General features: G+C 62.8%; 52 protein-coding genes (1 of these 52 only partly in view). 25 read left to right on the top strand and 27 right to left on the bottom strand.

Translation table 11 applies throughout. The features are described 5' to 3' along the window. On the bottom strand, nt 1-1,697 hold the 5' portion of the coding sequence (locus tag LVS58_RS04065; protein WP_233689989.1) for a carboxy terminal-processing peptidase. The gene continues 385 nt to the left of window position 1, outside the view; only the first 1,697 of its 2,082 coding nucleotides appear in the window; its start codon is at nt 1,695-1,697; the stop codon falls past the left edge of the window. Between the two features lie 139 nt (nt 1,698-1,836). On the opposite strand from LVS58_RS04065, the gene LVS58_RS04060 reads away from it, so the two are divergent. Beyond that, a complete protein-coding gene (locus LVS58_RS04060; protein WP_233689988.1) occupies nt 1,837-2,799 on the top strand; it encodes an NAD(P)H-quinone oxidoreductase in 963 nt (320 codons plus the stop codon). 119 nt (nt 2,800-2,918) lie between these two features. On the opposite strand, the gene LVS58_RS04055 is transcribed toward LVS58_RS04060, so the two are convergent. From LVS58_RS04055 to LVS58_RS04030, 6 genes are all read right to left on the bottom strand, one after another. Beyond that, nucleotides 2,919-3,572, bottom strand: a complete 654-nt coding sequence (locus LVS58_RS04055) for an HAD family hydrolase (RefSeq protein ID WP_233689987.1) — start codon at nt 3,570-3,572, stop codon at nt 2,919-2,921. 14 nt (nt 3,573-3,586) lie between these two features. Beyond that, nucleotides 3,587-4,576: an ABC transporter ATP-binding protein gene (locus LVS58_RS04050; protein ID WP_233689986.1), complete on the bottom strand. Its 990-nt coding sequence runs from the start codon at nt 4,574-4,576 to the stop codon at nt 3,587-3,589. Between the two features lies 1 nt (nt 4,577). Then, on the bottom strand, nt 4,578-5,372 hold the full coding sequence (locus LVS58_RS04045) for an ABC transporter permease (RefSeq protein ID WP_233689985.1): 795 nt from the start codon (nt 5,370-5,372) through the stop codon (nt 4,578-4,580). Then, entirely contained in the window at nt 5,362-6,192 is an 831-nt protein-coding gene (locus LVS58_RS04040) for an ABC transporter permease (protein ID WP_233689984.1), read from the bottom strand. Before LVS58_RS04040 ends, LVS58_RS04045 begins: the two co-directional genes overlap by 11 nt. Continuing rightward, entirely contained in the window at nt 6,189-6,995 is an 807-nt protein-coding gene (locus LVS58_RS04035; RefSeq protein ID WP_003252558.1) for an alkaline phosphatase family protein, read from the bottom strand. Before LVS58_RS04035 ends, LVS58_RS04040 begins: the two co-directional genes overlap by 4 nt. A gap of 128 nt (nt 6,996-7,123) precedes the next feature. After that, nucleotides 7,124-8,188 (bottom strand): ABC transporter substrate-binding protein, encoded by a 1,065-nt coding sequence (locus tag LVS58_RS04030; protein ID WP_233689983.1) that lies wholly within the window; start codon nt 8,186-8,188, stop codon nt 7,124-7,126. Nucleotides 8,189-8,515: 327 nt separating this feature from the next. Between LVS58_RS04030 and LVS58_RS04025 the strand changes: the two genes are divergently transcribed. Next, entirely contained in the window at nt 8,516-9,229 is a 714-nt protein-coding gene (locus tag LVS58_RS04025; protein WP_233689982.1) for a UTRA domain-containing protein, read from the top strand. A 30-nt stretch (nt 9,230-9,259) separates the two neighbouring features. On the opposite strand, the gene LVS58_RS04020 is transcribed toward LVS58_RS04025, so the two are convergent. From LVS58_RS04020 to minC, 7 genes are all read right to left on the bottom strand, one after another. Continuing rightward, on the bottom strand, nt 9,260-11,407 hold the full coding sequence (locus LVS58_RS04020; protein WP_233689981.1) for a mechanosensitive ion channel family protein: 2,148 nt from the start codon (nt 11,405-11,407) through the stop codon (nt 9,260-9,262). Between the two features lie 44 nt (nt 11,408-11,451). Continuing rightward, nucleotides 11,452-11,619, bottom strand: a complete 168-nt coding sequence (locus LVS58_RS04015) for a hypothetical protein (protein WP_003252566.1) — start codon at nt 11,617-11,619, stop codon at nt 11,452-11,454. Nucleotides 11,620-11,759: 140 nt separating this feature from the next. Continuing rightward, a complete protein-coding gene (locus LVS58_RS04010) occupies nt 11,760-13,049 on the bottom strand; it encodes a M18 family aminopeptidase (protein WP_233689980.1) in 1,290 nt (429 codons plus the stop codon). A 168-nt stretch (nt 13,050-13,217) separates the two neighbouring features. Further along, on the bottom strand, nt 13,218-13,853 hold the full coding sequence (locus LVS58_RS04005) for an RluA family pseudouridine synthase (protein ID WP_233689979.1): 636 nt from the start codon (nt 13,851-13,853) through the stop codon (nt 13,218-13,220). Between the two features lie 150 nt (nt 13,854-14,003). Then, entirely contained in the window at nt 14,004-14,258 is a 255-nt protein-coding gene (minE, locus tag LVS58_RS04000) for a cell division topological specificity factor MinE (protein ID WP_003252572.1), read from the bottom strand. A 3-nt stretch (nt 14,259-14,261) separates the two neighbouring features. Beyond that, entirely contained in the window at nt 14,262-15,074 is an 813-nt protein-coding gene (gene minD / locus LVS58_RS03995) for a septum site-determining protein MinD (protein ID WP_003252574.1), read from the bottom strand. Nucleotides 15,075-15,183: 109 nt separating this feature from the next. Then, nucleotides 15,184-15,945 (bottom strand): septum site-determining protein MinC, encoded by a 762-nt coding sequence (gene minC / locus LVS58_RS03990; RefSeq protein WP_233689978.1) that lies wholly within the window; start codon nt 15,943-15,945, stop codon nt 15,184-15,186. A gap of 111 nt (nt 15,946-16,056) precedes the next feature. Between minC and LVS58_RS03985 the strand changes: the two genes are divergently transcribed. Both LVS58_RS03985 and LVS58_RS03980 read left to right on the top strand, forming a co-directional pair. Beyond that, the gene (locus tag LVS58_RS03985; RefSeq protein WP_233689977.1) at nt 16,057-16,992 is read left to right on the top strand and encodes a lipid A biosynthesis lauroyl acyltransferase; all 936 of its coding nucleotides are present in this window, start codon (nt 16,057-16,059) and stop codon (nt 16,990-16,992) included. A gap of 27 nt (nt 16,993-17,019) precedes the next feature. Further along, a complete protein-coding gene (locus LVS58_RS03980; protein WP_233689976.1) occupies nt 17,020-18,168 on the top strand; it encodes a patatin-like phospholipase family protein in 1,149 nt (382 codons plus the stop codon). Nucleotides 18,169-18,257: 89 nt separating this feature from the next. Here the strand turns inward: LVS58_RS03980 and LVS58_RS03975 are convergent, their stop codons facing one another. After that, entirely contained in the window at nt 18,258-19,004 is a 747-nt protein-coding gene (locus LVS58_RS03975) for an MlaA family lipoprotein (RefSeq protein WP_442796437.1), read from the bottom strand. Between the two features lie 73 nt (nt 19,005-19,077). Then, nucleotides 19,078-20,376 carry a serine/threonine protein kinase gene (locus LVS58_RS03970; protein ID WP_233689974.1) on the bottom strand — a complete coding sequence of 433 codons (1,299 nt, stop codon included), beginning with the start codon at nt 20,374-20,376 and terminating at the stop codon, nt 19,078-19,080. Nucleotides 20,377-20,566: 190 nt separating this feature from the next. Between LVS58_RS03970 and LVS58_RS03965 the strand changes: the two genes are divergently transcribed. Continuing rightward, entirely contained in the window at nt 20,567-20,932 is a 366-nt protein-coding gene (locus LVS58_RS03965) for a hypothetical protein (RefSeq protein ID WP_233689973.1), read from the top strand. 39 nt (nt 20,933-20,971) lie between these two features. Here the strand turns inward: LVS58_RS03965 and LVS58_RS03960 are convergent, their stop codons facing one another. Then, on the bottom strand, nt 20,972-22,537 hold the full coding sequence (locus LVS58_RS03960) for a glycoside hydrolase family 17 protein (RefSeq protein ID WP_233689972.1): 1,566 nt from the start codon (nt 22,535-22,537) through the stop codon (nt 20,972-20,974). A 197-nt stretch (nt 22,538-22,734) separates the two neighbouring features. Between LVS58_RS03960 and LVS58_RS03955 the strand changes: the two genes are divergently transcribed. From LVS58_RS03955 to LVS58_RS03920, 8 genes are all read left to right on the top strand, one after another. After that, nucleotides 22,735-23,595 carry a glycine betaine ABC transporter substrate-binding protein gene (locus tag LVS58_RS03955; protein WP_233689971.1) on the top strand — a complete coding sequence of 287 codons (861 nt, stop codon included), beginning with the start codon at nt 22,735-22,737 and terminating at the stop codon, nt 23,593-23,595. Between the two features lie 204 nt (nt 23,596-23,799). Next, the gene (locus LVS58_RS03950; protein ID WP_003252591.1) at nt 23,800-24,111 is read left to right on the top strand and encodes a DUF485 domain-containing protein; all 312 of its coding nucleotides are present in this window, start codon (nt 23,800-23,802) and stop codon (nt 24,109-24,111) included. Next, on the top strand, nt 24,108-25,772 hold the full coding sequence (locus LVS58_RS03945; RefSeq protein WP_233689970.1) for a cation acetate symporter: 1,665 nt from the start codon (nt 24,108-24,110) through the stop codon (nt 25,770-25,772). The genes LVS58_RS03950 and LVS58_RS03945 overlap by 4 nt, the downstream gene beginning before the upstream one ends. A gap of 150 nt (nt 25,773-25,922) precedes the next feature. Beyond that, complete coding sequence (locus LVS58_RS03940) at nt 25,923-26,408, top strand: hypothetical protein (RefSeq protein WP_233689969.1); 486 nt, start codon at nt 25,923-25,925, stop codon at nt 26,406-26,408. Between the two features lie 72 nt (nt 26,409-26,480). Next, nucleotides 26,481-26,972, top strand: a complete 492-nt coding sequence (locus LVS58_RS03935) for a CS1 type fimbrial major subunit (protein WP_233689968.1) — start codon at nt 26,481-26,483, stop codon at nt 26,970-26,972. A gap of 74 nt (nt 26,973-27,046) precedes the next feature. After that, a complete protein-coding gene (locus tag LVS58_RS03930) occupies nt 27,047-29,515 on the top strand; it encodes a CS1-pili formation C-terminal domain-containing protein (protein WP_233689967.1) in 2,469 nt (822 codons plus the stop codon). A gap of 54 nt (nt 29,516-29,569) precedes the next feature. After that, entirely contained in the window at nt 29,570-30,343 is a 774-nt protein-coding gene (locus LVS58_RS03925; protein ID WP_233689966.1) for a molecular chaperone, read from the top strand. 11 nt (nt 30,344-30,354) lie between these two features. Further along, nucleotides 30,355-31,518, top strand: a complete 1,164-nt coding sequence (locus LVS58_RS03920; protein ID WP_233689965.1) for a hypothetical protein — start codon at nt 30,355-30,357, stop codon at nt 31,516-31,518. A 72-nt stretch (nt 31,519-31,590) separates the two neighbouring features. On the opposite strand, the gene LVS58_RS03915 is transcribed toward LVS58_RS03920, so the two are convergent. Next, nucleotides 31,591-31,743 carry a DUF3309 family protein gene (locus LVS58_RS03915; RefSeq protein WP_003252624.1) on the bottom strand — a complete coding sequence of 51 codons (153 nt, stop codon included), beginning with the start codon at nt 31,741-31,743 and terminating at the stop codon, nt 31,591-31,593. Nucleotides 31,744-31,949: 206 nt separating this feature from the next. On the opposite strand from LVS58_RS03915, the gene LVS58_RS03910 reads away from it, so the two are divergent. Further along, nucleotides 31,950-32,759 carry an SDR family oxidoreductase gene (locus LVS58_RS03910; protein ID WP_233689964.1) on the top strand — a complete coding sequence of 270 codons (810 nt, stop codon included), beginning with the start codon at nt 31,950-31,952 and terminating at the stop codon, nt 32,757-32,759. Between the two features lie 120 nt (nt 32,760-32,879). Then, a complete protein-coding gene (gene csrA / locus LVS58_RS03905; protein ID WP_233689963.1) occupies nt 32,880-33,059 on the top strand; it encodes a carbon storage regulator CsrA in 180 nt (59 codons plus the stop codon). A 14-nt stretch (nt 33,060-33,073) separates the two neighbouring features. On the opposite strand, the gene LVS58_RS03900 is transcribed toward csrA, so the two are convergent. The 5 genes from LVS58_RS03900 to mnmC form a co-directional block, all read right to left on the bottom strand. Then, nucleotides 33,074-33,301: a YheU family protein gene (locus LVS58_RS03900; protein WP_004575803.1), complete on the bottom strand. Its 228-nt coding sequence runs from the start codon at nt 33,299-33,301 to the stop codon at nt 33,074-33,076. Between the two features lie 83 nt (nt 33,302-33,384). Next, on the bottom strand, nt 33,385-34,569 hold the full coding sequence (locus LVS58_RS03895) for an osmoprotectant NAGGN system M42 family peptidase (RefSeq protein ID WP_233689962.1): 1,185 nt from the start codon (nt 34,567-34,569) through the stop codon (nt 33,385-33,387). Between the two features lie 130 nt (nt 34,570-34,699). Beyond that, on the bottom strand, nt 34,700-36,445 hold the full coding sequence (gene ngg / locus LVS58_RS03890; RefSeq protein WP_233689961.1) for an N-acetylglutaminylglutamine synthetase: 1,746 nt from the start codon (nt 36,443-36,445) through the stop codon (nt 34,700-34,702). Nucleotides 36,446-36,448: 3 nt separating this feature from the next. Continuing rightward, a complete protein-coding gene (locus LVS58_RS03885) occupies nt 36,449-38,236 on the bottom strand; it encodes an N-acetylglutaminylglutamine amidotransferase (RefSeq protein ID WP_233689960.1) in 1,788 nt (595 codons plus the stop codon). A gap of 221 nt (nt 38,237-38,457) precedes the next feature. Continuing rightward, nucleotides 38,458-40,422, bottom strand: coding sequence for a bifunctional tRNA (5-methylaminomethyl-2-thiouridine)(34)-methyltransferase MnmD/FAD-dependent 5-carboxymethylaminomethyl-2-thiouridine(34) oxidoreductase MnmC (gene mnmC, locus LVS58_RS03880; protein WP_233689959.1), 1,965 nt, complete (start codon nt 40,420-40,422; stop codon nt 38,458-38,460). A 137-nt stretch (nt 40,423-40,559) separates the two neighbouring features. On the opposite strand from mnmC, the gene pap reads away from it, so the two are divergent. Then, entirely contained in the window at nt 40,560-42,053 is a 1,494-nt protein-coding gene (gene pap, locus LVS58_RS03875) for a polyphosphate:AMP phosphotransferase (RefSeq protein ID WP_233689958.1), read from the top strand. A gap of 227 nt (nt 42,054-42,280) precedes the next feature. After that, the gene (locus LVS58_RS03870; protein WP_233689957.1) at nt 42,281-43,234 is read left to right on the top strand and encodes a DMT family transporter; all 954 of its coding nucleotides are present in this window, start codon (nt 42,281-42,283) and stop codon (nt 43,232-43,234) included. Between the two features lie 115 nt (nt 43,235-43,349). Here the strand turns inward: LVS58_RS03870 and LVS58_RS03865 are convergent, their stop codons facing one another. Next, nucleotides 43,350-44,744: a class II fumarate hydratase gene (locus tag LVS58_RS03865; protein ID WP_233689956.1), complete on the bottom strand. Its 1,395-nt coding sequence runs from the start codon at nt 44,742-44,744 to the stop codon at nt 43,350-43,352. A 154-nt stretch (nt 44,745-44,898) separates the two neighbouring features. Between LVS58_RS03865 and LVS58_RS03860 the strand changes: the two genes are divergently transcribed. The 7 genes from LVS58_RS03860 to LVS58_RS03830 all read left to right on the top strand — a co-directional run bounded on the left by LVS58_RS03860 (nt 44,899) and on the right by LVS58_RS03830 (nt 52,910). Further along, nucleotides 44,899-45,423 (top strand): DUF2059 domain-containing protein, encoded by a 525-nt coding sequence (locus LVS58_RS03860; protein ID WP_003252642.1) that lies wholly within the window; start codon nt 44,899-44,901, stop codon nt 45,421-45,423. A gap of 10 nt (nt 45,424-45,433) precedes the next feature. After that, nucleotides 45,434-45,730, top strand: coding sequence for a BolA family protein (locus LVS58_RS03855; RefSeq protein WP_003252644.1), 297 nt, complete (start codon nt 45,434-45,436; stop codon nt 45,728-45,730). A gap of 227 nt (nt 45,731-45,957) precedes the next feature. After that, nucleotides 45,958-46,890 carry an oxygen-dependent tRNA uridine(34) hydroxylase TrhO gene (trhO, locus tag LVS58_RS03850; protein ID WP_233689955.1) on the top strand — a complete coding sequence of 311 codons (933 nt, stop codon included), beginning with the start codon at nt 45,958-45,960 and terminating at the stop codon, nt 46,888-46,890. Between the two features lie 3 nt (nt 46,891-46,893). Then, the gene (locus LVS58_RS03845) at nt 46,894-47,526 is read left to right on the top strand and encodes a DsbA family protein (protein WP_233689954.1); all 633 of its coding nucleotides are present in this window, start codon (nt 46,894-46,896) and stop codon (nt 47,524-47,526) included. Beyond that, complete coding sequence (locus LVS58_RS03840) at nt 47,519-49,351, top strand: ABC transporter ATP-binding protein (protein WP_233689953.1); 1,833 nt, start codon at nt 47,519-47,521, stop codon at nt 49,349-49,351. Before LVS58_RS03845 ends, LVS58_RS03840 begins: the two co-directional genes overlap by 8 nt. Before the next feature lie 286 nt (nt 49,352-49,637). Beyond that, complete coding sequence (locus LVS58_RS03835) at nt 49,638-52,094, top strand: EAL domain-containing protein (RefSeq protein WP_233689952.1); 2,457 nt, start codon at nt 49,638-49,640, stop codon at nt 52,092-52,094. Nucleotides 52,095-52,124: 30 nt separating this feature from the next. Continuing rightward, the gene (locus tag LVS58_RS03830) at nt 52,125-52,910 is read left to right on the top strand and encodes a TenA family transcriptional regulator (RefSeq protein WP_003252654.1); all 786 of its coding nucleotides are present in this window, start codon (nt 52,125-52,127) and stop codon (nt 52,908-52,910) included. 63 nt (nt 52,911-52,973) lie between these two features. Here LVS58_RS03830 and LVS58_RS03825 read toward each other — a convergent pair whose 3' ends face one another. From LVS58_RS03825 to ubiG, 3 genes are read right to left on the bottom strand one after another with little or no spacing between them, the layout of a single operon-like run. Further along, nucleotides 52,974-53,714: a YciK family oxidoreductase gene (locus tag LVS58_RS03825; protein WP_233689951.1), complete on the bottom strand. Its 741-nt coding sequence runs from the start codon at nt 53,712-53,714 to the stop codon at nt 52,974-52,976. 50 nt (nt 53,715-53,764) lie between these two features. Continuing rightward, on the bottom strand, nt 53,765-54,436 hold the full coding sequence (gene mupP, locus LVS58_RS03820) for an N-acetylmuramic acid 6-phosphate phosphatase MupP (protein WP_010952803.1): 672 nt from the start codon (nt 54,434-54,436) through the stop codon (nt 53,765-53,767). Between the two features lie 2 nt (nt 54,437-54,438). Then, on the bottom strand, nt 54,439-55,137 hold the full coding sequence (ubiG, locus tag LVS58_RS03815; protein WP_003252662.1) for a bifunctional 2-polyprenyl-6-hydroxyphenol methylase/3-demethylubiquinol 3-O-methyltransferase UbiG: 699 nt from the start codon (nt 55,135-55,137) through the stop codon (nt 54,439-54,441). 110 nt (nt 55,138-55,247) lie between these two features. Between ubiG and mtnA the strand changes: the two genes are divergently transcribed. Next, the gene (gene mtnA / locus LVS58_RS03810) at nt 55,248-56,324 is read left to right on the top strand and encodes an S-methyl-5-thioribose-1-phosphate isomerase (RefSeq protein WP_233689950.1); all 1,077 of its coding nucleotides are present in this window, start codon (nt 55,248-55,250) and stop codon (nt 56,322-56,324) included. Nucleotides 56,325-56,516 lie beyond the last annotated feature (192 nt).

The raw sequence follows: 56,516 nt of genomic DNA, 5'->3' as shown, positions 1-56,516 counted from the left end.
ACCACCGGACGGATGGTGTCCCACGGCATGGCCTCTGGCAGGGCGCTCTCGCCGATTTCCTTGGTGTCGATGATCGATGGGTAGTCGATGTCCGGCAGCACCCCCTGATGCTGGGTGCTCTGCCCGGAAACCCGGTAGAACTTGGCCAGGGTCAACTTCAGCTCGCCATGGTTGAGCGGCTGGATGGTCTGCACGGTGCCTTTGCCGAAGGTCTGGCCACCGATGATCAGCGCGCGGTGGTAGTCCTGCATGGCACCGGCGAAGATCTCCGATGCCGAGGCCGACAGGCGGTTGACCAGCAGCGCCAGCGGGCCCTTGTAGAAGGCCCCCGGGTTTTCGTCTTCCAGCACGTCGACGCGGCCGTCGCTGTTGCGCACCAGCACAGTCGGGCCTTTCTCGATGAACAGGCTGGTCAGCTCGGTGGCTTCCTGTAGCGAGCCGCCGCCGTTGTTGCGCAGGTCGATGACCACGCCGTCGACTTTCTCTTTCTGCAGTTCGGTGAGCAGTTTCTTCACGTCACGCGTGGTGCTCTTGTACTCCGGGTCGCCCGCGCGGTAGGCCTTGAAGTCCAGGTAGAAGGCCGGGATCTCGATGATGCCCAGCTTGTAGTCACGCCCGTCCTGCTTGAGCTTGAGCACCGACTTCTTCGCCGCCTGTTCTTCAAGTTTCACCGCTTCACGGGTGATGGACACAATCTTGCTGGTCTGGTCGCTAGGCGCATTGCTGGCAGGGATGATTTCCAGGCGCACCACCGAGCCTTTCGGGCCGCGGATCAGCTTGACCACTTCGTCCAGGCGCCAGCCCACCACGTCGACCATTTCCTTGTTGCCCTGGGCCACGCCGATGATCTTGTCAGCCGGGGCGACCTGCTTGGTCTTGGCTGCCGGGCCTGCTGGCACCAGGCGCACGATCTTGACCTGGTCGTTGTCGCTTTGCAGCACTGCACCAATGCCTTCGAGCGACAGGCTCATGTTGATGTCGAAGTTCTCGGCGTTGTCCGGCGACAGGTAGTTGGTGTGTGGGTCGTAGGACTGGGCGAAGGTGTTGATGTAGGCCTGGAAGATGTCCTCGGCACGGGTCTGGTCCAGGCGCGCAAGCTGGTTCTTGTAGCGCTTGATCAGGGTTTCCTGGATCTGTTTGGGTTCCTTGCCGGCGATCTTCTGGCGCAGCACTTCGTCTTTCACGCGTTTGCGCCACAAGTCGTCGAGCTCGGCCTGGTTCTTCATCCACGGCGCGTCCTTGCGATCGATCAGCAAGGTTTCATTGGTGGTGAAGTCAATCTTGTCCACGCCCTTGTTCAGCTCGGCCAAGGCAAAGTCCAGGCGTTGCTTGACGCGGTCGAGGTAGCGTTTGTAGATGGTGAAACCCGGGTCCAGGTTGCCGCTCTTGAGGAAATCGTCGAATTGCGTTTTCCATTTATCGAATTCGGCAATGTCGGCAGCGGTGAAGTAGCTGCGCGCCGGGTCCAGCAACTTGATGTAGCTGTCGTAGATAATGACCGAACGGGCATCGTCCAGGGGTGGCTTGCTGTAGTGGTGGCGCTTGAGCAATTCCACCACGTTGAGGCTGGCGACGATCTCGTCACGGTCGGGCTGCAGGCTGTCCCACTTGTTGGCGGCCGCCGCATTGCCGCCGAGCGTGAGGCTGCCCAGGCCGATCATCACAGCCAGTGCGGTGCTTGGAAGGAAATGCTTCATGCTGATTCGACGTGGAGGCAATTGATCACGCATAGTAGGCCGTCTTTTCCGTTGCCGGTTCCATGGAGCCGGGCAAATACTGCAAAAGGCCTGAGGTAAGCGACCTCAGGCCCAGTCATGATTCAACTATGGAGGCACTGTGAAGGCATTGCAAGGCGTTGACGGACATGTGGAGTGGGTCGAGGCCGAACGCCCGACCTGTGACGCGGGCCAAGTGCGCATTCGCGTGGCCGCTGCGGGGCTGAACCGCGCCGACCTGCTGCAGATGAAAGGTTTGTACCCGCCACCCCCAGGTGCCAGCCCATACATGGGGCTGGAGTGTTCCGGGGTGGTTGAAGAGGTGGGGGCTGGTGCCGCCTGGCGCGTGGGTGACCGCGTTTGCGCCCTGCTGGCCAGCGGCGCCATGGCCGAGGAAGTGGTGGTCGACGCCCGTCATGTACTGCCGGTGCCCGAGGGCCTTGGCCTGCATGAAGCGGCAGCATTGCCGGAGGTGTATGCCACCGCCTGGCTGAACATTTTCCAGCTCGGTGCAGTAAAGGCTGGCGAGAAGGTGCTGGTGCACGCTGGTGCCAGTGGCGTCGGCTCGGCCGCCATTCAGCTGTGCAAGGCGTTCGGCAGCCCGGTGTGGGTCAGCGTCGGTTCGCAGGATCGTCTGGCCTACTGCCAGGCGCTGGGCGCTGCGGGTGGTGTGGTTCGTAACGAGAACCTGGACGAGCTGGAAGGTTTCGGCCCGTTCGATGTGATTCTCGACCCCGTGGGCGCCAGCTACGGTGAGCTGAACCTCAAGCTGTTGGCCCGCGACGGGCGCTGGGTGATCATTGGCCTGATGGGCGGACGCAAGTTTGAGCTGGACCTGGCCCAAGTGCTGGGCAAGCGGCTGGAAATTACCGGTTCCACCCTGCGCAACCGTGATGACAGCTTCAAGGCCGATCTGCTGCGCGAACTGCAGCAGCACGTATGGCCGCTGTTTGCCGAGGGGCGGTTGTCGCCGCAGCTGGTCGATACCTATCCGGTGGAGTTTGCCCAGGCGGCGTATGCCGAGCTGGAGACCAACCAGGTCTCGGGCAAGCTTGTGATGGTGATCGACCCCAGCCTGGCGTAAGCGGGGCTGCCTTCTTCGCGGGTAAACCCGCTCCTACGTTCGATCGTCACCATTTTGAGCACTGTGCGATGTAGGAGCGGGTTTACCCGCGAAGAGGCCGGCACAGCCCACAAAGAGCTTCAGCTCCAGCTCAGAATCGGCCACCCATTGATCTCGGCATGCTCGCGCAACACCGCATCCGGGTTCACCACATGCGGGTGATCCACTTTCAACAACAACGGCAAGTCATTCCTCGAATCGGAATAGAAACTCGCGCCTTCCAGGTTTTCCTGCTCCTGATCCAGCCACTCCAGCAACCGGGTGATCTTGCCCTCACGATAGGTCAGCACCCCGTGGGTCTTGCCGGTGTACACCCCGTTCACAGCCTCCAGCTCGATGGCCAGGTACTCATCCACGCCCAGTCTCGCGGCAATCGGCCCGACCAGGTGTGTACCCGAAGCGGAAATGATCAGGATGCGATCCCCCCGCTTGCGGTGCTCGGCAATGCATCGGCAGGCGTCGCCGTAGATGATCGGTTCGATCACTTCTTCGACCCACGGTGCCACCAGGTGCTTGACTTCTTCCAGGGTACGCCCGGCAATCGGCTCCAGGCTGAAGGCCATGTAGTCCTCCATCTGCAGGTGGCCCCTGCCGTAGGCTTCCATCAGTTCATGGTCGCGGCGCAGGAAATCCTTGCCGTCGACCCAGCCCAGCCGGGCCATCTGCTCGCTCCACAGTGATGCGCAGTCGCCGTGGATCAGGGTTTCATCCAAATCGAAAATTGCCAGTGCCATTGTGTTGAGTCTCCTTAAGCCACTTCCCGCAGCGCGGTGGGGTCGATCGACACGCTCACCCGTTTTCCGTCCGCATGCAAGTCGGCCGGCGAGCGGTTGAGCACATCGACCACCAGCTCCACTTCGCGCACCCGCACCCGGTAGCGGATCACGTTGCCCAGCAGGCTGTGGCTGCGCACCTCGGCGTCCAGCTCGCCGTGCACGCCAAGGGTGATCGACTCTGGGCGGATCGCCAGGCGGCTGGCTACCGGGCGCTGCAGCAGGCGGCTGGCACTGTCGGCGTCGAGCAGGTTGTAGTTGCCGATGAAGCCCGCGGCAAACAGGTCCACGGGGGCGGTGTAGAGGGTTTCGGCATCGCCGCTCTGGACGATGCGCCCCTGGTTCATCAGGAAGATGCGGTCGGACATGGTCAACGCTTCCTCCTGATCGTGAGTGACGAAGATGGTGGTCAGCCCCAGCTCGCGCTGGATGGCGCGAATCTGCTCGCGCAGGTGCTTGCGGATACGCGCATCCAGCGCCGACAACGGTTCGTCGAGCAGTAGCAGGCGCGGGCGGGTGACCAGTGAACGTGCCAGGGCCACGCGCTGGCACTGGCCGCCGGAAAGCTGATGCGGGTAGCGCCCGGCGAACTTGCCCAGCTCCACCAGCTCCAGCACCTCGTGTACCCGCAGTTGGCTTTCGTCGGCCTTGACCTTCTGCATGCGCAGGCCGAAGGCGACATTCTGCTCCACGGTCATGTTAGGGAATAGCGCGTAGCTCTGGAACACCATGCCGATGCCACGCTTTTGCGGGCTTAGCGGCACGATGTCCTGGCCGTCGAGCAGTATCTGCCCGCTGTCCACCGAGGTCAGCCCGGCAATGCAGCGCAGCAGGGTGGACTTGCCGCAGCCGGACGGGCCGAGCAGGGTGACGAATTCGCCGCGTTCGATGTGGCAGTCGATGTGTTCGAACACCGGGCTGCCGGCGTAGCTTTTCTGCAGTTTCTGTACGCTGACGAAGCTCATGTCAGGTCTTGTCCTTGTTCAGGCGGTTGGCGACCCAGGTCAGTACCAGCACGAAGGCGAAGTAGGAGATCACCAGCGCGCTGTTGAAGTGGCCGCTGCTGTTGCGCATGTTGTTCAGGTACACCTGCAGGGTCTCGTAGCGGGTGCCCACCAGCAGGTTGGCAAACACGAACTCGCCAAACAGGAACGAGAACGACAGCAGCAATGCCACCATCAGGCCCTGGCGCAGGTTCGGCAGCACCACCAGCAGTGCGGCCTGCCAGGTGCTGGCGCCGAGCAGTTGCGCGGCGTCCATCAGGTCGCGCAGGTTGATGGCCTGCAGGTTGTTGGTGATGGCCCGGTACATGAACGGCAGGGCGATGGTGAAGTAGCAGCCGATCAGGATCCATGGTGTGCCGACCATGGCCATCGGCCCGCTGCCATACAGCTGCAGCAGCCCCACCGACGAAACCACCGGTGGGACCGCGAATGGCAGCAGGATGAGGATGTTCATCAGCGCGTCGAGCCGCGGGAAGTGGTAATGCACCACAAACAGCAGTGGCAAGATCAGCACCACCGACAGCAGCAGTGCGCCTACGCACACCACCAGCGACTGGCCGAACGCGGCGAGGAAACGCGGCTCGCTCCACAGCGCCGCATACCACTTCAGGGTCAGGCCACTGGGCAGCAGGCTCGCCGACCAGCTGGTGGCCAGCGAGTAGAGGAGGGTGCCGGCCAGGGGCAGCAGCAGGATCAGGAACAGCAGGTAGACCACAAGGCGGTGGTACCAGCCGCCGGAACGGAGGTCAGCGCGCATGGTAGCTCCTTTTCAGTAGCCATTGATGCACCACCGTGACCAGCGTCATCAGCCCCACCAGCACCATCGCCAGGGCGCTGGCCAGGTTCGGATCGAGGCTGATGTCGCCCGCCACCAGGCCGGCGATGCGGATCGGCAGTACGTTGAAGTTGCCGGTGGTCAGGGCGTACACGGTGGCGTAGGCGCCGAGGGCATTGGCCAGCAGAATGACGAAGGTGCCCAGCAGTGCCGGGGCCAGCACCGGCACGCCGATGTGTCGCCAGTACTGCCAGTGCTTGGCCCCCAGCAACGCGGCTGACTCGCGCCAGTCTTCGCGCAGGGCGTCGAAGGCGGGGTACAGCAGCAATACGCCCAGCGGGATCTGGAAGTAGGTGTACACCAGGATCAACCCGCTTTTGGAATAGATGCTGAAGTCTTCCAGCAGGCCGACCTGCTTCAGCAGCAGGGTCAGCGCGCCGTTGAAGCCAAGCAGGATGATGAAGGCAAAGGCCAGCGGTACGCCGGCAAAGTTGCTGGTCATGTTGGCGAAGGCGCTGACGAAGTCGCGTAGCTTCGAGTCCACCTGGCGCAGCGAATAGGCGCCAAGGGTCGCGATGATGATGCCGAACACGCTCGACCAGAAGCTGATTTCCAGGCTGCGTTGCAACGCTTGCAGGTAGAACTTGGAGGCGAACACCCTGCTGAAGTTGTCGATGCCCCAGCCGGCCTCCGATTGCAGGCTGTTGATCGCCACCCAGGCCAGCGGTGCGACCTGGAAAATGACGAAGAACACGGCGAACGGCAGCAGACAGAGCAGGGCCAGGTAGCGGCCACGGTTCACTTGAGCAACTCCCGGCACACCGTCTTGTCGTGGGCCGCGCCCAGCAGTTCGCAGATGGTCCCGCACAGCTCGGTCTGCAGTGGCTTGGCTGCCGGGTCGAGGCTGAAGGCGTCGCCAAACACGAACAGCGGCACTTCACGCTCTTCAGCCAGCAGGCCGTTGTGCGAGCGGTCGTTGTTCATGCCATGGTCGGCGGTCACCAGCACCTGGTAGCCCTCTTCGAGCCAACCCGGCAGGTAGTCAGCCAGCAGGATATCGACGCTGCGCGCGGCGTTGCGGTACTGGCTGCTGTCCAGGCCGTGGCGGTGACCGACGTCGTCAACGCTCATCGGGTGCACCAGCAGGAAGTTGGGCGCGTGACGGCGGCGCAGGTACTCGCCATCGGCCAGCAGGTGCGAATCGGGGTAACGGTCGTCCCAGTAGAACAGCCCATGCTGGATCGGCAGCTTGGGCGCGTGGGTATGGCGGTCGCGCTGCGGGTCGAAGGGCGAGCGGTTGTACAGTTCGCTCATCCAGTGATAGGCCGCTGCTGCAGTGCCCAGGTTGGCCTCGCGCGCGTAGTGGAACACGCTGCGCTGGTTGGACAGGCGGTTGATGTTGTTGTGCACGATGCCGCTGTCGATCGGCGGCACGCCGGTGAGGATGCATTCGTACAGCGGCCGCGACAGCGATGGCAGCTCGCATTCCACGCGGTACAGCGCGGCGCGGTCCGCTTCGACATACGCGTGCAGGTGGCCCATCGCATGGTGGGCGACCTGGTAGTTGAGGCCGTCGAGCAGCACCAGGATGACGTTGTGTTGCATGTTTTCTCCAGTCATGAACCCATGAACCGCGTTGGCATCTTCGCGGGTAGACCCGCTCCTGCATTCACCGCCGTAGGAGCGGGTTTACCCGCGAAAGGGCCGGATCAGGCACTACAAAGCCCAGACCCTTACTCCATCTCGATGATCACCTGCTCCTGCCACATTTGCGGCAGTTTCTTGGAGGTGGCTTCCCAGGCTTCGGCATTCTTGATCGGCTGGGCAGCACCGTACTGTTCGTTGGGCAGCAGCTTGGCCTGCACGTCCGCCGGCAGCTTCAGGTGCTCGGCCCGGATCGGCCGCGCATGGCCCTTGGCCAGGTTGATCTGCCCGGCGTCGCTGAAGATGTATTCACGGGTCAGCTTGGCCGCGTTGGGGTGCTTGGCGTACTTGTTGATGACCGTGGTATAGCCGGAGATCACCGAACCATCCGAGGGAATCAGCACTTCAAAACGTTTTGGGTCGATCTGTTCACGGTAGCTCAGGCCGTTGAAGTCCCACACCACGCCGACCTCGACCTCGCCCTTCTCGATGGTCTGGATGGTCGGGTTGGCCAGCGACAGGCGCTTCTGCTGCGCCAGCTTGGTGAACAGTTGCAGGCCTGGCGCCACGTTGGTCTCGTCACCTTTGTAGGCGATGGCTGCAGCCAGCACGCCGTTGGCGGCCTGGGCTGCTGTGCCGACGTCACCGATGGCGACCTTGTACTTGCCTTTTTCCAGGTCATGCCAGGTTTTCGGCCGCTCCTCCTCCTTGACCAGGTCCTTGTTGATGATGAAGGCGATGGTGCCGGTATAGGCCAGCGCCCAGTGGCCGTCCTTGTCCTTGGCCCATTCCGGCACCTGGTCCCAGGTGCTTGGCTTGTAAGGCTGGCTGACGCCCTTGGTCACCGCGATCGGGCCGAAGGCGGCCCCCACGTCACCGATGTCGGCGCTGGCGTTGTCCTTTTCGGCTTCGAACTTGGCCAGCTCCTGGGCCGAGCTCATGTCAGTGTCGCTGTGCTTGAGGCCGTACTTGCTGGCCAGGTCTTCCCAGGTGCCTTTCCAGTTGGCCCAGGCGTCGGGCATGCCCACGCTGTTGACAGTGCCTTCCTTGCGGGCGGCGTCTTCCAGGGCCTTGAGGTCAGTGCCGGCGGCCATGGCCGAGGTGCACAACGCGATGGCCGAACCAAGCAGTGACGCCATGAAGAACTTTTTCATCCGAAGCTCCTTTGGGTGGGTGCCTTTGCGATCGTTGTTCTGGGTAAAGCCGTTGCAAGCCTTTGACTGGCACCTTTGGTCTAGGTCAGCAAACCTTGAGCCAAGGTAGGCCGCTTGCGTGACAGTTTGATGTGGGGAGGGGGCCGGCAAGGGCCCTGAAACTACAGCGTAGACCAGGTAATCGCCGCGGTTCTGCTGGCTTGGCGCGTTTCTGGCAGTGCCTGGCCCAAGCTTTGTCACAGGATGTTCATCAGCCCTGCATAGGCTTGCACTATTCTCAATCTGCCCTGTGATGGGGCTGGACTAGTCCAGATAGGTAACCTTTTGATGCAGTCGACGCCCCCGCGTGCGGTAACAGCCATCTGCCATGCCCTGCAGGAGCAGATCGTGCATGGCCTGCTGGCGCCGGGCGGCAAGCTGCCGGCCGAGCGGCGGCTCAGCGAGGTGTTCGACACCACGCGCATTACCCTGCGCGAGGCGTTGGTGCAGTTGGAAGCCCAAGGCTTGATCTACCGCGAAGAGCGCCGAGGCTGGTTCGTTGCGCCGCAGCGCTTGACCTACGACCTGATCGAGCGCAGCCACTTCCATGCCATGGTGCGCGATCAGGGGCGGGTGGCCAGTACCGAACTGCTGTCGGCGAGGCTGCAGCCGGCTTCGGCGGCCATCTGTGCACGCTTGCAGTTGCCGGCGTTGTCCAGCGTGGTGCGTGTCTGCCGGTTACGGCGGATTGACGGGCGGGCGGTGCTGTATGCCGAGCATTACCTCAACCCCCGGTACTTTCCAGGCATTCTCGAACACGACCTGGCGCAGTCACTGACCGAGATTTATGGGCGGGTGTATGGCATCGAGTACGGGCAGGTGTGCTTCGAGATCCTGCCGACAGCGTTGCCGGTGGAGGCGGCAAGCGCTTTGAAAGTGTCGGCGGGCAGCCCGGGGTTGCACATTACCCGGGTCAACAGCGACCAGCATGGGCACTTGATCGACTGTGACCTCGAGTATTGGCGGCATGATGCGATCCGCATTCGTGCCCAGGCTGGATGAGGTGTGCCTTCTGCGCGGGTAAACCCGCTCCTAAGCACCGGTTCCTGTCATCCCTCCCCCACCGGCTGTCACCACCTGCACCGACAACCGCGGCGTCGCCAGGTCCAGCCCGGCTTCATCCAGCTGCCGCTTCAAGGCCAGGTTGAACGCCCGCGACACCTCCCACTGCTTGATCGGTGCGGTCTTGAACCGCGCCCGCAAGATCGCCGACCCTGACTCGAAGCTCTCCACCCCCTGCAGCTCCAGCGGCGACCAGATATTGCGGCGCATCAGCGGGTCATTGCGCAGCTTCTGCCCCACTTCGCGAACCAGCGTGATCGCCTGGTCGATGTTCATGTTGTGCGGGATTGCCACGCGAAAGATCGCGTAGCCGAACTCCCGCGAGTAGTTCTTGATGCTCTTGATTTCACTGAACGGGATGGTATGCACAATGCCGTCGATGTCGCGCAGGCGCACGGTACGAATGGTCAGCCCTTCCACCGTGCCCAGGTGGCCGCCAACATCCACGTAGTCGTCAATGGCCAGCGAATCCTCAATGATGATGAACAGGCCGGTGATCAGGTCGGCTACCAGCGACTGCGCGCCAAAACCGATGGCCAGGCCGATCACACCGGCACCGGCCAGCAGCGGGGTGACATTCATGCCCATGTTGGCCAGGGCGACGATGACCGCGATGATGAAGATGACCACGAACATCACGTTGCGGATCAACGGCATCATGGTTTGCGCACGGGCGTTGGCCAGCCCCCGGCGCGAGCGCACCAGGGCGTGGTGTACGGCGGTGTCGGCAAGGATCCACACCAGCCAGGCCACGATCAGCGTGCCGGCCAGGCCCAGCAGGCGCAGGCTGATGTCATGGCCGTCGCCCTCGGCGAAGCTGATCATCGACACGCCCCAGACGCGCAGGCCCAACTCGATGAACACCAGCCAGATGAACAGGTGCACCAGCAGGTAGCCGAAGTTGCGCAGGCGCTCGGTGTACACCGCCTGGCGCTTGCCGGCCCGCTTGGGGTTGGCAGCATGGCGGCGCACCAGGCCGTTGAGCACCATGCACACCACCACCAGCACGGTGCACATCAGCGACTGGCGCAGGGCGGTGCTGGTGTCGCCGGCGGAGACGAAGGTGGCGAACAGCGAGATGGCCACCAGGATCAGCGCCGGAATGAACCAGAAGCTGCCGAGGATTTCGATGGTATCGCTGAGGGTGCGTCGGGTCAGGCGCCGCGACAGTGGCTGGTTGCGGATCAGGTGGGCGATCGGCCTACGAAAGCGCAGGATGAACAGCCCGGTGCACAGTGCCGCAATCACATTGGCCAAGGTAGCCAGGGTGTGGGCCAGGTGGGTACCGAGGGCAACCAGCATGCGTGGATCGCTCATCGCCTCGCCAAACGCGGCGAAGCTGCCGATCAGCCACAACGGGCGAAACGCCTGGCGCCGCAGGATGTGCAGGGCGCGGTGGCGGTGTGGGCCGTCGAGCAAGGAAAAGGCGATGACACAAATGGCCGAAAAGCAGGTACCGACCACCAGTGCGTAGGCCAGCACCATGGCCAGGGATTTGCCCAGCGATGGCGGCAGCACGAAACTCAGGTACACCGTGAACACCAGCGCTACCAGCCATGGGCCTAGCTTGCGCAAGGCAAAGCGCACCAGGTCCCAGGTACGCGGGTGCTGTGGCAGTTCTTCGCTCAGGCCAAAGCGCAGGCGCACCCGATGGCCGACCCAGTTGAAGGCGTAGGCCAGCACACTCCACACGACAATCACTGCAGCAAAACCGAACAGGATTGGCGGCCACTGGTGCACGGGCACCACCAGCTCGGTCAGTTCGGCCTGGGCCTGCTGAATTTCCGCGGCCCAGCGGTGGAATGGACTGGCATCGCCGCTGAACTGTTTTTCAAAGTCATGCAGGGCACCGCCGATCAGGCCGAGTACGCCCTGTTCAACGCTGGGTTGCGATTGCCGGGTGGCGTCGCGCAGTTTTTTCAGGTCGGCCAGCAGCTTGGCCCGTTGCTGGTCGTTCTCGAGGTTCTTGATCACCTCGTCCAGCGACTTGCCCAGCGGTTCGGTGGCTTCTGGCTGCGCGGGGGCACTGCCGCCCAGCAGGCCAGGCAAGCCCGCCGCTTGTACCGGGGCGATGAAAAGCAATAGCAACAGGAACAGGTAACGCAGGAGGGCAGGCACTGGCAAATCTACCTCAGGTCAAACGATTGACCGAGTGTAGAGGTTTATGTCGGCAGTTTCTCGAGGATCTTCCAGCAGGTGAGGCCGAAAATACCCAGGGTGCCGACCCACATCATCAGTACACCGATGTTGCGTTCGCGCATGCTGAAGCCGATGGTCAGCAGCATCAGGAACAGGAACACCGGAACGAACAGTGACAGGAACGGGGACATGGACAGCAATCCTTTTGCAGTGGGGCCATGTAACAAGCATAGCGCTTGGCAAGCGAGGCGTGATTGACCTTGGGCAGGTGGAAGCAGGACCGGCCTATTCGAGGCGTCGAACCGCCGCGAACAGGCCGGGCCTGCCTATATCAAGGCAGTTCGCGGCTGCGGTAGAACGCGGTCAGTACCTTCACCAGGTGCGCCAGGTCATGGCTGCCACACAGCTCGCGAATGGAATGCATGGCAAAGGTCGGCAAACCGATATCCACGGTGCGCACACCCAGGTGGCTGGCGGTGATCGGCCCGATGGTCGAGCCACAGCCCATGTCGCTGCGCACCACAAAGCTTTGCACCGGTACTTCCTCAGCCATGCACAAGTGGCGGAAGAACCCGGCAGTCTCGCTGTTGGTGGCGTAGCGCTGGTTGTTGTTCACTTTGATTACGGGCCCGGCGTTGAGCTTTGGCCCGTGGTTGCCGTCATGCTTGTCGGCGTAGTTGGGGTGTACACCGTGGGCGTTGTCCGCCGACACCATCAGCGAGCGCTGGAGGGTGCGCACATAGGTGTCGCCATCGGGCAGCAGGCGCTGCAGGGTCTGCTCCAGCATCGGGCCATCGGCACCGCAGGCCGAGCAACTGCCGACTTCTTCGTGGTCGTTGCACACCAGCACACAGGTTTCGTCGCTGTCGGCGGCCAGCAGGGCCTGCAAGCCGGCGTAGCACGACAACAGGTTGTCCAGGCGGGCGCCGGCGATGAAGTCGCCATTCAGGCCGATCAGCGCGGCGTCCTGCGTGTCATAGAAGCTCAGCTCGTAGTCCAGCACCACGTCGGCGATCAGCTCGTGCTCGCGGGCCAGTTGCTCGGTGAGCAGGGCGCGGAAGTCGACGCGTTCGTCACCGGCCACTTGGGCGAGGATGGGGGGCAGTTCGTTCTGCGGGTTGATCGCCCAGCCTTCGTTGGCGGTGCGGTTCAGGTGGATCGCCAGGTTGGGGATGATCGCGATTGGCAGCTTGAAGTCGATCAGCTGGCTTTCGACCTTGCCGTCACGGCGGTAGGTAACGCGGCCGGCCAGCGACAGGTCGCGGTCGAACCACGGTGCCAGCAACGCGCCGCCATACACTTCCACACCCAGTTGCAGGAAGCCCTGGCGCTGCAGCTCGGGCTGAGGCTTGACCCGCAGGCACGGGCTGTCAGTGTGGGCGCCGACCATGCGGATACCATTGAGCAGGGGCGCCTGCTGGCCCAGCTTGATGGCGATGATGGAAGACTCATTGCGGGTGACGTAGTAGCGGCCGCCCGCCTCGGTGTCCCAGCTGTCGCGCTCGTCCAGGCGCTTGTAGCCGGCCGCCTCAAGGCGCTGGACCAGGCTGGCGGTGGCATGGAAGGGCGTGGGGGAGGCCTTGAGGAATTCGATAAGGCCGGTATTCAGTGCGTCGCGCATAGCTCACTCCAGACAGCAGTGGCGCGAGTTTAACGCAGAATGTCGACAGTTTGTGTCTGCATCTTCGCAGCTAAGCCGCACCCACAGGTGTTACACGGCCCCTGAGCGCAGCGCGGTCCCTGTAGGAGCGGCTTTAGCCGCGAAGAGGCCGGTACAGGCCCTGCAAAATCAGAACGGTGCCGGGCACTCGAACTTCAACCGCTGCCCAGACACCGGGTGGGTAAAGCTCAGCATCGAGGCATGCAGGCACAGCCGTTCATGGGCCGCCAGGGCTTGCGGGTTGGCGTACAGGCGATCACCCAGCAGCGGGTGGCCGATGGACAGCATATGCACGCGCAACTGGTGCGAACGCCCGGTGATCGGCGTCAGCTCCACCCGGCAGTAATCGCCGCAGCGCTCGACGATACGCCAGAAGGTCAGGGCGTGCTTGCCCTGCACGTGGTCCACCACATGCCGTGGTTTGGTCGGTGGGTCGTAGCGCAGCGGCAGGTCGATGCTGCCGCTGTCCAGCGCCGGCTGGCCCCAGCACAGTGCAGTGTAGGCTTTTTCGGTTTCACGGTCGTGAAACTGGCGCGACAGTTCGCGGTGGCTGTCGGCATCGCGGGCCAGCAGGATGATGCCGGAGGTTTCCCAGTCCAGACGGTGCACGATCAGCGCATCGGGGTAGCCGTTTTCCTGCAGGCGGGTGATCAGGCAGTCCTTGTTGTCCTCGGCACGGCCAGGTACCGACAGCAGCAGGGTCGGTTTATCGATCACCAGGATGGCGGCGTCTTCAAAGAGGATCTGGACATTCGACAGCGGCATTGCAGGTCTCACGAAAATAGCAGTAAACGCAGGGGCCGCCTTGCGGCCCTTCGCGGGCAAGGCCGCACCTACAGGGAATGCATATCCTTTGTAGGAGCGGGCTTGCCCGCGAAGGGCTGCAAGGCAGCCCCAAATTGTCGACTACGCGGATCAGCGATCCGGCAGGGTGATATTCAGCTCCAGAATCGAGCAGCTGCCCTGGTTTTCCAGCTCGATATGCACATCATCGTTGCCGATGTTCACATATTTGCGGATCACTTCCAGCAGTTCTTTCTGCAGCGCGGGCAGGTAGTCCGGTTCGCTGCGTTGGCCGCGCTCGTGCGCCACGATGATCTGTAGACGCTCTTTCGCTACCGACGCGCTGGTCTGTTTCTGTCTGCCACGAAAGAAGTCAAAAAGGTTCATGGTTTATTTGCTCCCGAAAATGCGCTCGAAGAATCCCTTCTTCTGTACATCGATGAAGCGCATCGGCTTCTCTTTGCCCAGCAGGCGGTCGACCGCATCACTGTAGGCCTGGCCGGCATCGCTCTGGTCATCGAGAATGACCGGGATACCTTGGTTGGACGCCTTGAGGACGGCCTGCGATTCCGGGATCACACCCTTGAGTTTGATCGACAGGATTTCTTCCACGTCAGCCACGCTCAGCATTTCGCCTTTGACGACGCGCTCCGGGTGGTAGCGGGTGATCAGCAGATGCTCCTTGATCGGCTCTTCGCCGTTTTCGGAGCGGCGTGACTTGCTCGACAGAATGCCCAGCATGCGGTCGGAGTCACGTACCGACGAAACCTCCGGGTTGGTCACCACGATGGCTTCGTCAGCGAAGTACATGGCCAGGTGAGCACCTTTTTCGATACCGGCCGGCGAGTCGCAGATGACGTACTCGAAGTCCTTCTTCAGGTCCATCAGTACCTTTTCCACGCCTTCCTGGGTCAGCGCGTCCTTGTCACGGGTCTGGCTGGCGGCCAGCACGTACAGGTTCTCGAGGCGCTTGTCCTTGATCAGGGCCTGCTGCAGGTTGGCTTCGCCGTTGACCACGTTGACGAAGTCGTACACCACGCGGCGTTCGCAGCCCATGATCAGGTCGAGGTTACGCAGGCCCACGTCGAAGTCGACAATGACGGTCTTGTGGCCGCGCAGTGCGAGGCCGGTACCAATGGCGGCGCTGGTAGTGGTCTTGCCCACACCCCCCTTGCCGGAAGTAACCACGAGAATCTTGGCCAAGGTGTTTCACCCCTAAAAATAGTCGGGACACTTGTCCCTGCAAAAAACTGAAATAGCTAGATAAAGGCAACGGTAAAAAAGTTGCTCTAAAAATGCTGGCAAGTATCCGTTAAAGACGGGTGATGTTCAACACGTCACCAGACAGGCTGACTTGCACGCTGGTACCCCACAGCGGATCCCGGCGCAGGTCTTCGCAGACTTTGTACTGGCCGGCGATCGAGACCATTTCGGCGGTCATCTGCTGGCAGAAGATACGCGCCTTGGTGTTGCCCTTGATGCCGGCCAGGGCGCGGCCGCGCATGGCGCCGTACACATGGATGTTGCCATCGGCCAGAAGTTCCGCACCTGGGCTGACCGAAGCCGTCACAACCAGATCACCTCCCTGAGCGTAGATCTGTTGGCCGCCGCGTACTGGCGAAGTAATGATGCGGGTCGGGCGCACCTCGGGTTCGGGGGCAGGGGCTGGCGTCGGGGCCGGTTCGGGCTTTTTGACCACCTCGGGCTCGGGCTCCAGCGGCCGTTCGCGGGCCCCTGACGGTGGCAGCACCGGCAGGTCGATGGCGATGGCGGCGGCGATGTCCTCGATGCGGTTGGCGCGAATGGCCAGGGTACGCAGGCCGTGGTGGCGGCAGATCCGCATCAAGCCGGGCAGGTCGATCGCCCCTTCGTCGGCCGGCAGCTTGTCCAGCGCCAGCACCAGTGGTGTATTGCTGAAGAAGTTCGGGGCCTGGGCGACTTTGGCCGCCAATTGGCGGTCGAGGGCTTCAAGGTCATTGCGCGCCAGTTCCAGTACCGTAATGGCGAGCATGCTGCCCTTGAGCTGGAACACGGAGGCGGTGTCGGGTGTGTGGTTTGGGCTCATGGTCTGCATAGACGGCTTGTTGCGAAAAAAGTGCCCTGACTTATAACGAGAACACCGGTTGCCCGCAACATGCGCTGATCCGTTGTAGAATGCGCGGCCTTTGTCTTTCCGGATGCTTCAATGGAACGCCCGCGTTTTCGTCGCTATTACCTTCACCCCAAGTTCTGGGGCCTGTGGCTGGGCCTGGGCCTGCTGTGGCTGGTGGTCCAGTTGCCGTACCGGGTGCTGCTGAGAATCGGTGCCGCGCTGGGCGCCGTCATGTATCGCTTCGCCGGTGAACGTCGGCGCATCGCCGCGCGCAACCTGGAGCTGTGCTTCCCGGAGCTGTCGGTCGACGAACGGCAGCGTTTGCTCAAGGCCAACTTCGCCTCAACCGGCATCGCCTTCTTCGAAATGGCCATGAGCTGGTGGTGGCCCAAGGCCAGGCTGGCGCGTCTGGCCCACATCGAGGGCCTTGAGCACCTTCAGGCCGCCCAGCAGGCGGGGCAGGGCGCGATCCTCATGGCGGTGCACTTCACGACCCTGGAAATCGGCGCCGCGCTGCTCGGCCAGCAGCACACCATCGACGGCATGTACCGCGAACACGGCAATGCACTGTTCGACTTCATCCAGCGCAGCGGCCGCGAGCGCCACAACCTGGATTCGCTGGCGGTGGAGCGCGAGGACGTGCGTGGCATGCTCAAACTGCTGCGCGCTGGCCGGGCGATCTGGTACGCACCGGACCAGGACTACGGCGCCAAGCAGAGCATCTTCGTACCGTTTTTTGGCATCCCCGCGGCGACGGTGACCGCTACCACCAAGTTTGCCCGTCTGGGCAAGGCGCAGGTGATTCCGTTCACCCAGAAACGCCTGGAGGATGGCAGCGGCTATCGTCTGGTCATCCACCCGCCGCTGGCGGACTTCCCCGGCGAGAGCGAGGAAGCCGACTGCCTGCGCATCAACCAGTGGGTTGAACGTGTGTTGCGCGAGTGCCCCGAGCAATACCTGTGGGCGCACCGGCGGTTCAAGTCGCGGCCCGAAGGGGCGCCGCGGCTGTATGACAAGAAGAAGCGCTGAAGACATATCAACCCCAGGAAGGACGCCATGGCACCCACCCCGGTAACCGGTCTCATCCTTTCTGGCGGCGGCGCCCGCGCCGCCTACCAGGTCGGCGTGCTGGCGGGCATCGCGGAGTTGCTGCCCGCCGGCGCGCACAACCCGTTTCCGGTCATCGTCGGCACCTCCGCCGGGGCCATCAACGCTGTCACACTGGCCAGTGGTGCGGTGCACTTCAACGACGCCGTGCAGCGGCTCACTGCCTTCTGGCAGCATTTTCGCAGCCATCTGGTCATTCGCAGCGACTGGCCCGGTGTCGTGCGCCAGGCCAGCCGTTTCGTTGGCCACAGCCTGCTGGGGCTGGGCGGCCAGGCGCCCGTGGCGCTGCTCGACAGCAGTCCGTTGCGCAGCCTGCTGCAAACGCACCTGAACCTGGATGGCATCGACCACGCCTTGGCCGCTGAGCAACTGCGCGCCGTGGCAGTGACCGCCTTCGGCTACGAGTCCGGCCAGGCGGTGACCTTCTATCAGGGCCGCGGTACCATCGAGGCCTGGCTGCGCCACCGGCGTATCGGCGTACCTGCACCGTTGACCATCGACCACTTGCTGGCCAGTGCGGCGATTCCGCTGCTGTTCGCCCCCGTGCAACTGGGCGGTGAGTATTACGGCGACGGTGCAGTGCGCCAGTCGGCGCCGATCAGCCCGGCCCTGCACCTGGGCGCCAGCCGGGTGTTGGTGGTCGGGGTCAGCGGAAACCCGCAGCGGCCAGCGCCACCGGTGGCGCCCCAGCGTGTGTTCAGCGGGCAGCAGCCGAGCCTGGCGCAGATTGGCGGGCACATGCTCAACAGTACGTTCATTGACAGCCTGGAAGACGATATCGAACTGCTGCAGCGCCTCAACCACTTGAGCGGGCTGTTGCCGGCGCACCTGGATGCCCGGCGCCTGGGGCTGGCACCGATCGACGTGCTGGTGGTGGCGCCCAGCCAGCCGCTGGATGAGATTGCCGCTCGGCACCGGCGCGAGTTGCCGGCGGCGTTACGCCTGTTTTTACGTGGGCCGGGGGCGACGCGCACCAGCGGGGCGGGGGTGTTGAGCTATTTGCTGTTCGAGGCCAGTTATTGCAGTGAACTGATCGAGCTGGGGCGCAAGGATGCCTTGGCCAAGAAGCGCGAGCTTTGCGAATTCCTGGGGATTTGATGTCGCCTGTGCGGGCCCTTTCGCGGGTGAACCCGCTCCTACAAAGGGTTGTGCAATAGCTGTGCAGGCGCGAAAGGGCCGCAGCAGGCTTATTCGGCTATCTGTAACTTGCGCGCCTGGGTATACACATACCGCACCTTTTCATACTCGAACGGCGAGTTGAGCTGGCCATAGCGGAAATGGGTGGTGTAACGCTTGTCCACCACGCGCAGGGCGAAGATTTCCGGGTGATCGGTGCTGGCTTCGGCCACGTTCAGGTAGTTGACCGCCTGCTCTCCCGCATAGTCCACCACCAGCCCGGTGGTATCGCGCAGGTTCGATGGCCCTAGCACCGGGAGCATCAGGTACGGCCCATCCGGCACGCCATAGAAGCCCAGGGTCTGGCCAAAGTCCTCGCTCTGACGCGGCAGGCCCATGCGGGTCGCCGGGTCCCACAGCCCACCCACGCCGATAATCGTGTTGAACATCAGCCGCGCAGTGATTTCTGCCGAGCGCTTGGGCTTGAGCTGCAACACACTGTTGAACAGGTTCGGCACATCGCCAAGGTTGTTGAAGAAGTTGCTCACCCCCGTGCGCACGAACGTTGGGGTTACATACTGATAGCCATTGACCAGCGGCAGCAGCACCCATTGGTCCAATCGGTAGTTGAAGTGATAGATGCGCCGGTTGATCGACTCCAGGGGGTCGTACACGTTCAACGCCTGCAGGGTTGAGCGCTCGAACTCGCGCTGGTCCAGCCCCGGGTTGAATTTCAGCTCACGCAGCGGGTCGACGAAGCCATCGGCTTCGGGCACCAGTGGCGCGGTGCCGATCACCTGCGGGTCAGCCTCGACCACACTGGCTCGGGGGGCGGTTTCGGCCGCCAGGGAGTGGCCGGCGGCAAGCAGGGCAGTGGCGAAGAGGAGTTTGTTAACCACGGAAGAACTCCAGCATGGCGTCACTGTTGACGCGGTAGTTGAGGTTGCCGCAATGGCCGCCATGGGGGTAGAGGGTCAGCCGTTCACCGAACACCTTGCGCAGGAAGCCAATGTCGCCAGGGCCGAGAATGACGTCGTCGGCGTTGTGCATCACGGCGATCTTGTCACTGCTGCGCAGGTAGTCTTCCAGGGCATACAGGCTGACCTGGTTGACCAGTTGCAGGATGCTGTTGCCGTCGGTGCGGGCGCGCCACATCGGAATTACCTGTTCGGTCATGTAGCAGTCGAAGTCGCACTGCAGGGCGCGCTTGAAGAACGGTGTCAGGCTGCTGCCTTCGGTGATCGGGAACTTCGGCGGAATGATCAGGCCACGGCGGTTGATCAGGTCGGAAGTGAAGGCGATGTCGGCTGCCGAGAAGCGGAACGAAGTGCCGATCAGCATGGCCATCTGTTCGTTGGACAGGTGCTGGCGCGACTGCTGGAAGTCGTACAGCAGGGCATCGTTCAGGTCGATGTAGCCCTTGTCCTGGAAGTAGCGAGTGAGTTTTTCCAGCATCAGCTCGTAGAACGTGGTGCTGCGGTCGATGCCCTTGACCTGGGTTTGTACCAGCTTGTCGAGGTTGTTGATCGAGGTGTAGAGGTTGACCGGTGGGTTGAGCAGCAGCACACGCTTGAAGTTGAAGCTGCGGCGGGTTTCGTCCAGGTGGCTGACGAAGGCGGCGTCGAGCGCACCCAGGCTGTAACCGGTGAGGTAGAAATCACTGACTGGCAGGCGTGGATGCTGGGCGCGCACGGCCTGCATGACCCGGTACATGTCTTCGGCGTCTTCCTGGCTGATGCCGGGGGTAGCAAAGCGCGAGGCGGCACTCATGAAGTCATAGCTGGTGGGCGATGACAGTTGCACCACGTGGAAGCCGGCCTGGTAGAACAGCTTCTTCAGGTATTCATTGATGCTGCTGCTGTAGGGCGCACCGGTGCCGGCGATGATGAAGATCAGCGGCGCTTCGCGATCCTGGCGGGCCAGGCGGTACTTGAGCTTCTTCACTGCCCAGAAGTTGTCGGGCAACGTGAACTCACGTTCCGGGCGCAAGTTCAGGCTGTAGTCGGACTGATTGATTTCATCGTCGCTGGGCAGGTCAGGGCGCTTGTCCGGCGGCGTGGTGGCGATGGTGGCCTCGAACGGGTTGGTAAGAGGGTAGCCATAGCTGGCAGCGTCGATATCCCGCGCTGAAGCGGCCACAGCCATGAGCAAGCTGCCGAGCAGGGCAGCGAGGCGCAAAGATCGAAGCATGTAATCCCCCAAAAGAACGCAAGGTCGAGCAGTGTGCAGGCTAGGACCACAGCCAGGCGGGCAAAGTTGCCCGCTGCGGTGGCCTTTGGCGTACTTGCTATCTGCAACATAGCCGCCGGGGTGTGATTTTGCCTTAGAAACGGGCATAAGCGATCATGGATGCTTTCGATTACCGCTATTGGAGAACAGGATGTCTCGTTCGCTGCCGACGGTGCTGCTGGTGCTGTTTCTGGGGCTTTGGCTCGCGGCCAGTTATGGTGTGCGCTACGCATTGATGGAGGATGGCCAGTGGGTTGGCCTGTGCGCAGTGCCGACGGCGTACTGGCAGTGCGAGGTGCGTTCGTTGCTGGGGTTGGGCATCCACCATCAGGTGATGGCCTGGGGCGGGCTGGGCCTGGCGCTGCTGGCCCAGTTTGTGTCCGCGCGGGCCGGCGGGTGGCTGGCGGTGTTGGCGCTGGTGTTCGCGGTGCCGGCGCTGGTGCTGTACACCGCCAGCATTGCAGTGTTTGCACTGGTACTGGCGGGGTTGCGCCTGGTCAGGCAACCCCCATTGTAAGCAGCTGAGCGTACCTATGGGCTCAGGGGATATGCGGTATCAAGCCTGTCGCACCCGCAAGCTGCGCCACAATGCCGCCGTCATCACCACACTGACCACCGCCCAGCCCCAGGCCTGCTGGTTTTCGAGCCCTTCGACAAACAACTGCGGTGCTACCCCGGCGCCGACGATGAACGCCAGCAAAGCCACCTCCGCCCGCCGCGCCCGCACCGGCCACAGTACATACACCAGCGCAGGCAAGGCCAGCGCTGCGCTGGGGAAGCTGCGGTAGCGCGGGTCGAACACCATGGCCAGCATGCTTACCGCCGCAGCAAAGCCCGCCGCCAGCAACAGCCATCCGGCTCGCACCTGCAACCAGGCGAACAAGCGCTCACGCCAGCCGGCGCGCTGCGCCAGCGCCAACAACGTATGGGCCAATACCAGCAGGTTCAACCCGGCCAGCATCAATGCCCACAACCATTCCCCGGCAAAGCGCGCATGGGTACGCATCAATTCGCCCCACAGGCCCAGGCAAGCGGCGCCAAACGCTGCCAGCAGCGGCAGCAGCAAGGCTGCAATCGGTGTAGCGGGGCGCCCGGCCAGCACCAGCATGATCACCGTCAGCACGGCGCTGGCCAGCAACCACTGCGGCCAGTCATGGAGGTTGCTCACTGGCCCTTCGAGCACGCCCTTGTCCTGCCGGTCGGCATCGTATAGCCCCCAGTAACCACCCACTGCGCCCTCATTGGCGCGTTTCCAGGGTTGATCGAAGGCTTCGATCAGGTTGTAGTGCCAGCCATTGCGCTCGGCCATGGCCACGAAGCCACGGATGAAGCGCGCCTCATTGACCCGGCTGGGTACCGCCGTTTCGCGTTGACGGCCTTCGCTGGGCCAGCCGGTTTCGCCAATCAGTATGTCCTTGGGCGCGAAGCGTGTGCCGAACACCCGGCGCACATCGGCAACGTGGGCCAAGGCATCGTCGATGCCACGCGGGTCGTCCTCCCAGTAGGGCAGCAGATGGATGGTCAGAAAGTCCACTGCCGGGGCCACCTGCGGGTGCTGCAGCCAGAACTCCCAGACATCGGCGTAGGTTACCGGCACCTTGACCTGGCGCTTCACCTGCGCGATCAACTTGGCCAGGTGGGCACCGGTCACCTCCTTGCGCAACAGTGTCTCATTGCCGACGATCACCGCGCTGACCACGTCAGGGTTGGCATTGGCAGCGGCAATCAGCAGGTTGATTTCCCTTTCGGTGTCGGCCGGGTGGGCGTTCACCCAGGCGCCCAGCATCACCTTCAACCCATGCTTGCGTGCCAGCGCCGGAATTGCCTCAAGACCGCTCATGGAATAGGTGCGGATGCACTGAAACCGCTCGGCCAGTAATGCAAGGTCGGCATCCATCCGCGCTGGGCGCAGGCGAAACGGTTGGTCGTAAGGCGACTGGTCTTTGTCAAACGGCGTGTACGAAGCGCATTGCAGCTTGTGCGCGGGGCTGGCCGCATCGGGCAGCTGCACAGGCTTGCCAAGCCCGTACCAGAGCGCCCCCAGCCCGAGCAGTGCCAGCAGGCAGGCAAGCAGGTATAACGGCAATAACAGGCGGCTACAACTGGGCATGTGGCGGTCCATCGTCTGGCACAAAAGGTTAGATAGTAGCCCGGCGCCAAACCTTTGGCATGCAAGGATCGCGCAGGCCGAGGTAGGCCGATGGCGCTAATGGCATAGTGCTGTCGCATATGGGGCGGGTGCAGGTCGCAGCTGGATCAGGTCGACTTGTGTTGCAGGAAGATGATGCAATCTCCAAGACCTGACGAGGGGATGCTTTGATGGCAACTTTGAAAAAAATGCGACGTTTACTGGGTGTGGGCACCGCCCTGGTAATGGCCATGAGCGCTGCACAGGCAATGGCCAAAGAAGTAAGCATTGGTTACGTGGATGGTTGGGCCGACAGCGTGGCGACCACCAACGTGGCCGCCGAAGTAATCAAGCAAAAACTCGGCTATGACGTGAAGTTGCAGGCCGTGGCCACGGGGATCATGTGGCAGGGTGTGGCCACTGGCAAGCTCGATGCGATGTTGTCGGCCTGGTTGCCCGTGACCCATGGTGAGTACTGGGCCAAGAACAAGGACAACGTGGTCGACTACGGCCCGAACTTCAAGGACGCCAAGATCGGCCTGATCGTCCCCGAGTACGTCAAGGCGGTGAGCATCGCCGACCTCAAGACCGATAACAGCTTCAAGGACAGGATTGTCGGCATTGACGCAGGCTCCGGTGTGATGCTCAAGACCGACCAGGCGATCAAGGACTATGGCCTGACGAGTTACAAGTTGCAGGCCAGCTCGGGTGCGGCGATGACTGCGGAACTGGGCCGTGCCTATGCCAAGCAGCAGTCGATTGCGGTGACCGGTTGGGTTCCGCACTGGATGTTCGCCAAGTGGAAGCTGAAGTTCCTCGAAGACCCGAAAGGCGTCTATGGCGCGGCAGAAACCGTGAACAGCATCGGCAGCAAGGAGCTGGCAACAAAGGCACCGGAAGTGGCGGAGTTCCTGAAGAAGTTCAACTGGCAGTCCAAGGACGAGATTGGCGAGGTGATGCTGGCGATTCAGGAAGGGGCCAAGCCTGAAGCGGCAGCCAAGGACTGGGTCGCCAAGCACCCTGATCGTGTGAAGGAGTGGACGGGCAAGTAACAACCTTCCAGGGCCAATGTGGTTTCTTCGCGGGTAAACCCGCTCCTACGGGAGCGGGTTTACCCGCGAACGGGTCATCACTTTGTTACGCAATCGGTAAAACACCGTTGCATCTAAGACTAAGGTCGTCTGGTTGGCGTCCATCGGCAGCATAAAGTAAGGGTGTGGGTTCCATCCCGTATCTGTGCTGCTAGGACAAAAACAATGAACGACAGCATTTACCTCTCGATACAAAACAGCCCCCGTTTCAAGGAGCTGGTCACCAAACGCGAACGGTTTGCCTGGATTCTCTCGGCGATCATGCTCGGCCTGTACTGCGCCTTCATCCTCCTGATCGCCTACGGTCCTCATCTGCTGGGCGCCAAGCTCAGCCCTGAGTCATCGATTACCTGGGGCATTCCCCTGGGCGTCGGTCTGATCGTTTCGGCATTCGTCCTGACCGCCATCTACGTGCGCCGTGCCAACGGCGAATTCGATGAGCTGAACAAGGAAATCCTGAAGGAGGCGCAACAATGATTCGCCAAGTCAAAGCCCTGGCCGTACTGGCCTGCGGAGCCTTCGCACCCGCTGTGTGGGCCGCCGATGCCCTGACCGGCGAGGTGCAGAAACAACCGCTGAACGTTTCCGCCATCGCCATGTTCGTGGCCTTCGTCGCCTTCACCCTCGGCATCACCTACTGGGCCTCCAAACGCAACAAGTCGGCATCGGACTATTACGCTGCCGGCGGCAAGATCACCGGCTTCCAGAACGGCCTGGCGATTGCTGGCGACTACATGTCGGCCGCTTCGTTCCTGGGTATTTCCGCGCTGGTGTTCACCTCGGGTTATGACGGCCTGATCTACTCGATCGGCTTTCTGGTTGGCTGGCCGATCATCCTGTTCCTGATTGCCGAACGCCTGCGCAACCTGGGCAAGTACACCTTCGCCGACGTGGCCTCGTACCGCCTCGGGCAAAAGGAAATCCGCACCCTGTCGGCCTCCGGTTCGCTGGTGGTGGTGGCGTTCTACCTGATCGCGCAAATGGTCGGCGCTGGCAAGCTGATCGAGCTGCTGTTTGGCCTGGACTACCATGTGGCGGTGATCCTGGTGGGTATCCTGATGTGCCTGTACGTGCTGTTCGGCGGCATGCTGGCCACCACCTGGGTACAGATTATCAAGGCTGTGCTGCTGCTGTCCGGTGCCAGTTTCATGGCGCTGATGGTCATGAAGCACGTAGGCTTTGACTTCAATACGCTGTTCTCCGAAGCGATCAAGGTACACGCCAAGGGCGAGGCGATCATGAGCCCCGGCGGCCTGGTCAAAGACCCGATCTCGGCATTCTCCCTGGGCCTGGCACTGATGTTCGGTACTGCCGGCCTGCCGCACATCCTGATGCGCTTCTTCACCGTCAGTGACGCCAAGGAAGCGCGCAAGAGCGTGCTGTACGCCACCGGCTTTATCGGCTACTTCTACATCCTCACCTTCATCATCGGCTTTGGTGCGATCCTGCTGGTCAGCACCAACCCGGCCTTCAAGGACGCCGCAGGCGCTCTGCTGGGCGGCAACAACATGGCCGCGGTGCACTTGGCCAATGCGGTGGGTGGCAGTGTGTTCCTCGGCTTCATCTCGGCGGTGGCCTTTGCCACCATCCTGGCGGTGGTGGCTGGCCTGACCCTGGCCGGTGCCTCGGCGGTGTCCCACGACCTGTACGCCAGCGTCTGGCGCAAGGGCAAAGCCAACGACAAGGACGAGATCCGCGTATCGAAGATCACCACTGTGGCCTTGGGGGTACTGGCGATCGGCCTGGGGATTCTGTTCGAGAAGCAGAACATCGCCTTCATGGTCGGCCTGGCGTTCTCCATTGCCGCCAGCTGCAACTTCCCGGTACTGCTGCTTTCGATGTACTGGAAGAAGCTGACCACCCGCGGCGCCATGATCGGCGGCTGGCTGGGCCTGGTGAGTGCGGTGACGCTGATGATCCTTGGCCCGACCATCTGGGTACAGATTCTCGGCCACGAAAAGGCAATCTACCCGTACGAGTACCCGGCGCTGTTCTCGATGGCCATTGCCTTCGTCAGCATCTGGTTCTTCTCGGTTACCGACAAGTCCAAGGCGGCTGAGGATGAGCGCGCGCTGTTCTTCCCCCAGTTCGTGCGTTCGCAGACTGGCCTGGGTGCCAGCGGGGCGGTTTCCCACTAACGCCAATCCCCTGCACTGAAGAACGTCCCGCCTGTCGGGGCGTTTTTTTATGCAGCCAGAAACAGCCTACATACATATTGATGGTCTGCCCTTAAGGTTCCTGCATGTCGTAAATGCTCAATAGATGCCGGCACAGGTGGGAACCGTTCAATGAAATTACGCTGTTTAATCACCTTCGCTCTCCTTGGCGCGGCGGGCGCCGCAGCGGCGAAGGAAGTACCGCAGGACATCAGTGTACAGGCTGTTGTGTCGGTGCCTGAATTTCAGGTGGCCTCAGTTGGCAGCTGGTGGGAAGACGTACTTCAGGCTGAGTATGACCCGGACCGGGGGGTCTTCAAGCAAATTGAAAAAGAGGTGTTTGTTAAAAGTACCTATGGCCCGATTTACGCGAAAACAGACCGTTCGGATTATCGGTTTACGCGGGTGGGCGGTGCAGAAGCGCCCCGTCGATACCACATCATGTTGAATCGCAAAAAAATGGGCACAGCACCCGTTGAGATCGTCAGTGCTGCTGAGGCCGCTCAGGGGAAAAACATCCAATTCAGGTTCTATCCGATGGCGGAAGCGTCGTCGACTCGCATGCCCGGCACCTACGTCACGCAAGCCACCTTGATGTTTGAAACAGGGGCGCCCTGATTCACAACTTTCAATCGGGTGCCCCAGGGTGCCCGCTATTTGTTGATGTGCAACCGTTAAAGGAAGTTTGACGTGAAATCCTATGTATTGGCTGTCCCTTTCATTGCTTTGTTCGCCGGTGCCGCTGTCGCGTCCGCCCCTGAGCCGATCAGCCGGAATATTTCAGTGACCGCGATCATTCCCGGAAATGATTTTTCGGTGGCCCCGGTAGGGGACTGGCTGGACAGAGGCGTGACGCTTGAATATGAGCCGGAACGCGAAGACTTCAAGGCGGTCAATGAAAAGTTTTCGGCACAAAGTGATGTGGGCGCTATTCAGGCCCATCTGCTGGAAACAGCAGCGTTGCAAGACTCACAAACCGACGAAAAGATTAACCTTGCCATCACCGTGGGGGGTAAGCAGTTGGGGTTGACGCCCGCGGAGGTCATGAGCGCGGAAGATGCCAAGGTCGGCAATGATCTTCCCATTACGTTCAATGCCATCAAGCCTGATGCAGGTTATGTGAAGGGTGAGTATGCCGGGGTAGTGAGAGTGTTGTTTGAAACTTCTTCCACCAGCCTTTGATTGAAGCAGTGCCGCCTGCCTCAACTGACTGGATGATTACCAGTGTAGGGGCAGGTGTTGAAGTGGATTGAAGCATGTTCCAGTTTGCTGCACCCGGCCATGCACTTGCTGTCTGGCTGCTGGGTGCTGCCTGCCTTTTGCCCCTCGAAGTGTCAGCCGAGCGCGCGTCCAGTGCCACTGACCTGAATACATTCGGGCGTTTGCCTGAAGACTTCGAGGCGCACTTTTTCGAGGTGCCACTTGCCGTGCGAGTGGAACTGGATCAGCGCTATCTCGGTGATGCCATGGTGGTGCTGAGCCGTGATAACCGTGTGCAGTTGCTGGCGTTTACCGACACTGAGCAGAGCGCAGAGCCGGCCACACTCAGGCAGTTATGGCAACAGCGCCTGGAGGGCGGGCGCATGCTGGGCGATTGCCTGCAAAACTGCCCGGACGGGCTGCAGGCTATCCATTACAGCCTTGCCAATTCCCAGTTGTCATTGCTGACGTCCAATGCCGAGAAGCTGGAGCAGGACACGCTCTTCCACCGCCTCCCGGAGCAGAGCAACGCTGGGTTGCTGCTGCGTAACCAGCTCAACCTGGTCAATGATGGCAATCAGACCACGGGCAGAATCGGCCTGCTCGGTCAGGGCAACCTGCATAACTGGACGACGCTTGCCGATGCACGCGTGGAACGCACCCCAGCTGAGCAGGGCGATATGCGTTACCGCATGAACCAGCTTTACGCGCAGAGCCTGCATGAAGCGCATTTCTTTCGGCTGGGTTACTTCTCCACTGACTCACAAGGCCTGGTGCGCCAGCCAGCGCTACTCGGGCGCCGCCCTGATAGCACGCTTGGCTTGATGCTGGGCAGCAGTGACAGCCTGTTGATCGACAATGGCCAAGCCAGCGCCATCCCGGTCTACGTCACGCCGAACCGCCCAGGTATCGTCGAAATCTATCGCAATGGTTCGCTGATCAACAGTCAGCCGGTACAGCCCGGTTTACAGGCGCTCGACACGCGGGTATTGCCCGGCGGCATCTACGATGTGGAGCTGCGTTTGCTCGAAGACGGCCTGGAGACTTCGCGCAGCGAAGTGTCCATCTACAAGCCCAGCCGATGGCAGAACATGGATAACCGCTGGCGCTACAACCTCTACCTCGGCCAGCAGGTCGAGCTGCTGAGCAACTCGGATGGCAGTCGTGAACAGAGCCCGGTGTTCGGTGCTCTTTCCAACTACCTGATGCATCCTGCTGCGGTGCTGGGGTTGTCAGTGCAACAGGTCGATGCTGACCTGCAGTTGGGTACCTCGCTGGACTGGGACGTGCATGAACGGTTCAAGCTTTACGCCAGCCTCAATCAGACCCAGGGCCTGGGCAACGGCGGCGATCTGCAGTTGACCTATACCCACCCTTGGGGCTCGTTGTTGCTGAGCCACAACCAGACCTGGCTGGAGCCTGGCAGTAACGGTCGCGACGATACTTCACAGCGTCAGGTGCGCAGCCGCACCGCCTTTTCGATCAACCAGCGGGTAACCTCGCGCAGTTCAGCGACGCTGCGCCTGGAACACAGTGCGGGCTCGGCAAGCGGCCTGGGTGCCGACCTGAGCTGGGCGTTCTACGGAAAACTGCGGGGGCATCAGAGCAGTGTTCGCCTGTCACTTTTCGACAGGCCTGGAACGCGCAGCAGCGCTGGTGTCCGCAGCCGCGGCGTCAACGTTGCTGTAAGCATGAAGCTTGAGCACGATGGCAGGCAGCTTGGGGTCGATGTGGGTAGCCGCGCCTCGCGTGAGGGGGGCAATGACCCCTATGCTTCGCTGTGGTATCGGCAGAACGTCGACCTGGGCCCCGTGCACAGCCTGGGGGGCAGCGCGACGCTCGATGGCTATGGCACCAGCCTGGCGGCCAATGGGCGCTTCCACAGCCAGGCGCTGCAGGGCGATGCCTATGCCCAGAGTTCCTCTTTCAACAATAACCTCAGCGGTGGCCTCAACCTGGAAAGCACCCTGGCGCTGAGCGCCGGGAAGCTGGCCATGGGTGGCAGCAACCTGCCGCTCGAAGCCGGCTTGATCATCGATGTCGAAAGCGACCTGCACGGTGTGAAACTGCGCGCCAACGATGGCCAGGGCATGAGTGCAGTGCTGCATCCCGGCCGCAATATCGTGCCGGTTACGGCGTTCAAGTCGGGCCATGTGCGCTTCGACTTCGACACGAAGGACGTGCCGCCAGCACAGATCCAACCTTTTGCGGTGGACTATCACCTCAACCGCGGTGGGGTGGGGTACCACTCAGTGAAGGTCATGCGAACGGTCACCGTGTTTGGCCGGCTGCTCGACGGGCAAGGCCAGCCACTGCAGGGCGCGCATGTGGTCAATGACGCCGGGCGCACGGTTGTCGAGGTGGATGGCTATTTCAACGTCGAAATGAGTGAGTCACGGCCCACCCTGGAAGTTCGACATGGCACGGCAGGCAACTGCCTTCTGACATTAACGCCGGACAACTTTGAGCGCGAGGATGATTTGCTGATCGTGGGTGATCAGCAGTGTGTGCCCCCTGTGGGCTGAGCCGGCTTTCGGCGTGAAGCTGTAGAGGGCCCGATTCCCGGGTCGATGAATTGGATGTTGAGTAAACAGAGGTTGAAGATGCACAGGTTCATATTTCACTTGTCACCCTTGTTGTTCGTTGCGCTGATGCTGCCCTGGTTTGCCCAGGCCGGGCCACAGCTGGATGTCGGCGCGCTCTATGATTACCTCGAGCCAGGCAAGGGCACCTATGCCAAACGTATCTACAACCGGGGGGACAGTACCGCCTTCGTCAAAGTCAGCGTGGTGGAGTTGGTCTACGACGGCCAGGCCGAACCCCGTGAGGTGGACGTCGATGAGTTGCCCTTCGACCAGCGCAGCGTTGTTGCCAGCCCAGCGCGGATGATCATCCCGGCACGCGGCATGCAGGCCGTGCGCTTGCTGTATCGCGGTGAACGGAACCAGGAGCGTTACTACCGGCTGCGCTTCGTCCCGGTGGTGCCGGAACAGGATGACAGCTTCGCACTGGATGAAACGGAGCTTGACGCTTACCGCAAAGAACTCAGTGCCGGTGTGCAGTTTCTGGCCGGCTACGGCACCATTTTGATTACCAAGCCTGCTGCCACGCGGTACCAGACCTCGATCGAGCGCGTCGGTGGGAAATGGACCGTGCGCAACGAGGGCAATGCGACGGTGCTGCTCGACAACGTCGAGGCCTGTGTGTTGGTCCAGGACGCGTGTGATCCTCCTGCCAAGTACCATCTTCGCCCCGGGCGTACGCGCGAGTTCGTCGAGAAGCCTGGTGTTGAACATCGCTTCGAACTGGTGGAAGGCGATGCGCGCAAAGCCATGAACTTCAAGGCAGAGTGAGAGGTAGGGGCATGTTTGGCAAGTGTGCAATGCTGGTACTGCTGTCTGGCGTGTTGGGTTCGTCGTGGGCGCAAGCGGCCGACATTACGCTCAAGCTGCGTTACCGCGGCGAGACCAGGCAATTTGAAAACCTGACACCCCGGTCGTCACCTGTCTGTACTCAGTTGCCGCAGCTTTGTGGCCATCCATTGCAGGATTTGCTGGATGTGGGGGTCGAGTACTCGAAAACAGTCGATGGCGAAGGCGCCGATGGTTTCTACCTCTCGGCACCTGTTCAGCCGACGCCGCTATTGATGGTCCGTGATCAGACCGGCGAGCAGGTCAGCATGGACTTTGCCATTACCCATCTGGGCGGGGCGGTTACTTCGGACGATGGGGCGCCTACGCTCGCAGCGCGCACGGGCCTGGACTCGAGTGGTTGCCAGGTTGCGTTGGCGAGCGCGGCGCATCGCTTGTTTCTGTGGTCGCCAGCCAGCAACGGATGTTGGGCCGACCTCAACGCAGCGAATGCAAGCACTTACCATGTGAGTCACCTTACGCTGGGTTACAGGCTGAAGACGCCTTTGCCGGCGAGCTTGAAGTCGGGCGTCTACCGAGGGCGGGTGGTCTATTCGGTAGGCCCCGACAGGGATATAGGTCTGGGCTCGAGCCGAACGGTCTCCGGGCTCACGGCCGATTCAGTGGCGATCAACGTCGAACTGGAGGTCGTGCATGACCTTGAGGTGCGTTTTGAGCCGGGTTCCGAGCAGGTGGTACTGGTGCCGCAGCAGGCGCATGGGCATGGGGGCCGAGGACGGGGTGTGACCGAGAAACTGGAAAAAGACGTGGGCTTCAGCCTGACTGCCAGTGGGCCATTCAACGTCTGGGCGCTGTGCAGCACCGGGCTGGATAGGACGTGCGAACTACGGTCCGCCAACGGGAAGGGCATACCGCTGTACCTGGCAATGACGTTGCCAGGGGTTTCCTACAATGGCCGTTCGCTCTATCGGCAGGCAATGTCCTTTGGCGGGGCTGAGAACGCCATGAGCCTGGAAGTCCCGCCAGAGGGTGTGACCGGCAGCCAAGGGCAGTTGCATTTTCATGTATACCCTCGCGGCCACACCCAGGAACAGGACATGTTGCCTGGTATCGAGTATCAGGCCGTCGTGACGATGGTGTTCGATGCGAACCTGTAGGATGGCAACCGGGTGATGTGACCCGCTTGCCATTCATCTCAGTGGCAGTTTGAGGTGATTATCCACAGCGCGTCATATCATCCCAAGCAACAGTAATACCAACAGAATCACCAGCACCACGCCGATTATGCCGGAAGGGCCATAGCCCCAGCTGCGCGAGTGGGGGAAGACCGGTAAGCCACCGATCAGCAGCAGAATCAGGATGATGATAAGGATCGTGGTCATGTCAAAGTCCTTGCGTGATTAGGGGGCAAGAGCCTGAGATTGCTGGCCTCTCGATAATTCGGACCGGTGCGGGTTGGTAAAGATTCCATCCCCGTGCAGCCGTCCACCCAATCATGGCCGCCCATTCACTACCCTGATGAATCCTCCCGGAGGGCGACGCCTTGATTACACTCGCCGGACTCCCTGTCAGAACAAGGCCTGCGACCATGCAAAAACGCATCATGATCACCGGCGCCGGGTCCGGGCTCGGCCGCGAGATCGCCCTGCGCTGGGCACGAGAGGGCTGGCGCCTGGCATTGGCCGATGTCAACGAAACCGGCCTGCGCGAAACGCTGGAGCAGGCTCGCCAGGCCGGTGGCGACGGCTTCGTCCAGCGCTGCGATGTGCGCGACTACAGCCAGCTGACGGCCCTTGCCCAGGCCTGCGAAGAGAAGTTCGGTGGGGTCGATGTGATCGTCAACAACGCCGGTGTCGCTTCGGGCGGGTTCTTTGCCGAACTGTCGCTGGAAGACTGGGACTGGCAGATCGCGGTCAATCTGATGGGCGTGGTCAAAGGCTGCAAGGCCTTCCTGCCACTGCTGGAGCGCAGCAAGGGGCGCATTGTCAACGTTGCCTCGATGGCAGCACTGATGCAGGGCCCAGGCATGAGCAACTACAACGTGGCCAAGGCCGGTGTGCTGGCCTTGTCAGAAAGCCTGCTGGTGGAATTGCGCCAGGTGGAGGTGGCGGTGCACGTGGTGTGCCCGTCGTTCTTCCAGACCAACCTGCTGGATTCGTTCCGCGGGCCGAACCCGGCGATGAAGGCGCAGGTGGGCAAGCTGCTCGAAGGTTCGCCGATCAGTGCAGCGGATATCGCCGACTATATCCATCAGCAGGTCACTGCAGACGAGTTCCTCATCCTGCCGCATGAGGCAGGGCGCCAGGCTTGGCAACTGAAACGCCAGGCCCCTGAGCGGCTGTACGACGAGATGGCCGAAATGGCGGTGAAAATGCGGGCAAAAGCCCCGTCGCGATAATTGGTCTGTAGGAGAAGTTACGCAAATGCGTAAGGGGCTTCTGAATCGCAGTGGAGCTATTGAGTAGCTGAATACCTACGGGGCAGGCTCCGGTTTTCCCTTTCGCAGGAGGATCGGAACATGCTGGTAATTGGGCGCGAAGTTGGGGAGGTCATCATGATTGGTGATGACATCCGGATCGTCGTGGTGGAGACCCGGGACGGCGTGGTGCGCTTTGGTGTGGATGCTCCGCGCGAGGTGCCGGTGCATCGGGCCGAAGTTCACAAGCGCATCAAGGAGTCCAAGCAGAGCAAGGCCTGAAGAGGCCTGGCCTGCTATTCGAGCAGCTCGCGGGGCACATCATGCTTGGCCAGCAACTGGCACTGCTGGCTTTCCAGGTCGAAAAGGATGAACGCCTGGCCTTTGGCCAATGCCTGGCGTACCCGCAGCACACGGGTTTCCAGCGGGGTGTCGTCGCCGTTGTCGGTGCCGTCGCGGGTGACGAAGTCCTCGATCAGGCGGGTCAGGGTTTCGGCTTGCAATTGGTCGTAGGGGATCAGCATGGTCGGGTGGTGTCTGAAATAGGTGTGGGCATGCTACGCGAAACATTGGAGGTGTTGGGGCCGCTTTGCAGCCCCAAGGGCGTTCAGCCTTTGTTTCCGACCAGGCTGTCCACGGCCGGTACCCGCGTGTCGCTCTCCATCTGCGCATCATGCTCCAACTGGTGGCTGAAGCGCTCGAGTGACGCATTGGCCGGCTGCGAGTCGCTGGCAAACACTGGAGGGCTCAGCAGGTAGGCTGACAGCAACCGGCTCAGCGCTGCCAGGCTGTCGATATGGGTACGCTCGTAACCATGGGTGGCATCGCAACCGAATGCCACCAGTGCGGTACGAATATCGTGCCCGGCAGTCACCGCCGAATGGGCATCGCTGAAGTAATAGCGGAACAGGTCGCGCCGCACAGGCAAGTCATGGTCGCCGGCCAGTTTCAGCAGGTGCCGGGACAGGTGGTAGTCGTAAGGCCCCGACGAGTCCTGCATGGCCACACTGACCGCATGCTCGCTGGAAGCCTGCCCAGGCGCCACCGGGGCGATGTCGATACCGACGAACTCGCTGACGTCCCAGGGCAGAGCGCCGGCTGCACCCGAGCCGGTTTCCTCGGTGATGGTGAACAGCGGGTGGCAGTCGATCAGCGGCTGGCGGCCGCTTTCCACCACGGCCTTCAATGCCGCCAGCAATGCGGCGACGCCCGCCTTGTCGTCCAGGTGACGTGCGCTGATGTGGCCGCTTTCGGTGAACTCGGGCAACGGGTCGAAGGCGACAAAGTCACCAATGCTGATACCCAGTGCCTCACAGTCGGCGCGGGTGGCACAGTAGGCATCCAGACGCACTTCCACATGCTCCCAGCTCACCGGCATCTGGTCGATGGCGGTGTTGAAGGCATGCCCGCTGGCCATCAGCGGCAGCACGCTGCCACGGTACACGCCGGTATCGGTGAATACACTGACCCGGCTACCTTCGGCAAAGCGGCTGGACCAGCAACCCACCGGTGCCAGCGCCAGGCGGCCGTTATCCTGCAACTGGCGCACGCTGGCGCCGATGGTGTCGAGGTGGGCCGACACGGCGCGGTCGGGCGAGGTCTGCCGGCCCTTCAGCGTGGCGCGGATGGTGCCGCGGCGGGTCAGCTCGAAGGGGATGCCCAACTCATCCAGGCGCTCGGCGACGTAGCGCACGATGGTGTCGGTGAAGCCGGTGGGGCTGGGGATGGCGAGCATTTCCAGCAGCACGCGTTTGAGGTAGTCGAGATCGGGTTCGGGGTGTTGCTCGGACATGGTTGGGGACTCCTTTTCTCCTGTGCCGGCCTCTTCGCGGGCAAGCCCGCTCCTACAGGGACAGCGCTGCCTTCAAGGGCGGTGATATCCCTGTAGGAGCGGGCTTGCCCGCGAAGAGGCCGGCACGGGTTTACGCCAAAGGCCGGCTATGGGGAAACAGCAGGTCGATAAAACGCTCGGCCGTGGGCTGCGGTTCATGGTTGGCCAGGCCAGCACGTTCGTTGGCCTCGATGATCACGTACTCCGGCTGCCCGGCATCACGCACCATGAAGTCCAGCCCCACCACCGGAATTTCCAGTGCGCGTGCCGCGCGCACGGCAGCATCGGCCAGCACCGGGTGCAGGCGTTCGGTGACGTCTTCCAGGGTGCCGCCGGTGTGCAGGTTGGCCGTGCGCCGCACGGCCAGGCGCTGGCCGGCCGGCAACACGTCGTCATAGCCAACGCCTGCTGCGCGCAAGGTGCGCTCGGTTTCGTCGTCCAGCGGAATGCGGCTTTCGCCACCGGTGGCGGCCTGGCGGCGACGGCTCTGGGCTTCGATCAAGTGGCGCACGCTGTGCGTGCCGTCGCCCAGCACCTGCGCCGGGTGACGGATAGCGGCGGCCACCACCTCGTAGCCGATCACCACGATGCGCAGGTCCAACCCGGCATGGAAGCTTTCCAGCAGCACGCGGCTGTCGAACTGGCGGGCGTGTGCCACGGCGCGGGTGATGTCGTCGATGCAGGTCAGGTTCACCGCCACGCCCTGGCCTTGCTCGCCATCGACCGGCTTGACCACCACCGCGCCATGCTCTTCGAGAAACGCCAGGTTGTCATCGGCATTGCCCGCCAGCTGTTGCGCGGGCACCTGCAGCCCAGCGTTGTGCAGGGCGTGCTGGGTCAGGCGTTTGTCCTGGCACAGGGTCATGGTCACGGCACTGGTCAGGTCGCTGAGCGATTCCCGGCAGCGAATGCGCCGCCCGCCCAGGCTCAGGGTGAACAGGCCGCCAGCGGCGTCATCGACCTGCACTTCGATGCCTCGGCGTAGCGCCTCGTCGACGATGATCCGAGCGTAGGGGTTGAGGTCGGCTTGCGGGCCGGGTCCGAGGAACAGCTGCTCGTTGATACCGTTCTTGCGCTTGACTGCGAAGGTGGGCAGGTTGCGAAAACCCAGTTTCTGGTACAGGCGCTTGGCCTGGCGGTTGTCGTGTAGCACCGACAGGTCCAGGTAGGCCAGGCCACGGCTCATGAAGTGTTCGATCAGGTGGCGCACCAGCACTTCACCCACGCCGGGGCGGGTGCAGTGTGGGTCCACCGCCAGGCACCACAGGCTACTGCCATGCTCGGGGTCATCGAACGCCTTGGTGTGGTTCAGGCCCATGACGCTGCCGATCACCGAGCCGTTGTCTTCGTCCTCTGCCAGCCAGTACACCGGGCCACCCAGGTGCCGGGGGGTAAGCAGCTCGGCGTCGACGGGTAGCATCCCGCGCGCCTGATACAGCGTGTTGATCGCCTGCCAGTCGGCGGGGTTCTGTGCCCGGCGCACGCGGAAGCCGCGAAATACCCGCTGCGCCGGGCGGTAGTCGGTGAACCACAGGCGCAGGGTGTCGGACGGATCGAGGAACAGCTGCTGTGGGGCCTGGGCCAGCACCTGCTGCGGTGCGGCCACGTACAGGGCGATGTCGCGTTCGCCCGGGTGCTCGTCGAGCAGGTCCTCGGCCAGGGAAGCCGGGTCGGGGTAGGTGTGGCCTATCAACAGCCGGCCCCAGCCGCAGTGCACGGCGCGCGGCTGGTCGTGGGGCTGGCTGCCATCGCCGGCCAGGCGCGCTTGCAGGCGCTCGTAGGACGGCGTCTGGCCGCGCAGCAGGCGCTGACCATAAGCGATTTCATGGGCTTTCATCGGTCAGATTCCTTGTTCGCTCAGCCACAGGTTCAGCGCCGCCAGTTGCCACAGCTTGGAACCGCGTAATGGCGTCAGCTGGCCGTGCGGGTTGCTCAGCAGGCGGTCGAGCATGGCCGGGTTGAACAACCCTCGATCCTGGCTGGGGTCGGTCAACAGTTCGCGTACCCAGCCCAGGGTGGCACCTTCCAGATGCTTCAGCCCCGGTACGGGGAAGTAACCCTTCTTGCGGTCGATCACCTCATGCGGGATCACCCGTCGCGCCGCCTGCTTGAGCACCTGTTTGCCGCCGTCGGGCAGCTTGAAGCGTGCGGGAATGCGTGCCGACAGTTCCACCAGGCGGTAATCGAGGAACGGCGTACGCGCCTCCAGGCCCCAGGCCATGGTCATGTTGTCCACCCGCTTGACCGGGTCGTCGACCAGCATCACGGTGCTGTCCAGGCGCAGGGCCTTGTCCACGGCAGCCGGTGCGCCGGGGCCCGCGAAGTGTTCGCGCACGAAGTCGCCGGCGGCGTCGGTTTCCAGCAGCCAGGGGGCCTGCACGGTGTCGCGGTATTCGGCGTGGCTGCGATCGAAGAAGGCGTCGCGGTAGGCCGCATAGGCATCGTCGGCGCCGTCCACCTGCGGGTACCAGTGGTAACCGGCGAACAGCTCATCGGCACCCTGGCCGCTCTGTACGCCTTTGCAGTGCTTGGCCACTTCCCGCGACAGCAGGTAGAACGCGATGCAATCGTGGCTGACCATCGGCTCGCTCATGGCGCGGAACGCGGCCGGCAACTGGTCGATGATCTCGTGTTCGGCAATGCGCAGTTGGTGGTGGCGGGTGCCGTAATGCCGGGCGATCAGGTCGGAGTACTGGAACTCATCGCCGCGCTCGCCGCCGGCGTCCTCGAAGCCGATGGAGAAGGTCGATAGGTCGTCCACCCCCACTTCGCGCAGCAGGCCGACCAGCAGGCTGGAATCGACCCCACCGGACAGCAACACACCCACATCCACAGCAGCCCGCTGGCGGATGGCTACGGCGTCGCGAGTGGCATCGAGCACGCGAGTGGTCCAGCCTTCCAGGTCCAGATCACGCTCGTCGGGGTGGGGGCCGTAGTGCAGTTGCCACCAGACCTGGCGTTCCACTTCGCCATGCCGGTCGATGCGCATCCAGGTGCCAGGCTCCAGCTTCTGCACGTTGGCCAGCAGGGTGCGCGGTGCCGGTACCACCGCGTGGAAATTCAGGTAGTGGTTGAGTGCCACCGGGTCGAGCATCGGGTCGATGTCGCCGCCCTTGAGCAGTGCCGGCAGGGTCGAGGCAAAGCGCAGGCGCTCGCCGTTGCGCGACAGGTACAGGGGTTTGACACCGAGACGGTCGCGGGCCAGGAACAGGCGCTGGTTGTCGCGCTCCCAGATGGCCAGGGCAAACATGCCGTTGAGCTTGGGCAGCAGTGCTGCGCCCCAGGCGTGGTAGCCCTTGAGCAGCACCTCGGTGTCGCCGTCGGACCAGAAGCTGTAGCCCAGTGCCTGCAGCTCCTCGCGCAGCTCGGGGAAGTTGTAGATGGCGCCGTTGAAGGCCAGGGACAGGCCCAGCGTGTTGTCGACCATCGGCTGCGCCGAGCCGTCAGACAGGTCCATGATCTTCAGGCGCCGGTGGCCCAGGGCGATCGGGCCCTGGCTATGGAAGCCCCAGGCATCCGGGCCACGCGGGGCCAGGTGATGGGTAATGCGCTCTACCGCAGCCAGGTCGGCTGGGCGAGGGGCTTGGTCGATGGGGGTGAAACGCAACTCTCCTGCTAATCCGCACATAAGTCCTTACCGGTTTTTCCGTTGGGGAGGTGATGCCCCGGATTAGGGCACCTTAAGGAACTGACCTATGTGCTTTGTGAGAGTTTTAGAACAATCTGTTATATGAGGTTGAGGTGGTAGGTTATTGCCTGGGGTATTGTGGCGTTGCAGAAATCGAGCGCCGCGCGGGCGGCGCTCGATCTTCCAGGCGCAACAAATGCAATGACATACGCCCGAAGCAATCACTTCCCCCGAATCAACCGGCGCAATCCAAACCGGTTCGGATGACAAGCCTCCGCCACCGCCCGCGGCAATGGCAACGGTTCCCCACTTACCCAGGCCGCCACCAGTTCGCCACTCAACGGCGCCGTGATCAGCCCGCGTGAGCCGTGCCCGCTGTTTACATACAACCCGCCCAGCCAAGGGCAGGGCACATCCGGTACCTGCCGCGCATCTCGGCCCAGCACCGCATAGGCTTCGGCAAACGCCTGGCCGTCGGCGATCGGCCCGACGATCGGCAGGTAATCCGGGCTGGTGCAACGGAACGCCGCGCGCCCTTGCAATTGCTCAGGGTTCAGCTCCGCCACGCCCAGGCGCTGGGCCAGGTCAGTGGAAATCTCATCCAGCAGCGCCAGGTTGCCCTGATGCTCGGCCACTGTCGGCGCAAGGTCTTCGCTATGGAAGTCAAAACTTGCACCCAGCGTATGTTCACCCTCGCGCGGCGGTGCCACATAGCCCTCCGCGCACACCACGGTGCCGAGTGCCTGGCTGCTGGCGGTGGCGGGCAAGCGGGTGATCTGCCCACGGATGCGCTTGAGCGGTAACTGGGCGCAAGGTTCGAAGCGCAGCACATCCGCCGCACCGGCCAGGACCACCACGGGAGCGCTGGCTAACAGCTGGTCGCCAGCCCAGGCCTGCCACTGTTCACCCACTTTGCGCAGTTCGAGCACTTCCTGGTGGGTCACCAGGTGAATACCAGGGTGCTGTAACTGCTGTTGGCACAACGCTGGCGGGTGCACCCAGCCACCTTCGGGGTAGAACAACCCGCCGCCAGGCAACGCCACGCCGGCGATGGCTTCGGCCTCGGCGCGTGCCAGGCAGTGCAGCAAGCCATGGTCGAAAGCGGCAGCCAGCTTGCCCTGGCGTTCAGCCTCCTTGCTGTCGAAGGCCAGTTGCAGCACCCCGCACGCATCCCAGTCACGGCCACGCTGCAAGCGCTGCAGCTGGCGCCGGGTGTAGCCGAACCCGGACAGGATCATCTGCGAGAGCGCGGTGCCATGGGCAGACAGCTTGAGGTACAGCACCCCTTGCGGGTTGCCCGAAGCTTCCTGGGCCGGGGCTTCGTGGCGCTCCAGCACGGTAACCTGCCAGCCGCGCCGGGCCAGGCTGGCGGCGCTGCTGCTGCCGGCAAGCCCGGCACCGATCACCAGTGCCTCGCGCGGTCCCTGTGTCACAGCGGGGCGCGCGTACCATGGCGCGCATGGCCCGGGCAGGGGGCCGACGTAGGCGCCGCTCATCACCTCCCACTTCTTGCCGATGCCTGGCACCTTCTTCATGGCAAAGCCCGCTTCGACCAGGCTGCGGCGTACCCAGCCGGTGGTGGTGAAGGTGCCCAGCACCGTGCCCGGGTGCGATAGCCGCGCCAGTTGCGCAAACAGCTCCGGGGTCCACATGTCGGGGTTCTTGGCGGGGGCGAAGCCGTCGAGGAACCACACATCGATCTGCGCATCGAGTTGCGGCAGCTGTTCCAGCACATCGCCTATCAACAGGGTCAGGGTGACCCTGCCATCGGCGAAGGTGAACTGCTGAAAGCCTGGGTGCACTGCCACGTATTGCTCCAGCAGTGGCTCGGTGTAGGCGGCCAGTTCAGGCCACAGGCGCACTGCGCGGGCCATGTCGGCGTGGCCGAGGGGGTACTTTTCGACGCTGACGAAGTGCAGGCGCGCGTCGCGGTGTGCGTGCTGGTCGAACAACTGCCAGGCGCAGAAAAAATTCATGCCGGTGCCAAAACCGGTTTCGCCGATCACCGTGCAGGCGTGCGGCGCCAGGTTGGCAAAACGTTCGGCCAGGCGGGTCTGGCCGAGGAACACGTGCTTGGTTTCTTCGATGCCTTCGTTGACTGCGAAATAGACGTCGTCATATTGCCGCGAATGGGGGCGGCCCTGGTCGTCCCAGTCGATCTGGGCGTGCTGGAGGAGGGTGGGCATGGTTGGCTCGGTTGCAGCGGATGGCGGGATTTTATGCCATCCGCATCACCTATGGGGAACGGGTTTAGCCGCGAAGAGGCAGGTACAGACAGAAATGAAATCCGCTAGTCTTGCTTATCCATTGAAGGAGCCAGTGCATGTTCGAATCCGCCGAAATCGGCCACAGCATCGACAAGGAGGCTTACGACGCCGAGGTACCCGCTTTACGCGAGGCCCTGCTCGAAGCCCAGTACGAACTCAAGCAGCAGGCGCGTTTTCCGGTGATCGTGCTGATCAACGGCATTGAAGGCGCCGGCAAGGGTGAGACGGTAAAACTGCTCAACGAGTGGATGGACCCGCGCATGATCGATGTGCTCACCTTCGACCAGCAGACCGACGAAGAGCTGGCCCGCCCACCCGCCTGGCGCTATTGGCGGGCCTTGCCACCCAAGGGGCGGATGGGGGTGTTCTTTGGCAACTGGTACAGCCAGATGCTGCAGGGGCGGGTGCACGGGGTGTTCAAGGATGCCGTGCTCGATCAGGCCATTACCGGCGCCGAACGCCTGGAGCAGATGCTTTGCGATGAAGGTGCGCTGATCATCAAGTTCTGGTTCCACCTGTCCAAGAAGCAGATGAAGGCACGGTTGAAATCGCTCAAGGACGACCCGCTGCACAGCTGGAAGATCAGCCCGCTGGATTGGCAGCAGTCGCAAACCTACGACCGCTTCGTGCGCTTTGGTGAGCGCGTGCTGCGCCGCACCAGCCGCGACTATGCGCCATGGCACATCATCGAAGGGGTCGACCCGAATTACCGCAGCCTGGCGGTGGGGCGCATTCTGCTGGAAAGCCTGCAAGCCGCGCTGGCCAATAATCCCAAGGGCAAGCACCAGGGCAACGTGGCCCCGTTGGGCCACAGCATCGACGACCGCAGCCTGCTTGGCGCCCTGGACATGACCTTGCGCCTGGAAAAGGCCGACTATCAGGAACAGTTGATCACCGAACAGGCCCGTCTGGCCGGCCTGCTGCGTGACAAGCGCATGCGCCGGCACGCCCTGGTGGCGGTGTTCGAAGGCAACGACGCCGCCGGCAAGGGGGGCGCCATCCGCCGCGTAGCGGCGGCGCTGGACCCGCGTCAGTACCGTATTGTGCCGATTGCCGCGCCTACCGAAGAAGAGCGCGCCCAGCCGTACCTGTGGCGGTTCTGGCGGCACATCCCGGCACGGGGCAAGTTCACCATCTTCGACCGTTCCTGGTATGGCCGGGTGCTGGTGGAGCGGGTGGAAGGCTTCTGCAGCCCCGCTGACTGGATGCGTGCCTACAGCGAGATCAACGACTTTGAAGAGCAGTTGGTGGATGCCGGGGTGGTGGTGGTCAAGTTCTGGCTGGCGATCGACCAGCAGACCCAACTGGAGCGCTTCGAAGAGCGTGAGCAAATTCCGTTCAAACGCTACAAGATCACCGAGGATGACTGGCGCAACCGCGACAAGTGGGACGACTACTCCCAGGCTGTGGGCGACATGGTCGACCGCACCAGCAGCGAGATTGCCCCTTGGACGCTGGTGGAGGCCAATGACAAGCGCTGGGCGCGGGTGAAGGTGCTGCGCACCATCAACCAAGCGCTGGAAGCGGCGTTTGCCAAGCACAAGAAATAGCCGAAGGTGGTGTTGCCTGTTCTGGCCCTTTCGCGGGTAAACCCGCTCCTACGACGCGCGCTGTAGGAGCGGGTCTACCCGCGAAGAGGCCAGCACAGGCAACACCTCCCCCAGCCATGCCCCAAAAGAATGACCTGATGAATTCTTTTCTCGGCACTCTCCACCGTCCCCGTCCTCCAACCCCGTAGAATTCAACAACCCCCACCACGGGCTTGATCGAGGATTTTATGCACACCACTTCTGGCCGCTGGGGCTATGGGTTGTTCCTGGCACTTCTGACGGCGCTGCTCTGGGGCATCCTGCCGATCAAGCTCAAGCAGGTGCTGCAAGTGGTCGACCCGATCACTGTCACCTGGTACCGCCTGCTGGTTTCCGGCGGCCTGCTGTTTGCCTGGCTGGCGGCTCAGCGGCGTTTGCCGTCCGTACGTAAACTGGCGCCCAAGGCCAAGGGCCTGGTGCTGGTGGCCGTGCTCGGCCTGATGGGCAACTACGTGCTCTACCTGATCGGTCTCAAACTGCTTAGCCCGGGCACCGCACAACTGGTGGTACAGATCGGCCCGGTGCTGTTGCTGGTGGCCAGCGTGTTCGTGTTCCGCGAGCGCTTCAGTGTGGGGCAGGGCTTGGGCCTGTTGGTGCTGCTGGCAGGGTTTGGCCTGTTCTTCAACCAGCGCCTGGAAGAGCTGCTGACGTCGCTGGGTACCTACACCACCGGCGTGTTGACCATTTTGCTGGCGACCAGCATCTGGGTGTTCTACGCCCTGAGCCAGAAGCAGTTGCTGACGGTGTGGCACTCGCAGCAGGTGATGATGGTGATCTACCTCAGCTGCGCTGCGTTGCTGACCCCTTGGGTGCACCCGCTGGAGGCCTTGCAACTGACCCCGGTGCAAGGCTGGCTGCTGCTGGGCTGTTGCCTGAATACCCTGGTGGCATACGGCGCGTTTGCCGAAGCGCTGGCGCACTGGGAGGCCTCACGGGTAAGTGCGACGCTGGCGCTGACCCCGCTGGTGACCTTCGTTGCGGTGGCGCTGGCGGCGTTGGTCTGGCCTGAATATGTGCATGCCGAGGACATCAATGCCCTGGGCTATGTGGGGGCGGTCACAGTGGTGTTCGGCTCGGCGCTGGTGGCGCTGGGGCCCTCGCTGGTGGCGGGTTGGCGGGCCCGCAGGGCGCGGTTGGCCTAGGTCTGTCGATTGCTGTACCGGCCCTTTCGCGGGTGAACCCCGCACCTGCAATGGATCGTCTCTCGGCGTAGGAGCGGGTTCACTCGCGAAAGGGCCGGTACAGGCTACAGAACAGTCAGCCCTTGCCGCCCGGCGCCAGCATGTTCTCCGGCCGCACCCACTGGTCGAACTGCTCATTGGTCAGGTACTTCAGCTCCAATGCAGCCTCGCGCAAGGTCTTGCCCTCGCTGTAAGCCTTCTTGGCAATTTCCGCCGCCTTGTCATAGCCGATATGCGGGTTCAGCGCCGTCACCAGCATCAACCCGCGCTCCAGGTGCGCGGCCATCTGCTCGGCATCCGGCTCGATACCCGCCACGCAATGCTGCTGGAAGTTGCGGCAACCATCGGCCAGCAACTCGATGGATTGCAGCAGGTTATGGATGATCACTGGCTTGAACACATTCAGCTGCAAATGCCCCTGGCTGGCGGCAAAGCCGATGGCCGCGTCGTTGCCCAGTACCTGGCAGGCCAGCATCGACAGCGCTTCGCACTGAGTGGGGTTGACCTTCCCCGGCATGATAGAGCTGCCGGGCTCGTTGGCGGGCAGGCGCACCTCGGCCAGCCCGGCGCGCGGGCCGGACCCCAGCAGGCGCAGGTCGTTGGCGATTTTCATCAGGGCCACGGCCAGGGTCTTCAGCGCCCCGGCCAGGCTGGTCAGCGGTTCGTGGCCGGCGAGGGCGGCGAACTTGTTCGGCGCGGTGATGAACGGCAGGCCAGACAGGGCCGCCAGCTCGGCAGCGATGGCCTCGGCAAACCCGTGCGGGGCGTTCAGCCCGGTGCCCACGGCAGTGCCGCCCTGGGCCAGTTCGCACACCGCCGGCAGGGTGGCGCGGATGGCGCGCTGGGCGTAGTCGAGCTGGGCGACGAAGGCCGACACTTCCTGGCCGAAGGTAATCGGCGTGGCGTCCATCATGTGCGTGCGACCGGTTTTCACCAGCTGATGGTGACGCATCGACAGCTCGGCCAGCCCCGAAGACAGCTCGGTGACGGCCGGCAGCAGCTTTTCATGCACTGCCTGGGCTGCCGCAATGTGCATGGCGGTGGGGAAGCAGTCGTTGGAGCTCTGCGAGCGGTTGACGTGGTCATTGGGATGTACTGGCGCCTTGCCGCCACGGCCTTTGCCGGCCAGTTCGTTGGCGCGCCCGGCGATCACCTCGTTGACGTTCATGTTGCTCTGGGTGCCACTGCCCGTCTGCCAGACGACGAGCGGAAACTGGTCGTCGTGCTGGCCATCCAGCACTTCATCGGCGGCCTGTTCGATCAGCCGGGCAATGTCGGCCGGCAGGTCGCCATTGCGGTCGTTGACGCGCGCCGCGGCCTTCTTGATCAGTGCCAGGGCGTGCAACACCGCGAGTGGCATGCGTTCCTTGCCAATGGCGAAGTTGATCAGCGAACGCTGGGTCTGCGCACCCCAGTAGGCGTCCTCCGGAACTTCGACCGGGCCCAGGCTGTCTGTCTCGATACGGCTCATTCTGTACTCACTCCTGTGTAGTTCGAAATCGCAGTTTAGGCCCTGATTCGACCGAGCGGTTCCGTCGCTCGTCGTGCCACTTGAGCACATCGCCACCACGGCGCAGAATGCTCTACTCTGAGGTGCCCGCCTCCCTCTTTTTGAAGGAAATGCAATGACCCGTCTCCGTGTCCTTTGTGCCGCCGTTGCCCTGGTTTGCGCCAGCGGCCAGGTACTCGCTGCCACCGCCAGCCACAACGCTGCTGCCGAGAAATTCCTGACCCTGGCCAACGCCGACAAGCTGGGCACCCCGGTGTACATGCAAGTGCAGCAGATGTTCGCCCAGCGTTTCGCCCAGACCAAGGCCCCGGCCGCCAAGCAGCCCGTACTGGAAAGCTACCAGGCCAAGGCCAATGCCGCGCTGGACAACGCCATTGGCTGGAACAAGCTGAAGCCGAAGATGGTCGACCTGTACACCCAGACCTTTACCGAGCAGGAGCTGAAGGACCTGGTCAAGTTCTACGAGTCGCCGCTGGGCAAGAAAGTGCTGCGTGAAATGCCCAAGGTCACCCAGCAGTCGGCGCAGCTGACCCAGCAAAGCCTGGAGCCCGCAGTACCGGTGGTGAACAAGCTGCTGGAAGACATGACCAAAGAGCTGGACCCGAACGCAGGCAAGGCCGCCGCCCCTGCGAAGAAGTGAGTACGCAGCAATGACTATGCAACAACGTATCGAACAGCAACTGGCCGCGCTGGCGCCGCAACACCTGCAAGTGCTCAACGAAAGTCACATGCACAGTCGTGGTCAGGAGACCCACTACAAAGCCGTGATCGTCAGTGAGCAGTTCGCCGGGTTGAACAGCGTCAAGCGCCACCAGAAGGTGTACGCCACCATGGGTGAGCTGATGGGCGAGATCCACGCCCTGGCCATCCACACCTACACCGCCGAAGAGTGGGCCAAGGTCGGCGTTGCGCCGGCCTCGCCGGTGTGCGCCGGCGGCGGGCACTGAAACCTTTCTGTTGTTCTGGTAGAATCCTGCAAAATCCGGGGGCCGCTTTGCGGCCCTTTCGCGACACAAGGCCGCTCCCACAGGAACCGCACTAGCCATCGGGTTACGCGGTCCCTGTGGGAGCGGTCTTGTGTCGCGAAAGGGGCGCAAAGCGCCCCCATGCTTTTTCTATACCTGTCAAACCCGGTCCGCCCCTTACGAGGGCGACCACCTGGAGATTCCGTTACATGTCTCAAGCCATCGTCGTCGCGGCGCTGTACAAGTTCGTCACCCTGGAAGACTACGTCGAGCTGCGCGAGCCGCTGCTCAAGACCATGCTCGACAACAACGTCAAAGGCACCCTGCTGCTGGCCCAGGAGGGCATCAACGGCACCGTGTCGGCCACCCGGGAGGGCATTGATGGCCTGCTGGCCTGGTTGCGCAGCGACCCGCGCCTGGTCGATATCGACCATAAAGAGTCGTACTGCGACGAACAGCCGTTCTACCGCACCAAGGTCAAGCTCAAGAAAGAGATCGTCACCCTCGGCGTGCCGGGCGTAGACCCCAACAAGGCCGTTGGCACCTACGTCGAGCCCAAGGACTGGAACGCGCTGATCAGCGACCCTGAAGTGCTGCTGATCGACACCCGCAACGACTACGAAGTGGCTATCGGTACTTTCAAGGGCGCCATCGATCCGAAGACCGAAACCTTCCGTGAGTTCCCGGAGTACATCAAGGCCAATTTCGATCCGAGCAAGCACAAGAAGGTCGCCATGTTCTGCACCGGCGGCATCCGTTGCGAAAAGGCCTCCAGCTACATGCTCGGTGAAGGCTTCGAGTCGGTCTATCATCTTAAGGGCGGCATCCTGAAATACTTCGAGGAAGTGCCTCAGGAAGAAAGCCTGTGGGACGGCGACTGCTTCGTCTTCGACAACCGGGTCACGGTGCGCCATGACCTGAGCGAAGGCGAGTACGACCAGTGCCACGCCTGCCGCCATCCGATCAATGCAGAGGAGCGCGCGTCCGAGCACTATTCGCCAGGTGTCAGCTGCCCGCATTGCTGGGACAGCCTGAGCGAGAAGACCCGGCGCAGTGCCATCGACCGGCAGAAGCAGATCGAGCTGGCCAAGGCCCGCAACCTGCCGCACCCGATCGGTTACAACTACAAAGCCGAGGCTTGAAGCATGTCTGCACGCCTGATCTATGTGATGGACCCCATGTGCTCCTGGTGCTGGGGTTTTGCGCCAGTGGCCGCGGCCCTGATCGCCCAGGCGCGTGAGGCAGGCGTGCCTGCCCGCTTGGTAACGGGCGGGCTGCGTACGGGTGGCAGCGCCCTGGACAGCTCCACCCGCAAGTACATCCTGGAACACTGGCAGGCGGTGGCTGATGCCACCGGCCAGCCGTTCCGCTTCGAGGGGGCCATGCCTGACGGCTTCGTCTACGACACCGAGCCGGCCTGCCGCGCCCTGGTCACGGCCCGCGAGCTGGATGTCGAGCGCGTCTGGCCGCTGCTGGCGTTGATCCAGCGTTCGTTCTACGAGCAGGGCACCGATGTGACCACCGCACCGCAGCTGGTCGAGCTGGCCTCCCAGTGTGGCTTCGAGCGTGCCGCGTTCGCCGAAACCTTCGCCCGTGCCGATACCCGCGCCGCCACCGCGGCCGACTTCGCCTGGGCGCAGGATCTGGGGATTGCCGGTTTCCCGACCTTGCTGGCCGAGCGCAATGGCCAGCTGGCCTTGCTGACCAACGGCTACCAGCCGCTGGAGCGCCTGCAACCCTTGCTCGGCCGCTGGCTGCAGCAGGCCGCCTGTGCTTGATGTACCTGGGTCACCCGACCCGGTACCGGGCAAGCCATACACTGCGGGCGATCGACTAAGCTGGGCGGAAATCCGCCGCCTGGCCCTGTATCACAAGAAAAACCTCTGGTCCGCCAACCTCATTGCGTTACTGGCGGCGTGTTGCAGTGTGCCCATTCCGCTGCTGCTGCCGCTGTTGGTGGACGAAGTACTGCTCGGCCATGGTGATGCCGCGCTGAAGTGGATGAACCATCTGCTGCCGTCCAGCTGGCAGGTAGCAGCCGGCTACATCGGCCTGATGCTGGCGCTTACCCTGTGCCTGCGCCTGGCCGCGCTGGCCTTCAACGTGATCCAGTCCAAGCTGTTCGCCGGGCTGGCCAAGGACATCGTCTACCGCCTGCGCATTCGCCTGATCGAGCGCCTCAAGCGTATTTCGCTGAAAGAATACGAAAGCCTGGGCAGCGGCACGGTGACTACCCACCTGGTCACTGATTTGGACACCCTCGACAAGTTCGTGGGCGAAACCCTCAGCCGCTTTTTGGTGGCCATGCTGACACTGACCGGCACGGCGGCCATCCTGATCTGGATGCACTGGCAGCTGGCCTTGCTCATCTTGCTGTTCAACCCGCTGGTGATCTACTTCACCGTGCAGTTGGGCAAGCGCGTCAAACACCTGAAAAAGCTCGAAAACGACAGCACCGCGCGCTTTACCCAGGCGCTGGCGGAAACCCTCGATGCCATCCAGGAAATCCGCGCCGGCAACCGCCAGGGCTACTTCCTTGGCCGCCTGGGCTTGCGTGCCCGCGAGGTGCGCGATTACGCCGTGGACTCGCAATGGAAAAGCGATGCCAGTGGCCGTGCCAGTGGCCTGCTGTTCCAGTTCGGGATCGACATCTTCCGCGCGGCGGCCATGCTTACGGTGCTGTTTTCCGACCTGTCGATCGGCCAGATGCTGGCGGTGTTCAGCTACCTGTGGTTCATGATCGGCCCGGTGGAGCAGCTGCTTAATCTGCAATATGCCTACTACGCCGCCGGCGGTGCGCTGAGCCGCCTCAACGAGCTGCTGGCGCGGGCCGACGAGCCGCAATACCCGGCCGCCAGCGACCCGTTCGCCGGGCGCGAAACGGTGGGCATTGAAGTACGCGACCTGCGCTTTGCCTATGCCGACGAGCCGGTGCTCGACCGCCTCGACCTGTCTATCGCCGCGGGTGAGAAGGTGGCGATTGTCGGTGCCAGCGGCGGCGGCAAGAGCACGCTGGTGCAGCTACTGCTGGGCCTTTACAGCGCCCAGGCCGGGACCATCCGCTTTGGCGGGGCCAGCCTGCAGGAAATCGGCCTGGAAACCCTGCGCGAGAACGTCGCGGTGGTGTTGCAGCACCCGTCGCTGTTCAACGACAGCGTGCGTGCCAACCTGACCATGGGCCGCGACTGCAGCGACGAGGCGTGCTGGCAGGCGCTGCGCATCGCCCAGCTGGATGCCACCATCGCCGCCTTGCCGCAGGGCCTGGACAGTGTGGTGGGGCGTTCAGGCGTGCGCTTGTCCGGTGGCCAGCGCCAACGCCTGGCCATTGCCCGCATGGTACTGGCTGAGCCCAAGGTGGTGATCCTCGACGAGGCCACCTCAGCCCTGGATGCCGCGACCGAGTACAACCTGCATCAGGCCTTGGCGTGCTTCCTCAGCGGCCGCACCACGCTGATCATCGCCCATCGGTTGTCGGCGGTGAAGCAGGCCGACCGGGTGCTGGTGTTCGATGGCGGGCACGTGGCCGAAGACGGCGACCACCAGCAGCTGATTGCCGAGGGTGGGTTGTACGCCAAGCTTTATGGGCATTTGCAGCAGAGCTGATTATCTGGCCGCCTTCACCGGGCTTGTGGGAGTAACTGTCTTGCTCAATTTCTAAAAGCTGGTGCGACCCTGTGGGAGCGGGCTTGCCCGCGAACACGGGCGAAGCCCGTGCCATCCACCGCGGTGTCTTCTTCGCGGGTAAACCCGCTCCTACAATGGCCAGCGCGTACGCTGTAAAAATCCCCGGATCCTTGTCATAAAAATCCCCTCCACAGCGATGGCAAATGGCCTACGCTGTGCTTGTCTGGGTCGATTTACGCCTTATCTGCTCTGTGACAGGGACTCCATGAAGGGAAATCGCACACTCGAAGCGCCAAAGTTGCTCGGCATCACATGGCCTTTCATCGCCGTCGTGGTCTTTCAGGTGGCGTTGGGCAGCCTCAGCCTTTATACGCTCTCGGCCGTGCGCGCCTATGTCGCGGGCGAAAGCTTGTGGTCCAAGGCGCAGAAAGATGCCATCTACTACCTCAGTCTGTACGGCGAGACGCGCGACGACAGCACCTACCAACGCTATCGCCAGGCCATTACCGTACCTCAGGGTGACTATCGTCTGCGCGAGGTGCTCGACCACCCCAGTCCTGATCTGGACGCCGCGCGACAGGCGGTTCTGCAAGGTGGCAACCACCCTGACGATGTCCAGCGGATCATCTGGTTCTACCGTAACTTTCGCCATGTCAGCTATATGCAGACAGCCATCGATTACTGGGACATCGGTGACGACTATCTGGCCAAGCTCGATGTCCTGGCCGGTGAAATGCGCCAGCGTTTCGCCAGGGGCCCGGTGGATGCCGACACGGTCAGCGACTGGAAGGCCCGCATTGTCGCCATCAACGAAGGCGTGACCCCGGCGGCCAAGGCTTTCAGCGATGCCTTGGGCGAAGGCTCGCGCATGTTGCTACGGGTGCTGCTGATCACCAACCTGCTGACCGCGATGTTCCTGATAGCCATTGCCTGGCGCCGCTCCAGCAAGCTGTTGGCCCAGCGCCAGGCCTTTGCCAGCGCCCTGCAGGAAGAAAAAGAGCGTGCGCAGATTACCCTGCAGGCCATCGGGGATGCGGTGATCACCACCGATGTCGAGGGCAGTATCGGCTACATGAACCCGGCCGCCGAGCAATTGACCCACTGGCAATCCGGGCAGGCCCTGGGCCTGCCGCTGTCGGCGCTGTTCAGCCTGGTGGATGAACACGCCGAGGAGGACGGTCGCAGCGTGGTCGAACAGGTGCTCAGCGGCAGCCTCAAGGGCGGTTCCGAGCATGCCCGGCTGATCCAGCGCCTGGACGGCAGTACCGTGTCGATCAACCTGGTAGGCTCGCCGATCGTCAATGATGGCCAGGTCAGTGGCATCGTGCTGGTGCTGCACGATATGACCCAGGAACGCCAGTACATCGCCAACCTGTCCTGGCAGGCAACCCACGACGCCCTGACCGGGCTGGCCAACCGTCGCGAGTTCGAATACCGCCTGGAGCAGGCGCTCAATGACCTGGCGCGCCAGGCCGGGCGGCATTCGCTGATGTTCCTCGACCTCGACCAGTTCAAGCTGGTCAACGACACCTGTGGTCACGCTGCCGGCGATGAGTTGCTGCGGCACATCTGCGCGGTGCTGCAATCCGGCCTGCGTGAGGGCGATACGCTGGCGCGGCTGGGTGGCGATGAATTTGGCGTGCTGCTGGAAAACTGCCCGCCCGACCAGGCCGAGCGCATTGGCGAACAATTGCGCCAGATGGTGCAGAGCCTGCACTTCGTCTGGAAAGGGCGGCCGTTCGTGACCACGGTCAGCATCGGCCTGGTGCACATGGCCCAGGCCCCCGGCACCCTGGAGGCCTCGCTGCGCGCCGCCGACATGGCCTGCTACATGGCCAAGGAAAAGGGCCGAAACCGTGTGCAGGTGTACCACGCAGACGACAGCGAGCTGTCCATGCGGTTTGGCGAAATGGCCTGGATCCAGCGCTTGCACGTGGCCCTGGAAGAAAACCGCTTTTGCCTCTACGCCCAGGAAATCGCCCCGCTCAAAACCTTCGAGGGCCCGGGCCATATCGAAATTCTGTTGCGTCTGCACGACGAAAGCGGCCGCACCATCCTGCCCAGCAGCTTTATCCCGGCGGCCGAGCGCTACGGCCTGATGACCGCGCTGGACCGCTGGGTGGTGCGCAATGTGTTCATGGTCATTCGCCAGTGCCTGGAAGAAGGGCGTGAAGGGCCATTATCGATCTGTGCCATCAACCTGTCGGGGTCCAGCATTGGCGACGACAATTTCCTTGAATACCTCCAGCGGTTGTTCGTCGAATACGCCATTCCGCCGCGAATGATCTGTTTCGAAATTACCGAAACCAGTGCCATTGCCAACCTGGGCAGCGCCATTCGCTTCATCAACGAGTTGAAAGGGCTGGGTTGCCGTTTCTCGCTTGATGATTTTTGCGCTGGCATGTCCTCGTTCGCCTATCTCAAGCATTTGCCCGTGGACTACCTCAAGATTGACGGGAGTTTCGTCAAGGACATGCTCGACGACCCGGTCAACCGGGCCATGGTCGAGGTCATCAACCATATCGGCCATGTGATGGGTAAGCGCACGATCGCCGAGTTCGTCGAAACACCCTTGATCGAGCAGGCCTTGCAGGAAATAGGCGTGGATTACGCCCAGGGCTACCTGATCGAACGCCCCCAGGTGTTCACCTGTGACAGTCTGCAGCGCCAACGGATAGCCGCCCGGCCTCTGTTGCAGCGAGCACCTGGCACGTTTCGCTAGTTGGAAATCACAAGGATCAAGGAGCTGAAAGTGATTGACGCATTCGTTCGTATCGGGCCTCTGATGGACCCCGCCAGCTACCCCCAATGGGCCCAGCAACTGATTGAAGACTGCCGCGAGAGCAAGCGCCGGGTGGTTGAGCATGAGTTTTATGCACGTCTACGCGATGGCCAGCTGAAGCAGTCGACCATTCGTCAGTACCTGATCGGTGGCTGGCCGGTGGTGGAACAGTTTTCGTTGTACATGGCGCATAACCTGACCAAGACCCGCTATGGCCGCCATCAGGGCGAGGACATGGCGCGGCGCTGGCTGATGCGCAACATCCGCGTCGAGCTCAACCATGCCGACTACTGGGTAAACTGGTGCCAGGCGCACGGTGTGCACCTGCACGAGTTGCAGGCACAAGAAGTGCCGCCCGAGCTGAACGGCCTGAACGACTGGTGCTGGCGGGTGTGCGCCACCGAGAACCTGGCCATTTCCATGGCGGCGACCAACTACGCCATCGAAGGTGCGACCGGTGAATGGTCGGCGGTGGTGTGCTCGACCGACACCTATGCGCAGGGGTTCCCTGAAGAAGGGCGCAAGCGGGCGATGAAGTGGCTGAAGATGCATGCCCAGTATGACGATGCACACCCGTGGGAGGCGCTGGAAATCATCTGTACCCTGGCGGGTGAGAACCCCACCCTGGGGTTGCGCAATGAACTGCGCAGGGCCATTTGCAAGAGCTACGACTGCATGTTCCTGTTCCTGGAGCGGTGCATGCAGCTGGAGGGGCGCCAGCAAGGCCGTATGCGGCCGGCGTTGGCAGCGGGCTGATCGTTCGCCTGGACCGGCCTCTTCGCGGGTGAACCCGCGAAAGGGCCGGTACAGTAAACAACCTTATTGGGCGTTGAACGCCTGCCCGTTCACCCCTGTGCTGTCCGGCCCCATCAGGTACAGGTACACCGGCATGATCTCTTCGGGCAGCGGGTTGTTCTGCGGGTTCTCGCCGGGGTAGGCCTGAGCCCGCATCGCCGTGCGCGTGGCGCCTGGGTTGACACTGTTGGCGCGCACCGGCGCCACGTCTTCCAGTTCATCGGCCAAGGTCTGCATCAGGCCTTCGGTGGCGAACTTCGACACGCCATAGGCGCCCCAGTAAGCCCGGCCCTTGCGCCCGACGCTGCTGCTGGTGAACACCACCGAAGCGTCTTCCGACAGCTTCAGCAGCGGCAGCAGGGTGCTGGTGAGCATGAAGGTGGCATTGACGTTGATATGCATCACACGCATGAAGTTATCGCCCGACAGCTGTTCCAGCGGCGTGCGCGGGCCGATGATCGACGCATTGTTGAGCAGGCCATCGAGGCGGCCGAACTGGCCTTCGATCATGGCCGCCAGCTCGTCGTACTGGTGGGGCAGGGCGGTTTCCAGGTTGAACGGGATGACCACCGGTTGCGGGTGGCCGGCGGCTTCGATCTGGTCGTAGACCTCGTTCAGGTTGGCCTCGGTCTTGCCCAGCAGCAGCACGGTGGCACCCAGTGCGGCATAGGCCTTGGCAGCCGCGGCACCAATGCCACGGCCAGCACCGGTAACCAGGATGACCCGGCCTTGCAGCAGGTCGGGGCGGGCGGTGTAGTCGAACATGGTTCTGTCCTTCGAGTTCGTGTGGGCGGTGCCCGGTCATCGGTCTGGGTTCAGCAGCCACACAGCGCGCTGTCGATCACTTTGCGCAGTTCCAGTGGGTGGTCCACCACCACGTCGGCACCCCAGTTGTTGGGGTTGTCCTCTGGATGAATATAGCCGTAGCGCACCGCCGCCGTGCGGGTGCCTGCGTCGCGGCCAGACTCGATGTCGCGCAGGTCGTCGCCGACGAACAGCACACTGGCCGGGTCCAGGTTCAGCGTCTTGCAGGCCAGGATCAGCGGCTCGGGGTCGGGTTTGCTGTTTTTCACGTGGTCCGGGCAAATCAGCAGCGCCGAACGCTCGGCCAGGCCCAGCTGCTGCATGATCGGCTCGGCGAAGCGCACCGGCTTGTTGGTGACCACGCCCCACAGCAGGTTGCCTTTCTCGATGTCGGCCAGCAGCTCGGCCATGCCCTCGAACAGCTTGCTGTGCACCGCGCAGTCGCGCTGGTAGCGCTCGAGGAACTCCAGGCGCAGGGCCTCGAAGCCGTCAGCCTCCGGGTCCATGGCGAACGCGGTGGCAACCATGGCGCGGGCGCCACCCGAGATCACGCCACGGATCAGGTTGTCGTCAACGGCCGGCAGCCCGCGTTCGGCGAGCATGGCCTGGCAAATGGCGATGAAGTCCGGCGCCGTGTCCAGCAAGGTGCCGTCCATGTCGAAGAGTACTGCTCGCAAACGCATGCTTATTCCTCGCGCAGGGTCTGGATCATGTAGTTGACGTCGACGTCGCTGTTGAGCTTGTAGTGCTTGGTCAGCGGGTTGTAGGTGAGGCCAATGATGTCCTTCACCTGCAGGCCTGCATCGCGGCTCCAGGCGCCCAGCTCGGACGGGCGGATGAACTTCTTGAAGTCATGGGTGCCGCGCGGCAGCATCTTCAGGATGTACTCGGCGCCGACGATGGCCAGCAGGTAGGCCTTGGGGTTGCGGTTGATGGTGGAGAAGAACACCTGGCCGCCCGGCTTGACCATGCGGTAGCAGGCGCGAATGACCGAAGACGGGTCGGGCACGTGCTCGAGCATTTCCAGGCAGGTGACCACGTCGAACTGTTCGGGCATTTCCTCGGCCAGGGCTTCGGCGGTGATCTGCCGGTATTCCACCTGCACGCCGGACTCCAGCTGGTGCAGCTGAGCCACCGCCAGTGGCGCCTCGCCCATGTCGATACCGGTGACCGTGGCGCCGCGCAGGGCCATGGCTTCGCTGAGGATGCCGCCACCGCAACCCACATCCAGCACTTTCTTGCCGGCCAGGCTGACGCGCTCGTCGATCCAGTTGACGCGCAGCGGGTTGATTTCGTGCAGCGGCTTGAACTCGCTTTCGCGGTCCCACCAGCGGTGGGCCAGCGCTTCGAACTTGGCGATTTCGGCGCGGTCGACGTTGCTCATTGAACAGTCCTCTGAAACTTCGCAAAATTGCGCCGGAGTATACCCGAGCGCTCGGCCGCGAGGGTCGCTATAATCGCCGGCTTTTGATATCCGAATGACGGGGAGAGGCAATGCGCGAGCGACTTTTGGCGGCGGAGAAGGTGACCGCGATCCGCTGGCAGGGCGGCGCCTTGCACCTGCTCGACCAGCGCCTGCTGCCGTCGGAGGCGCGTTGGCTGGCCTGCGACAATGTTGCGCAGGTGGCCGCAGCCATCCGTGACATGGCAGTGCGCGGCGCCTCGGCGATCGGTATTGCCGCCGCTTACGGCCTGGTACTGGCCCTTGAAGAGCGGCTGGCCGAAGGTGGCGATTGGGAAATGGACTTGGAAGACGATTTTCTCACCCTGGCCGAAGCGCGTCCTACCGCCGCCAATTTGTTCTGGGCGCTGAACCGCATGCGCGAGCGCCTGCTGCGCCTGCGCCCGGAAGAAGACGTTCTGGCCGCGCTGGAGGCCGAAGCGGTGGCCATTCACGAAAGCGACCGTGAAGCCAACCTGACCATGGCCCAGCAGGGTATCGAACTGATCCGTCGCCATCAGGGCAATGCCCAGGCCCTGCTTACCTTCGGCAACGCCGGCGCCCTTGCCAGTGGCGGCTTTGGCACCGCACTGGGGGTGATCCGTGCCGGCTACCTGGAGGGCATGGTCGAGCGGGTTTATGCCGGTGAGACGCGCCCTTGGTTGCAGGGCTCGCGCCTGACCGGCTGGGAGCTGGCCAACGAGGGCATTCCGGTGACCCTTTGTGCCGACTCTGCGCTGGCCCATCTCATGAAGACCAAGGGCATCACCTGGGTGGTGGTGGGGGCGGACTGCATCGCTGCCAATGGCGACATGGCCGGCAAGATCGGCACCTATCAGCTGGCTGTCAGCGCCATGCACCATGGCGTGCGCTTCATGGTCGTGGCGCCGAGCACCAGCATCGACCTTAACCTGGCCACGGGTGAGGATATCCCATTGGAGGAGCGTGACGCCGACGAGTGGCTGGACTTCGGCGGTACGGGGGTGTCGCCGGGTGTCGAGGTGTTCAACCCGGTGTTCGATGTGACGCCTGCCGACCTGATCGATGTGATCGTGACCGAGCGCGGCATTGTCGAGCGCCCGGATGCTGCCAAGCTGGCTCAGCTGGTTTGCCGCAAGCGCCTGCACTGATACCTCGGTAGAACGCGCACTTTGTGGGAGCGGCCTTGCGTCGCGATAGGGGCGCAAAGCGGCCCCGGGATGTCGGCGAAGAAGTAAAAATTGCCGGGGCTGCTGGGCAGCCCTTTCGCGACACAAGGCCGCTCCCACAATGACCGTGCACTGCCGTACAGATCTCCCCACCGTCCCCGCCTTTGTGATAAT

This window comes from Pseudomonas sp. JR33AA (genome assembly GCF_021378985.1).
Taxonomy (GTDB): domain Bacteria; phylum Pseudomonadota; class Gammaproteobacteria; order Pseudomonadales; family Pseudomonadaceae; genus Aquipseudomonas; species Aquipseudomonas alloputida.
Note: the sequence above shows the minus strand (reverse complement) of the source record. Positions and strands in the feature narration are given on the sequence as shown.

Excerpts from the sequence above, each read along its gene's own strand:
- LVS58_RS04055 (WP_233689987.1), bottom strand. The coding sequence starts at position 3,572 with ATGGCACTGGCAATTTTCGATTTGGATGAAACCCTGATCCACGGCGAC.
- LVS58_RS04050 (WP_233689986.1), bottom strand. The coding sequence starts at position 4,576 with ATGAGCTTCGTCAGCGTACAGAAACTGCAGAAAAGCTACGCCGGCAGC.
- LVS58_RS04045 (WP_233689985.1), bottom strand. The coding sequence starts at position 5,372 with ATGCGCGCTGACCTCCGTTCCGGCGGCTGGTACCACCGCCTTGTGGTC.
- LVS58_RS04035 (WP_003252558.1), bottom strand. The coding sequence starts at position 6,995 with ATGCAACACAACGTCATCCTGGTGCTGCTCGACGGCCTCAACTACCAG.
- LVS58_RS04030 (WP_233689983.1), bottom strand. The coding sequence starts at position 8,188 with ATGAAAAAGTTCTTCATGGCGTCACTGCTTGGTTCGGCCATCGCGTTG.
- LVS58_RS04025 (WP_233689982.1), top strand. The coding sequence starts at position 8,516 with ATGCAGTCGACGCCCCCGCGTGCGGTAACAGCCATCTGCCATGCCCTG.
- LVS58_RS04015 (WP_003252566.1), bottom strand. The coding sequence starts at position 11,619 with ATGTCCCCGTTCCTGTCACTGTTCGTTCCGGTGTTCCTGTTCCTGATG.
- LVS58_RS04010 (WP_233689980.1), bottom strand. The coding sequence starts at position 13,049 with ATGCGCGACGCACTGAATACCGGCCTTATCGAATTCCTCAAGGCCTCC.
- LVS58_RS04005 (WP_233689979.1), bottom strand. The coding sequence starts at position 13,853 with ATGCCGCTGTCGAATGTCCAGATCCTCTTTGAAGACGCCGCCATCCTG.
- minE (WP_003252572.1), bottom strand. The coding sequence starts at position 14,258 with ATGAACCTTTTTGACTTCTTTCGTGGCAGACAGAAACAGACCAGCGCG.
- minC (WP_233689978.1), bottom strand. The coding sequence starts at position 15,945 with ATGCAGACCATGAGCCCAAACCACACACCCGACACCGCCTCCGTGTTC.
- LVS58_RS03985 (WP_233689977.1), top strand. The coding sequence starts at position 16,057 with ATGGAACGCCCGCGTTTTCGTCGCTATTACCTTCACCCCAAGTTCTGG.
- LVS58_RS03980 (WP_233689976.1), top strand. The coding sequence starts at position 17,020 with ATGGCACCCACCCCGGTAACCGGTCTCATCCTTTCTGGCGGCGGCGCC.
- LVS58_RS03970 (WP_233689974.1), bottom strand. The coding sequence starts at position 20,376 with ATGCTTCGATCTTTGCGCCTCGCTGCCCTGCTCGGCAGCTTGCTCATG.
- LVS58_RS03965 (WP_233689973.1), top strand. The coding sequence starts at position 20,567 with ATGTCTCGTTCGCTGCCGACGGTGCTGCTGGTGCTGTTTCTGGGGCTT.
- LVS58_RS03960 (WP_233689972.1), bottom strand. The coding sequence starts at position 22,537 with ATGGACCGCCACATGCCCAGTTGTAGCCGCCTGTTATTGCCGTTATAC.
- LVS58_RS03955 (WP_233689971.1), top strand. The coding sequence starts at position 22,735 with ATGGCAACTTTGAAAAAAATGCGACGTTTACTGGGTGTGGGCACCGCC.
- LVS58_RS03950 (WP_003252591.1), top strand. The coding sequence starts at position 23,800 with ATGAACGACAGCATTTACCTCTCGATACAAAACAGCCCCCGTTTCAAG.
- LVS58_RS03945 (WP_233689970.1), top strand. The coding sequence starts at position 24,108 with ATGATTCGCCAAGTCAAAGCCCTGGCCGTACTGGCCTGCGGAGCCTTC.
- LVS58_RS03940 (WP_233689969.1), top strand. The coding sequence starts at position 25,923 with ATGAAATTACGCTGTTTAATCACCTTCGCTCTCCTTGGCGCGGCGGGC.
- LVS58_RS03930 (WP_233689967.1), top strand. The coding sequence starts at position 27,047 with ATGTTCCAGTTTGCTGCACCCGGCCATGCACTTGCTGTCTGGCTGCTG.
- LVS58_RS03925 (WP_233689966.1), top strand. The coding sequence starts at position 29,570 with ATGTTGAGTAAACAGAGGTTGAAGATGCACAGGTTCATATTTCACTTG.
- LVS58_RS03920 (WP_233689965.1), top strand. The coding sequence starts at position 30,355 with ATGTTTGGCAAGTGTGCAATGCTGGTACTGCTGTCTGGCGTGTTGGGT.
- LVS58_RS03915 (WP_003252624.1), bottom strand. The coding sequence starts at position 31,743 with ATGACCACGATCCTTATCATCATCCTGATTCTGCTGCTGATCGGTGGC.
- LVS58_RS03910 (WP_233689964.1), top strand. The coding sequence starts at position 31,950 with ATGCAAAAACGCATCATGATCACCGGCGCCGGGTCCGGGCTCGGCCGC.
- csrA (WP_233689963.1), top strand. The coding sequence starts at position 32,880 with ATGCTGGTAATTGGGCGCGAAGTTGGGGAGGTCATCATGATTGGTGAT.
- LVS58_RS03900 (WP_004575803.1), bottom strand. The coding sequence starts at position 33,301 with ATGCTGATCCCCTACGACCAATTGCAAGCCGAAACCCTGACCCGCCTG.
- LVS58_RS03895 (WP_233689962.1), bottom strand. The coding sequence starts at position 34,569 with ATGTCCGAGCAACACCCCGAACCCGATCTCGACTACCTCAAACGCGTG.
- ngg (WP_233689961.1), bottom strand. The coding sequence starts at position 36,445 with ATGAAAGCCCATGAAATCGCTTATGGTCAGCGCCTGCTGCGCGGCCAG.
- LVS58_RS03885 (WP_233689960.1), bottom strand. The coding sequence starts at position 38,236 with ATGTGCGGATTAGCAGGAGAGTTGCGTTTCACCCCCATCGACCAAGCC.
- mnmC (WP_233689959.1), bottom strand. The coding sequence starts at position 40,422 with ATGCCCACCCTCCTCCAGCACGCCCAGATCGACTGGGACGACCAGGGC.
- pap (WP_233689958.1), top strand. The coding sequence starts at position 40,560 with ATGTTCGAATCCGCCGAAATCGGCCACAGCATCGACAAGGAGGCTTAC.
- LVS58_RS03870 (WP_233689957.1), top strand. The coding sequence starts at position 42,281 with ATGCACACCACTTCTGGCCGCTGGGGCTATGGGTTGTTCCTGGCACTT.
- LVS58_RS03865 (WP_233689956.1), bottom strand. The coding sequence starts at position 44,744 with ATGAGCCGTATCGAGACAGACAGCCTGGGCCCGGTCGAAGTTCCGGAG.
- LVS58_RS03860 (WP_003252642.1), top strand. The coding sequence starts at position 44,899 with ATGACCCGTCTCCGTGTCCTTTGTGCCGCCGTTGCCCTGGTTTGCGCC.
- LVS58_RS03855 (WP_003252644.1), top strand. The coding sequence starts at position 45,434 with ATGACTATGCAACAACGTATCGAACAGCAACTGGCCGCGCTGGCGCCG.
- trhO (WP_233689955.1), top strand. The coding sequence starts at position 45,958 with ATGTCTCAAGCCATCGTCGTCGCGGCGCTGTACAAGTTCGTCACCCTG.
- LVS58_RS03845 (WP_233689954.1), top strand. The coding sequence starts at position 46,894 with ATGTCTGCACGCCTGATCTATGTGATGGACCCCATGTGCTCCTGGTGC.
- LVS58_RS03835 (WP_233689952.1), top strand. The coding sequence starts at position 49,638 with ATGAAGGGAAATCGCACACTCGAAGCGCCAAAGTTGCTCGGCATCACA.
- LVS58_RS03825 (WP_233689951.1), bottom strand. The coding sequence starts at position 53,714 with ATGTTCGACTACACCGCCCGCCCCGACCTGCTGCAAGGCCGGGTCATC.
- mupP (WP_010952803.1), bottom strand. The coding sequence starts at position 54,436 with ATGCGTTTGCGAGCAGTACTCTTCGACATGGACGGCACCTTGCTGGAC.
- ubiG (WP_003252662.1), bottom strand. The coding sequence starts at position 55,137 with ATGAGCAACGTCGACCGCGCCGAAATCGCCAAGTTCGAAGCGCTGGCC.
- mtnA (WP_233689950.1), top strand. The coding sequence starts at position 55,248 with ATGCGCGAGCGACTTTTGGCGGCGGAGAAGGTGACCGCGATCCGCTGG.